Source organism: Pseudomonas sp. 5Vm1k (assembly GCF_056161485.1).
The window spans coordinates 1-57,671 of the sequence record NZ_JBSPCZ010000006.1; the positions used below are offsets into that span (position 1 = coordinate 1).

The following is a 57,671-nucleotide window of genomic DNA, read 5'->3' on the forward strand; positions in this document are numbered from 1 at the left end:
TCAAGTGGTTATTTTCAGAAGTTTTCAAAGTTTCCTCTGCAACTTCAACCACTTGCGCTTTCGATCTCTCGTTAGCGGGAGGCGAATTCTACAGCGTTACTCGCTGCTGTCAACACCTCTTTTCTACCGCTTTCGACCGAGAAGATCGAATCGTCAATTAGGCGACAACACACTGCCTGACCGACTCCTTCTGGGCTTCGATTAACTGAAGCAACTCGCTGTCGAAACCTGCGTAACTCTTTGTTTACCAAGGAGTTTTCCGTTTCGACTGCGCCGGAAGTGGGGCGAATTATAGACTTCCAGAATCTGCCGTCAAGCACTGATTTTGCTTTTCTATCAAGAACTTGCAGATAACCGGAAAACCGCCCCCCCCCCCTAAAAAGAAGCGCAATACCACTCTTCTATATAGAAGAGACCTTAAGGGGTAACCGTCCAGCGAAGTCACCTACCCGATCCCTGCGACAAGGGCGATGTTCTCCACTTAAAAATACGTAGACACCATCACCCTTATTGTCAGGATTGCCATGCGCCAACGAACCTCTTATCCCAAACCCTTTAACGCTCAAGCCGTCCAGGAATGCTTGCAACCTGGAGTCTCGATCGCCAGCGCAGCCTTGCACCACGGCATCAATGCCAACCTCGTTCGTAAATGGATACCTGCTTATCGTGATCGTCAGGCGCCGGTGTTGCCCGCTTTCGTTCCGATGAAACTAGAGCCCCGAATACCGCCCGATCAACAAATCTCTGTCAGCATCGAGGTTCCTTTCGGGCAGAAAAAGCTCACTGCGAAGTGGCCATCCTCAGATCCCGATGGGTGCACGCGTTTTATCCGTGAGCTTGCCCAGTGATCCGCATCGACGCCATTTGGCTCATCATCGAGCCCCATGGATATGCGTGCCGGTACCGAGCCCCCCCAGGCCAGAGTGGTTGCCGTGTTCGGTGCGGCGAAACCGCACTGTGCTTATCTCTTCGCCAATCGCCGCGCCAACCGGATGAAAGTTCTCATGCATGACGGTGTGGGCATCTGGCTTGCAGCGCGACGATTAAACCAAGGTAAGTTTCATTGGCCTGGCATCCATCGCGGATCGGAAGTCGAACTCGATAACGAACAACTTCAAGTCTTGGTGTTGGTTTGCCTTGGCAGAGGGTGGGCGGGAGTGGTTCGATCACACGGCTATAGCGCCTGCCATTAGCCTATCGGTTTATCGCCGCTGGCGGCCTGCTCTGGCACAATCAACGGCATGACTTCCTCGCCCAACCTCGACCAGATGACACCGGAACAGCTGCGCGCCTTGACCGAACAGGCCTTGCAGTGCTGTCCCCAGTCGACTCGATGGGCCAGAAAATCCACCGCCTTGAAACGGTCAACGAGCAACTCGCTCATGAGATCGCCATCCTCAAGAGGCACAAGTTTGCCAAACGCAGCGAGCAGCTAAGTCCTGACCAAGGCAGCTTGCTCGATGACTTGCTTGAAACTGACATCGCAGTTATCGAAGCCGAATTGAAGGCGGTCAATCCGCCAGCTACACCGGCCGAGCCAAGTCAGAAGCCCAAGCGTGCGCCGCTGCCAGCGCAGTTCCACGCGTCGTTATCCGTCACGAACCGGAAAATACCCAGTGCGCCTGCGGATGCCAACTTCAGCGCATCGGCGAAGATGTCAGCGAGAAGCTCGATTACACACCCGGCTAGTTCACCGTCGAACAGCATGTGCATGGGAAATGGGCCTGCCGCCAGTGCGAAACACTGATCCAGGCACCGGTACCGGCCCAACTGATCGACAAAGGCATCCCGACCGCAGGCCTGCTGGCTCATGTGATGGTGGCGAAGTTCGCTGACCACTTGCCGCTGTATCGGCCGGAGAAAATCTTTGGCCGCGCCGACCTGATGATTGCCCCCTCGACGCTGGCGCAGCGGGTTGGACAAATCGGTGTGCAGCTTCAGCCTCTGGTCGATGCGCTGCGCGAAGCGGCGCTAGCCGAGGGCGTGATCCACGCGGACGAGCCCCCGGTTCAAATGCTTGCTCCAGGCGAGAAGAAAACCCACCGGACTTATGTCTGGGCCTACAGCACCACGCCGTTTTCGGCACTCAAGGCTGTGGTTTACGACTTCAGCCCAAGCCGAGCGGGCGAGCATGCACGTAACTTCCTCGGCTCCTGGAACGGCAAGCTGGTGTGCGACGACTTTGCTGGCTACAAAGCCGGTTTCGAGAAAGGCATGATCGAAATTGGCTGCATGGCCCATGCTCGCCGCAAGTTTTTCGATCTGCATGTGGAGAAACAAAAGCCAGTTGGCCGAACAGGCACTGCACTCGATTGGAGGCTTGTACGAAGTTGAACACCAGGCACGGGGCATGAGCGATGAAGATCGCTGGCGAATACGGCAGGAAAAAGTTGCTCCGATAATCGCAACACTACATGCCTGGATGTTGGCCCAGAGAGATCTGGTGCCCAACGGATCGGCAACGGCCAAGGCCTTGGATTACAGCCTAATACGCTGAGTAGCGCTGACGCGCTACCTAGACGATGGGGCTGTGCCCATCGACAACAATCAAGTAGAGAACCAAATCCGGCCATGGGCACTTGGACGTTCCAACTGGTTGTTCGCCGGATCGCTGCGCAGTGGTAAGCGGGCTGCGGCGATAATAAGTTTGATCCAGTCCGCGCGTATGAACGGGCATGATCCGTATGCTTATCTGAAGGACGTTCTGACTCGTCTACCTACGCAGCGGGCGAGTGACATCGGCCAGTTACTGCCACATCAATGGATACCTGCTCGAACTATGCAAGCGTGTTCTCCTCCTGCTTAGCCATTTGCTAAGCAAGCACGAACTGCTTCATTGCTGCCATCATCGCGATGACCAAAACGGCTAGCCCAATCGCAGATGTCCATTGGGCTGAAGGGCTTTCTGAAAACCAGGAGCCTTTAGCGGGGTACTTCCCTAGGGTGAGGGCCTTCATCAAAGGCCAGCCGATAGGGAAGCAAATCGCTTGGAAAACAAAGTCAGCCAGTACACCCAATAGTTCACTCAAAGGCCAGATCCCGCTGAATTACCAGTCCTTAAAGCTTAATCATGCTGCTCCAGCCTGGCGATGACAAGGGGAGCCGACGGGCAAACGATACCGAGCAAACTGCTCGCATATCAGTTGATATTTGGTGAAATCACGCAAGGTGACTTGGCTGAACGCCTACCTTAAGGGCACCCCACAGACTACATATCGCAGACAAAAGCTCACGCATACGCATCGATTAAGAAGCCGCAGGGATGCGCTTTATATCTCTCTTATCAGAGATAACAAAGCTGTTAAAACTAATGCTCCATCGCATTATTCTTAAAATAATAAATGCAAGCGATTCATATATCGATTACTAGTCCTTGTATTTTCCAACACGCTTGATTACCTCCGGGGTTCCTGAAGAGGAGCCGAAAAAGGAGCCGGAAGATTCTCGAGTTCAGCTAGGTGAAAACCCTCAGGCCAAGGCTGAGATTTAAAGGACGTATCTGGAACTGCCAGGGATACAGATTTCAAATCTGCCACTTCTGTATTTCAAATCCGAAAGCGTGATGATCCAAAGCCGGGCCATCGTTGGTGTGCTCAAATCTGAGCACACCAGGTGCATGGACGAGATGTGAGCACAACTCCGCGCATCAGGCTAATGCCCTCACGTTGGTGGGAATACCCATCCCCTGGCGCTATGGCAAGAGCAACGACGTGCAGGTCGTCACGCACGAGGCGGCTAAGGAGTGAGGAGTCAAAAGAAATGCTTACCCGGGCGCAGCGCGAATGATCGATGCAACGCCGAAAATTTAGGCTCACAGCAAGCCAGGTGAGCGCAGACAGTACATGATCGGTTTTCGGTCCTGCTCGGAGTATCTGAAAGCGGCTTGAGCCTTTGACCGTCACCCGCCTTTAGGGGAAAAAAATAGTATCCATCGAAGTGGATTATCAATCCTTAATGCAGCATACCCACTCAACAACCATTCGAACCAACGCCACCGCTTATTCCAATTCAATCTATCCCCCCACCACATCCGACACTATACATATAGGGCGAGTCTCTGAAATGACGAGCATTCGATAACAACCAAAGGATTGGAACGCCCCCTCCATATAACACCGCTTAATTCCCGCCTTCACATAAAATCCAAACAGTGCTTTCCACAGTTTTCATGGAGCTAAAAATGATAATCAAGGCAGATCAGAAAGCAGGCTGGCAAAAAATAGGCACCGTCGAACCCGAATATACAACCAAGGGCTTCGTCATCGACGTTTCAGGCACATGGTGCTTCAACACAAACGAAAGAGCAGGGAGAACTTGCCAAGCTGATGGCCGGAGCGGTGCTGGCAATTACTGGCCAATGGAAGTACCTGGAGAAACAAGTTACATTCTTCACGATCAGAATGCAGTCTTGGGAGAGTTGGTTGGTCGGGTCGGAGTTAACGGACAGCCGTTTAGAATTGGAAAACACCATTCTGGGACTTTCGATACCAGCGACATTGGTAAAGATATTTTTGTCAGCATGAATCATGGTTGGCACACAGTAAATAGTGACGGAACTGTAGAAGCCCGCATTTGGGTTAAACTTGACCCACTACCCGACCCAGTGCAAGAGGGAGAAAAGCGTAAAGAAGCGTATTCGTCTGGGTATTTGTACGAAAAAGACTGGAATCACTAACAGTCCATTAGAGCGTTTATAAATCGCCAGCAGTTATGAGGTGGCACGGCGATTCTATTAAGCGCTCTCCAGATGCACTCAGTTTTGAGTGCATCTCCCTCCCCTGGTAAAAGCCCCGCGACACCCCGCTCCCATAGTGAAATAGCGCGATGTGAGACGATTTGATCTAGTCTGCAGTTGCGCGCAGATAGCAAGCTCCGACAGCGTCCTTGCCCTGCTCCCGAGCCGCCGGCACAAGATGTACAAGCGTTCTATTGCAGTCAGCCTCAGAAGCCTTCTGCTCCGTCATGACCGGTTGGCCGCCGATGAACATTACGAAAATCCAGTGGGTAAGCATTTGCGTCCCCTCCGTGAGTTCACCTCGCACTACGAAAGCGGGTAACGGCTACCACAGCTGCGCGGATCGCGTAACTTACGCAAATTATATTTTCTAAAAATTACGGATAAACACTCAATTTGTACGTTATCTTGCAGTATTTGAACTGAATGGTCGGCTTACTGCTGCCTGGCCGGGATACTCCTTTAAAAATCGGACTACCCCAACCACCTCCACCTCCATCAATCAAGTCTCTAATTGGTTGAATTTCATGCTCAGCCTCAAATGCAGAACACATATCGGTTATCTTTTTTTCTGTGGCCGCTGCAATAGCCTGGTCAGCGGCTAGTTTGAGACTTTTCCTATGGGCTTCGATGTCTGGCGAATCGATACTATTGCGTCGATGGGGAACAGATGGGTGGGCCTTCATCTTTCTCATACTGAAGTTGCCGAGCGGCCAGCTAGAATTGCCAGGCATATCGCGGGTAAATTGCACGCCCACCCATTTAAAATGAGTAATCATATCCACAATATCTTCAGCCTCGAGGTTCAGGTGGTATTTCTTAGAGGATGACTCTGCGGCCCCCTTATGCTGGGTTTCGAGCAAAATATGCGCATCAGTAAAAGGCTGGTGAATACCCTTTTTCATGTATACCTCGATCTCTTTTTCAGGATGTCTATACGCATCCCAGAGATCATCGAAGACTACCGGTCGAGCCTTCCCGTCCAAAAGGCTAAACGATTTAAAGATGATAGCTCGGTGCTCATCCTCGCTCATATTGCTATCTTTGTTCAGATTGGTTCTAGTGGCATCATTTGGGTCTATTGATGTTCCGTCCCAGCTAGGGCGTACTTTGATATCACTTTCCTTAATTGGCATTGCGGCAAACTCCTTGTTTGAGCGCGTGGCGGAGGTAAAACCAGTCTAGACACAAGACTCGCAATTCGCAGCTGATCGCACGGCGACCTCGGCGTATAGAGTCTCGTCCACTGGTGTAGCAGTGTTTTGGCGGTTTATGGCTCAGGATCGACTGCAGGGACCACCTGACAGCAGGCTGGAGCAGGCGGTAAACGTGACTATGGCGCAGATTTGCGCCATCAGGACCAAAGTGGGATTTCCTTACTTTGTCCTGGCTGCGAACCGCCTAGGATTTCTCTGTGGTTCGAAAATCCCACCGATCAGGGGTATTCCACCATTGGTGGAATATCCAGATTTGGATGGATGGGCCTACCGGAGATCACACGAAACTCCGTGGCATCTTTTCCGCGACACGTTTTCATAATTCGTAAATCGTGTCGCGACATCTGACCTACCTGAATGGGAGTTCAGGTATTGGCTAGATTTCAAATCCGACCAACTTCCTCAAGTTGAGGGTGTTCCTCAGATTGAGGACGAGCTCACCACCACCACCACCACCACCACCACCACCACCACCACCACCACCACCACCACCACCACCACCACCACCACCACCACCACCCTGTTCCGGGGTAGTGCGCACCTCTACAAAACCTGCCCGTATCACTTTGCCTACTTCAGACTTACTGCAACAAAAACACCCTCCTCGATTCGCTCCAAACCAACTACTTCAGTCCCATTTAATCCGGTTACGTGTAGCACCTTACGTATGCCTATCCAGATACGAGCAGATTTCGCCTTTTTCAGCCTTTTCGCTTTATAAGTAACACCCAAAGCAAAACACTATTAGGAGAACACCCTAACTGATACAGGCACCAATCATGTTCATCCGCGCATACCTCCGAGCATCGACCAAAGTGCAGGACACCGGCCGCGTCCTGAAATCGCTCGGCAGTTCGCCAGCGATCACAACAAGGTCCATTGCCAGTGTGTATCTGGAGAATGCCAGTGGTGCGATCGCAGACCGGCCTGAGCTGCAGCATCTGCTCAAGGATGCGCGCAAGGTGACGTATTGTTGGTGGAGTCGATAGGCCGCCTCTCACGCCTTCCTGTGGAGGATTGTCAGAAGCAGGCTGCGCATCGTCGCGCTCGACCTGCCAACGAGCCACGAGGGCATGCAGGACATTGAAGGCGATGAGCTCACCGGGCGGATGCTGGCAGCGATCAACTCGATGCTGGTGGAAATGATGATCGCTATTGCTCGCAAAGATTACGAGCAGCGCCGCGAGTGCCAGGCCAAGGCTGTCGGAAAGTACCAGGGCTGGCCGATCAACACCGATCTGCACAAGCGCGTGGCCGAGCTGCTGGGAGCAGGTCTCGGAATTCGAGAAACAGCCCGGCGCGCCAATTGCTCGACTACCACTGTATTGAGGATCAGGGATATACCAGATTCAAGAGAGCCATGAAAACGCTGGAGTCGGGTGAGAGGAAATTACATAAGAGAAAACAAGCTCATCTGCCGGCTTACCATGCCCACGGCTCTGCACCTGCTCAATCTTTGCTGCGAGGTAGTAACCCGCTTCATTCCGCATGATGACAATCTCACCGAGCATCGGGCTTCTGTATCTTGAGCTGTAGTTAAGGCCCTCCACATCTCTTAGCTCATTGAAGTCATGGACACCACCAGCCAAAGCTATGGAGACAACACTCGGAGGATTTTGATACACATAGATGGAAGTATTTCCAGCCCTACCCCATCGAGTAAGAAACGCCTTTTCGCCAGCACCGCATAGAAACTGTCCATCATTGTCCGAGTAGTCGAATGCTACCTCGCCAGACATAGAAGCCGAAGCATACCCAGTCAAGCCAGAAAGCACCTTGGAAAGCCCCGCGTTTACAGCTACAACAGAGGGGCGTACAACAAGGTCTTTTCCCTCTGGTACTGGCGCCCCCAAAGTAGCTACGGGAACCGTCTCGTTTTGGAATGGGTTTCTCCCGCGCGCTGGACGCAGCTTCGTTCGCTGACCATAGATATCGCGCAGAAGCTCTCCATACCTATTATCGAAGTCCCCGTCATCCCTAAAGTCCACGTAGAGCTTGGAACTCAGAAACACAGGGACGGTATCGAACTCCTCCGATGTTGCCCGGACTAGAGGGACAATCCTTTCGATGCTCACATCCTTCATCATTTGGGCGGTGAGGATCATGCTCTCGTATCCCACACCACCCTTGCCCGAGCTTGCCTTCTGGACGTAAGACGGAGTGCAAACCGCAATGACCTTATCCGCGGATGCCATCGTGTGCATAAAGCGGGGAAGATCGCCACCGAAGGGAAGATCCCATTGGTCAAGAATGACGTGGATACCATCTTGAGTTAGTCGCGTTGCAAGGGTTTCAACCCAAGCTTTGTGCGCAACATTGTCGTGCGAATACGAGATGAAAAGATTGATAGGGGGTAACTCGTCAGAACTCGTTGGCATTTGTACACCCCAGGCCCAACCATGGCCGAAAGAAAAAAAGAATCTCTGCTGCACCCACCCTGCACCCATAAGGATTTAGCAGAAGGGCTTAAAATTTCTGGAGGCATTGAATTATATGGTGTCCCAGGGCAGGTTCGAACTGCCAACCTTCCCCTTAGGAGGGACATCGCAAGTCCCGCGCACATGGACCTAAACCCTTGTTTACTGTGCAGTCCGTCCGGTTGCGTCCATTAAAACAGGTCCGTATAGTCATTTTTGCTGTCACCCTGCTGTCATGGAGTCGCACCACTTGAAAAGTAAAATCACGCAGAAGCTAATCAACAGCCTATCTGCTGAACCTAAGACATACCGCGTACACGACACTGCGCAGCCAGGTCTCTTTATTCGTGTGCTTCCCAGTGGCCATAAGTCGTTTATGGTCACTTGGGGTCGTAACAAGAACGCAACTCTCGGTCGAGTTGGCGTGCTAACACTCGAACAAGCACGCGCTGAAGCCGCACAGTACCTTTCAGACGCGCGTGCACACGGAGAACCACTAGCCATCGTGCAAGGTCGCAAAGGCGCCGCCCTACCCTCTTTACGCGAGTTTATCGACAACACCTATATGCCGTGGTTTGTAATACACCACAAAGGCCACGAAAAAACCCGCCATACACTCGATAACAACTTTGACGAGATCATGGCTCAGCGACTTGATGCGATCACCGGGCGCGACCTGGAACAAATTCGCACCTCTTGGATGCAGGCTGGCAACAAGGCATCGACGGTGAATCGAAAAATGGGGTCAATGAGTGGTGTATTTAGTCGAGCCGTCGAATGGGAGTACATCAGTGCCAACCCGCTCGCCAGAGTAAAACAACTCAAGGTCGATACACTGGGACAGGTTCGATACCTGAGTGCCGATGAGACAAAACGCTTGCGCGCAGCTTTAGATATTAGACAGGACGAAATGCGTGCAGAACGTGAAAGCGCAAATAGATGGCGATCTGAAAGAAACAAAGAATTAATGCCAAGCCTAGCAACATCACCATTCACTGACCATTTGAAACCGCTAGTTCTTGTATCACTTAATACCGGTATGCGACGCGGGGAGATATTTAACCTCAAATGGTCAGCTGTAAATTTTGACACCAAAACGATAACCGTAAGTGGCGAGACGACCAAAACTAATGATACACGTCACGTACCGATGAACAGAGAAACCTTGAAAACACTTACCGACTGGAAAAAAAACTCTAATGACTCTCAATATGTATTTCCTAGTCAGACAGGTGAGCGCCTGGAAGACGTAAAGAGTGCTTGGTCTAAACTACTTGAGCGATCAAGCATTGAGCGATTCCGATGGCATGATATGCGCCACGACTTTGCCTCACGATTAGTCATGGCTGGCGTACCGCTCAACACTGTACGGGACCTGCTGGGTCATGCGGATATCAAGATGACACTTCGCTACGCTCACCTAGCACCGGCTACAAAGGCCGCAGCAGTCGAATTAATTTAGTTTTACTCGATTCCACGTGCTCTCAGTTTCAAGCGATTCACACCTCGATCTCAAGCCTCTGCACTCTGCTTGGAGACTGATCAGATACTGGTCGCGCTCTAAGATTTTTAGCGAAAGGTTTTCTAATTTCTGTTCTAGACTTTCCCCTGTAGATTCAGACTCTTCTAAAGTGGCGCTGACAGAACCCGACTCCACGAAAACTTTTGCCCACTCCCTTTCAGTTATTGGTTTGAGCTCTCCTGAAACCGAAAGCATGTTCGCACGCTCTTTTACCAACTCCCGCATTAGCAATAAAGCATCAAAATTGACTTTATCGACACCATGATAAACGCGCCTAGTGCTATCAGTGAAACAAAGTGGCTTCGATGCAAGAATGACTGCCTTGATACAAGACTCCTCATGCGTGGCCATATGAGGAACTAAAAAAGCGATATTCACAGCTCGTATGAAATCATCTTCACTCCAAGAAATATTGACTAGCTCGTTAAGTGTTACAGCAGCCCCCTCCTCGACACCGACTTGAACACTACCTTCTAGGGATCTCAGCAAAGCCCACTCCACCGTGCTGGCGAGAGATCGCCGTTGATAGCGCGCCAGAATTTCAGCAGCGAATTTAACCTTTGGATCAAGCCTGAATGAAACCGGGGTGAGCTTCGATTGCTTCGTGTTGAGCTTTGCCATGTCTTAATCTCCTGTAGACCTTCAGCGTAATGCAAAACGCAATCGGCAACAACCGGACGCAACCGTAAAGCATTTTGCTTTACAAAAATCTTTTGTAGTCATAACCTTCTGCCGTGGATAAATACAGATCATCGCCCTCAGGAGAAAACCATGTCGCAAATAGCAAGCTGCCCTCCACTCTCGGTAAGCGTTGAAGAGGCTGCCCGCTTGGTCGGCCACACTCGATCCGGGATTTACGAAGTCATTGCACTGGGTGAGCTGAAGGCATTCAAGCTCGGGAAGCGACGCCTAATTCTGATGACCGAACTCAAGAGCTGGATCGAGCGCGCAGCAAAGGAAGGTGCCCGATGAGCAAAGACACATCACCAAAGGCACAAGAAGAAATTTTAAGCGAGGGGGATCTGAAGCTAGAAAGTGTCGAGTCAGTGTTTGCACCACTGACTCGACTGCCACAAAGCAAATCTGAGCAGACCGCCATGCAACCGACTAAGCATATCATCATCTACTTGCTAGACCACACCGGCTGCATCCTTGGTAGCCGCTGCTTGTCTATCGCTACATCTGTGATAGCACTTGAGTCATTCCGCTCCTACGGAGTCTGCCGAGTAGAAGTGCTATGCCCCCCTCACGCCAAGTTTGATAGGCACTCCCCTGAGTGCACCTGCTACAGCACTCATTACAGTGAAGGTGAGGATTTCAGAACCGCAGGGTATGGCCAATGAACAACGCTCTGAGTTTTGCCCTACCTGAAGACCTGCTCTGCGTTAATCCAAGAGCAGAAGCCGGTGTACCCATCGACGCCATCACCTGCGCCATTGATCGCGCCGACTCGGTGCTAACGCTGCTGGAGGATCACTTCGAAAGCGAATCTTCGCGCCTCGCCAATCATGTCATCGCCGCCGTCCTCTGGGACGTGCGCGGCACTCTCGGCCTGATCAAAACCCTCACCTTGTACGGTGACAACACCTCCGTTCCGGCCGTGCAGAAAGGCGGTGCGCTATGACCACTTCCACCACGCTGGGGCACGCCACCTTTACTCGCGTGAACGCCACCGACTTGAAGTTGTTCCGGGTCAATGCCGGAGTACCAGTCGAGGATGCACTGGAGATGGTTTCCCTCCTGCAGCATCACGCCAACCAACTCAACTTCGACGCCGCCATGAGCGACAGCGGTGAGCGTTTCAGCTGGCCTGCTCTGTACCTTGGCGAGATGGCCAAAGCGTTGATTGATGACATCAACGACGCACTGTTTCTGCCGAGGGCTGACACATGAGCCAGCGCCCGAACAGCAACACAAAACGCCCAAGCTTCGCCGACGTGAAAGCCGCCGCACTGAAAGACATTGATCGTGTCCTGTCGCACTGGCTGCCCAACGGCAAGCGCGTCGACGGCGGCAAGGAATACACCGCTCCCAACCCGACCCGCAGCGATAAGCGCGCCGGTTCGCTCAAAGTCAATCTGAGCAAGGGCACGTGGGCCGACTTCGCCACCGGTGACAAGGGCGGCGATCTGATCGATCTGGTGCGCTATCTAGACGGTGGCACCGACGTCGAAGCCTGCAATAAACTGGCAGACCTGCTTAACGTATCGCCCGGCGCCGCAAACGCGAAGCCAGCGCCTGCCAAGGCAAAAGCGCCTGAGTGGAGTGCCATTCAGCCGATCCCGGCCGAGGCCATGAACAAGTGCCCGGCCAAGCATCGGCAGCACGGCGTGCCGTCCAAGGTGTGGATCTACCGTGATGCTCAGGGCCAGCCGCTAATGGCGCTCTACCGCTTCGACCTCGCCCCTGACGAGGAGGGCAAACCGAAGAAGGTCTTTGCGCCCCTGACATGGTGTCAGTGCACCGATGGCCAAACAACGCAATGGCGCTGGCAGGGTCTACCCGATCCGCGTCCACTGCTGCGCCTGAATGAATTGGTCCAACGCGCTGACGCACCGGTTGTTCTCTGCGAAGGCGAGAAAGCTGCCGATGCCGCCGCAGAACTGATGCCGGGCCTCGTGGCCACCTGCTGGCCTAATGGTTCCAACTCCTGGCACAAAGCCGACCTGACACCGCTCAAGGGTCGTGACGTGTTGTTGTGGCCAGACAATGACGTCAGCGGCACAGCCTGCATGGAAACCGTAGCCGACAAGCTGCGAGAGATCGGCGCCGCGTCGGTGCGAGTCATCGCGCTGGAGGTGTTCAAGCGCAAGCCCACACTGAAGAACGGCGCCGCTGACTTCGCCAAAGGAGGTCAATGGGACGACGGCGACGATGCAGCCGATGCGCTTGCGAAAGGCTGGACAGCGCCCCACTTCACCAAGCTGGAAAGCAGCGGTGAACTGTTCGGTTTGGTTGTGGAAAAGTCGGAGCCTGAGCAGGCCAAGGCTGATCCGGAACCGAAGGCAAAAGCAGCAGCCAAGCGCCCCTCGAAGCCAAAAAATGACCTGATGCTCGGTGGTTTTCGCCTCACGTCCGAAGGTGTTTTTTATGCGGGCGACGACGGCGAAGCGCGGCCAGTGTGTTCGCCTCTGGAAATCCTTGCCCGCACTCGCGACGATAAAGGCCAGAACTGGGGCTTGCTGGTCGAGTTCGACGATCCCGACGGCGCCAAAAAACGCTGGAACATCCCGGCGCGCACTATGACCGGCGACTTCGGCAAGGACGTACTTGGCCCATTGGTGGACATGGGGCTGCGTCTGGCCGGTAGTCGGTCCGGACGCAATGCACGCAACGACCTGCAAAGTTACCTCGGCGGCTTCGACAGCGCGCAACGGGCACGACTTGTTACCCGCTTGGGTTGGCACGACAGCGCCTTTCTGCTGCCCGAGCAACAGGTCGGCACGCACAGCGAACACCTGCATTTCTACGAGGCCGGTTCTCAACTTCCTCCGATCAGCGAAGCGGGCACGCTTGAGCAGTGGCAGGAGCAGATCGGCGAGCTGTGCGTCGGCAACCATCGCTTGGCGTTTGTCGTCGGCGTGGCTTTTGCGGGACCACTGCTACACATGCTTGGCCATGAATCGGGTGGCTTTCACTTGTACGGTGACAGCTCGGGCGGCAAAACCACGCATCTACAAGTCGCCGCCTCGATCTACGGTGGGCCACGTCTGGTGCGTTCGTGGCGCTCCACCGACAACGCGTTGGAATCCATCGCCGCCGCGCACTCCGACGGTCTTTTGGTACTAGATGAAATCGGCATGTGCGATCCGCGCATCATCGGCGAGACGGTGTACATGCTCGGCAACGGCACCGGCAAGGCCCGCGCCAATGACCGAGGCCAAGCAGGCCGACAGGTGCAAGAGTGGCGTTTGCTGTTTCTCTCCACCGGCGAGAAGACGCTGGCCCAGCACATGGCCGAGGCCAACAAAGAACTAAAAGCGGGCATGGAAGTGCGCATGCTCGCGGTCCCGGCCGATGCGAGCAAAGGCCTCGGCATGTTCGACACGCTCAACGGCTTTGAAGATGCGGCGGCACTCGCCGACGCGCTCAAGGCTCGGGTAGCGAAGTATTACGGCACACCGCTTACCGCCTTTCTCACGGCGCTGTGCGAACCGGGCAAGCGCCACGGTTGGTCCGCCATCCTGCGCCGCACGCTGGAAGGGTTTATCGCCCAGTCGCTACCGGCCTCGGCCAGCGGACAGGCACACCGTGCAGCCGCTCGCTTCGGCCTCGCGGCCGCAGCGGGTGAGCTGGCCACCGCGATGGGTATCACCGGCTGGCCGGATGGGACTGCCACTACCGCCGCTCGCGTGTGCCTGAATGCATGGATGAATGAGCGTGGCGGCGCCGGGAACTTCGAGGGTGATGCGATATTGGCGCGGCTGCGCCAAGTCATTGAGCGCTTTGGCGAAAGTCGGTTCACCCGCTGGGAATCGGCGGCGGCAAAGATCGATGAACACGGCCCGCGCACCATCGACCGACTCGGCTTTCGCAAGACGCTGGAGCACGGCTTGGGCGACTCCTTGCACACCACCAACACCTATTACGTGCTGCCCGAAGCATGGCGCTCGGAGATCTTCCGGGGCATGAACATCAATGCAGTGAACAAGGAGCTGCTACAGCGCGGCGCTCTAGAGCCTGGGAGCGATGGCAAGGCATATAGCTTGGTTCGATTACCCGGCCTAGGCCCGCAACGTTGCTACATCGTTAAAACGATTCTCGGAATGGATGAGAGCGAGGCTCGGGCCGCCTGAGGGCATCTCTGCTGATTGAGGTAGCGCCGGCTTTTCCCCGGCCTCGCCAGCCACTCAACCAACCCACAATCGAATCGCACAGAGAATAAACAGATGAACGAGCTTCAAGACCTGAAAGACCAACGCGACCAATTGCGCAGCGAGGCTGAAACGCTGCATGCCGATATGCTGCCACTCGAAACGGTGCTGGAAAGCGGCGACGCTATCGAACCGGATCGCGAGCGCGAACTGCGGAACAAGTACAACGAATTGAAAGGCAAATTCGACTCGCGCAATCTCAATGCCGATCTGTTGGACCGGCGAATCAATCGCCGAGAAAACCTCGCCAATTGCGATTTCCTGATGACGGGTTACATCGAGGCCATGGATAACTGGAAGGCTGATGAGCAGGAGCTAAACGAAAAGCGCCACAGCCTGAGTACCCGCCTGGAACAGATCCAACAACAGGCGGTAGAGGATATGACCAAAGCCCGTCAGGCCGAAACGGACGCTGCCACTGCGTACGCGCAGGCTGTTGCTTGGGGTGACACCGAAGGCGAGAAGACTGCCAATGCCGACGCACAAAAGGCCGCGAAGAACCTGACAACCGCCACTGAACATAACCGTCGGCAAACCCTGATCATGGCCGCGCTGGAGCAGGAGTTGCTCACCGTAGATAAATACATCGCAGAAGCACAGGTAAAGCATAAAGACATTGAGCGCACAGCTCTGTTGCTTTCGCACACGGTACTCGAAGAAAAATGGAATGAGGCCGCTAAGGCGTTGTTCGAGGCGGGCGGAAAGCTATGGGCGAGTTACAACTTGCTTGGCCGAGACCAGATCGGGCTGATGAAGCTTGCCGTTCCTGAACAAGGTGAAAACTTTGGGAAGTGGACGTGGGAAGAGCTGTCAGGTCGCTCACGCCAATACGGCGCGCGGGACTTAATCCAGCTCGACAGCCTGCCGGTACCGCAGCAGCCCGAAGATATGAATAATCCAGAACAACGCAGGGATGAACGTAATGAACAAACCAATACAGAACAGCGCGAGCTGGTCTGACACGCTCAAAACTCGGAAAGCCCATCTCAATGCATTGTTGAAAACCATCGACGCACGAGCGGGTAAAGCCAGTCAAATACAAATGTTGACCATCAACGCGATCAAATCTGAAATGGCGCACATAGATAGCCAACTGAATCGACGGAAATAGTGCTGAACTTGTAACTCGCACTAACATCCAAATATGCGCGTATGACCTCACTGTTCAAGGGAAAAAAACATGTCCAAACTCGCGGAATACCGTCAGCTAGAAAAACACCTCGCCGAGCAGCTCCAGGCACTCGAAGCACTGAAAGGCGATGATGGGCTGAAGAAAGAAATTGAGTTCGAAACGAAGCTGCGTAAGCTCCTTGAGCACTATGGGTTCAGTCTCAAGCACATTATCAACCTGCTCGATCCGCAAACCTCTGCACGGCGCCAATCTGCGACCCCGGCCACAAGCACACGCAAACCACGCGAACTTAAGGTCTACAAAAACCCAAATACTGGCGAAGTAATCGAAACCAAAGGTGGGAACCACAAAGCTTTGAAAGAGTGGAAAGCACAGCACGGAGCGGACATCGTCGAGGGATGGCAGAAGAAGTAAGACAGCTTCACCTGAAAAAGGGCCTAGTCGGGCCCTTTTTAGTGACTACTTGACTGAAGGAGAGCAATTTCGTCGTCTACCCACAGCCGCCTTACGAATCTCATATACGCGGCCCTTAACCGCACTAAGAAGCCCACAATGCAAGGGTGCGTCTTGGGTGCAGCTCTTAGCCCCACACGCTAGGTAGCGAGAGAAGCTCCTTATATGGCGCGCTATACCTAGGGTCAAACACACATATCTGGTTACCGCTAAAATCAGGGTAAGCAATCGTAATGAGGTCAGCGACATTAACCGCTTCAGAAAGAGACTCGGCTAGATCAGACAGGTATACAGTACGCCTCTCCCGAACTTCATGCCAATGGGTCATACCGCCGCCAATGTAAAGGTAGACGCCCGCTTCAGCTGCATTATTTCTCAGGTCTCGCAGAGCTTCAGCATGATTTTTTGCGTCAGCGATCAGGTGATAATTCTCCACCACGATGCTAGAGCCGGCGCCCTGTGCATTGACCAGTTCCAGCAGTTCACCCAGACCAATCGATCCGTTCCGCCATTTCAGCCTGGCTTCAGGATCAGGAAAGAACGGTGGCTCGCCGTCGATGGCCTCCTCCGCCGCTCCTTCGTGCCCATCTAGGAGATTCACGGCACTCGTCAATCTTGGCCAATCATCGTCCTCGAACACTACTTGATCTACAGTGCTGAAATCTATTTTCCCAACCAACGCCACCAGTTGCCTCAGTAGCACAGCTGGATTGTGATTGGCCACCACCAGAGTAGACTTTCCTTTTGGATACTGACTGAGGGAACTGTTGCACATGACCGTCCGAGCAATCAGCCAAGCAAGAATTTCGCGTCTTAATGCGACGGTGCGAGATACAACAATCGCAAGACCTGGAAACTCTATTTCCGGATATTCTACGTTGCCTCTTTTATTACTAGATGGGTCATTGAAAAGAGCATCAATTCTTTCAATTTCCAACGTCATTAAATTTTCAAATTGCTTGCTTGGCATGCACACCCTTATTTACTTCAGGTCATAATATTCGTATAGCCAAACGATTGCGTACGCTATCTGAGTTTCGTCGGCTTCTTATTTACTGTGGCGTCGATGACGCTTCTGGTCGATTGCTGTCGTTCGCAAACGGCAGCTATCGACCCATTGCAGTGTTTCAAAAATACTGACTAGAGATTCGAACCCATTCGTCATCATAGGGCGCTAAGTGTGCACTTGCCCCCACGCTTAGCAACGAGCTAATTATAGAAGTGCCCGCCCCACCAATCAATAATAAAGCCCCTCAAACGCAATATTGGGAAGCTTGCCAACTCATTGAGTAGCCTTACTCCATCAGGCATCAATCGCACCCGCTCCAGCAATATCCCTGTTGCCTTCTTTACTTTCACTGAAGGGTAGGCATCCCCATGACTTTTTAGTAAAAATTTTTGAACTACCGGATCATTAGCTGAATTATACTCAAGCAACCAATGCTTAATCACAAAACGCAAGACCAAATCAAAGTGACTTTTTTCTTCGGCGGAAGATCCGCCTACGTATTCGCAAACCGCTCTAAAATCAAGTAGCTCTACAGTTAAATCCTGCTCAAATACTGATTCAATAACATATGTACTTATGGAAACGGAGGTATGCCTAAATCGACATAAACCAAGAATTGCTTCGACATACGCAGAGGGTGAAATCATTCCATCTTTCATAGCTTCATTGATAAATGATTGCAGCCATGCGCTCGCAGATAATCCATAAGCGTTCTTTGCGAAGTCTCTCGAAAAACCGTCATCCGACATAAGAAGTGCGTTATGTTGCTTTGCTAAGAAATACGGCTCAACTGCTTCGGGGCTGATTTCTAGCAGTAGCTCAGTAAGCTCATCCAGACCACTTGGGAAATCAAAGTGAACAACGGTGCATTGGGTGGCTATTGCATCAGCGCAAGCTGATAGCCTTCTAATCTCTGCAGCGAGTTCAGTCTTGGTATATTCACTCCTTATGAAAATTCCGCGCCTCCATCCTATACTGAATAGAGATCCTTCGCGCTCTTCTGCCTCTCTTACAACCTCACGAACAGATTCTATCGAAGACTGAGCAACCATCACAGTCTCGAAATAGTCTACTAACAACTCTAACAAATTCAGCTCCGCAGCGACCCAAGCGGAGTACGTGTCCAAGACAATAGCCTTGCCTTTATATTCTTGAATTAGCTGAATCGCATGATCCCGCTCCTCCACGGTACCCAGACAGGTATTAATGCTCCCCTGACTTATCCTCATCAAATCTGACACCTGGAATACATTCTTTTTCCACATTCCAGCCGCAATGCCGAGAGGTATATTTTTCTCGGCAACAGTTGATATAAAACCCTCATCTCTTTCTGCCTGGCGTTTTGTAAACTCAAGCAGGGACTGTACGTTTCCATCCTCAACCTTGATGGACCATAATCCACCAGCATCAGGAAACTCACTCTCATACGTGGAGCACACGGTATGGAACGCATCGAGATATTTATGCTTAACCTCTACAAGTTTCCAACTTACAACGCCCTGCAATTTTTCCTGTTCGTACTCAAATCCGGCTTTCTCCCCAAATACCTTTTTGACGTAGGGATCAACACCTTCCGGGTTGAGAGAAAGATCATCCTCTATAGCCTCAGAAACATCCCGCTCAATAACCGTGTTATCTGAGCAGACCAGTTTAATATGACATCCACCACCTACGGCGAGACAATCATCCAACAAGGCGTCTTTGTTGGCATTAAGAAAAACGTGAAAATAGCCCAGCGCAATCGTTGATACCTTTGGATTTCCGGCGTACAAACGGTGCGCAAGCTCTAATCCTTTCTTTGAGTTACCGATCATAACTAGCGCCCTAGCAACGTGCATCCACTGCTCTGGAGGCCCATCAAACTGATCGATATCGTATTTCGAAAAAAGCTCCGACAGAGCTACGGTGTCTCTCTCATTTTTTGCCATATCTATCAACGCGAGAAAACCATAAAGATCAGTTCCGCCCGAACTATAATACTCCCCTATAAATCGTCGAGCCTCCCCGAAAACATTTCTTTTGAAGTAAAATATACCCAGTAATAATTCGAATCCTCTGGGTATCAATGTCAGCTCTTCATAGAAGCGAACAGCTTCTGCCCTCAACGGATGCTCATTTAAAAAAGCAAGTGCAAGTATGTGCTTTAGCTCATAGTTATCAGCCACATCAGGACAAACGCAAAGGTGAGAAATGATTTCTTTCCACATCATTAGCGAGCGTGCAAGCTTCATGTAATGAAAGAACTCAATTACGTCTGTTTTATCATCAACGAATTTTGCCCCATAAACATAAGCGATTTCCGCGATTACTTTGATGCCAGAAGCGCATGCAAACTCAAACAGTATTAAGCGCGATCGACTATCAAGTAAAGATGTGGAAAGCAGATTTTCCAGCTCGCGCTTACCGTTAGAGTCGCCTTTTCGGGCTCTGGCAATGAAGCAAGCAATTTTTGCCTGGCAAAGGAAGTCACCGTCAAACTTGGCTAGCTGATAGTCTTTAAAGCTCGAAAGCGCATCCCAATCTTTTTGGGCAATCAAGATCAGAAATCGTAGTTTTCTAGCGTCCTCAGGGTTACTCAACTTACCAATCGCTTCCCTACAAAGCTCTGGCTCATCCAGATCCAGTAAACATCTGGCTATCGTATCTATTAATCCTTGATCTTCGGAGAACTTCGACAGGGCATATGCGCAAAGCTCCCGTAATTTTTCATAGTTAGCACTAAGCTTGTAAGCTACAATCAACCCTTGAATTGTTTGCAGATCCCAGCCATTCGCCAACCTATCACTACGTTTAAAATCTGACCAGTAATCGTCGAAATGGCCAGCAGCGATCTTTAACTTATCAAGATCAGCGGCCGTAAACTTAAAGCCATTTTTGCTCTGCCGTTCGTCAACGTATGATTGGACTATACCTAGAGCGACCAAAGTCTTTGCAAGCAGATCATCCGGCTCTTCACTCAGATATTCATCAGCCAAGTCTCTCCACGTTTCACAATTTTGCGAAGCAAGGAGATGGATATGCGCAAGACGTACCGATTTAGATTGTTTCAACTGATCAGAAAAACACTCGTATGGATCTTCAAATTGATCAGCGAACTGGTAATGAATCCTGCCGGCCTGCAACACAAACTCTGCCAGAGTTTCATTGTCAGGGTGACGCTCAAGCTCTTTAAGACCGTAGCGAATAGCTTCATCGGTTTTATTTTGCAAAATAAAAGCGAACGCCTTGAAAGCCACTGCACGTTGATCATCCGGTGCGTAAGTACACGCCTCCAATAATAATTGTGCAGCTTCCTCTGGCTTACCAAGCAAATGATTGCATATGCCGATATTTGCTTTGATTCGAAAAATTGAAATAGGCTGAAGATTTTTTGCTTGGTGAGTCAGCAATTCCTTATAAAGATTACAAGCCTCATTTACACGCCCGGAGTTCATCAGATCTCTATAATGATCGATCTGTCGACCTATCTCGCTCTGCAATTCGCCTTCTACGCCAAGGCTTCGCATTTCGGCTTGGCGGGTCATCACCTCTGTTAAAGCGCTTTTGATTTCGTCTCTATCGTTGGAAATGATAGTGCCGTAATTGTCACCATTCACAGCAACTCCGCCTTTGCTCGCTGTGACGGTCGTTTCGCTTCGCGGTTTTATAAGCCCGACGTACTCCAACAAGCTCCGCATTTATTTGCCTTTACGGTATGAGCTCTTGATAGTTCCTTTGTTAGGCCCGTTAACTGCCACACCACCTCGATCAGCCTTGACCGATGTTTTGCTTTTCCAGACCAATTTCACTGTTATTACCACAGCCAGACAAATCCCGATTGCTATCGCTATTGCCAATTGCGGGTTGTCTACTATCGAGAAACTCATGCTCAATCTCCATGACAATATGCGTTGATGGCTCGATGCTACCGCAGCTCAGTGCGCCGCGCTACGCCAGTAGCGTTAACACGTCCGCTTTGGCCGAAAAGCGGGCGCTTGAGAGGGTCCACTCATGGCCGTTATCCGCCTATCGCGACGAACAGAAAACGGCAAAAGCAGTCCCCCCCAGCGACCACAAAACCTATTTGCAAACTTTCAATCGATCTCTATCAGTGCCACTACCTTCACTGGAGTCAATCTCGCCGTTACGGTCAATATGAATCTCCGTTGTCGGCCATTGAGGCGTAATGCTCACGCAACGGTTCAAGCCCTTCGCATTCCACCAGTCCAGACGCATAAAAAACTCATCGTCCGGAAAAATATGCCCTACGTCGCCCGTTGTATTTCCAGGCAGCAGTTCACCGCGAACGATGGTGTGCTGCGTGTTCAGGACGTAACTGATTTTCTTAGTGCCGTCTTTTGCGTAGTAAACGACAACTCGCGGTATAGCTATGTACCAGCAAGCCACCGCACCGATAAGAAGCAGCCCTATCCACCGCCCAATATGCCTGGGTCGTTTTTCACTTGCAGACATGTTTTTGAACACCTGTACCCCAGTCAGCAATTGGCACTGCCAACACCTTGTCCATGATGATTTTCGCGGTTACGCCGCCGTTCGGATACTCCTTGTAGAGCTCCATTCCGAGCATGATCGACACCCTGTCAGGAGCATCGTCCCATGCTCTCATCCCATCAACACCTTCCGTCCTGCGTGGGCCATCAAACCTCTTAGGGTCTTGGAGGAAGCGCCAACTGTCTGAGCCTATTTGCTCAATTCCAGCACCATCCAATTGCACGCTGTCAGAGAGTCCACCGGCTAAGCCGACGTACCCGTAGTGAATGTTCGACCAGATGTCGTAGTAGAAGTCATGCGCCCCTTGCTTGTGCCAAGGCGCACCAAACAGTTTGGCCAATTTGGGCTTGTGATCCCAATCCTGGCCCTGACCCACCTTTTTTGTCCAGATGGCGAAAGCCTTCGCCTTTTTTCCCAGTGCCATATTGTAGAACTGCGGGTCTTGCCCTAAGCGCAGGTAAAGCGGGAGTTCCATGAATTTCTTGGTTTCCGCCTCAGGATCGAAGCTATTTAGTTCTTTCATTTCCAAGACTGCTGGGTCTTTGATATTCCGGTTCATCTCATCGGCGATGTACTCGGCCAGTTGCCCCATCATGTCAGGGTCTTTGCACGCAGTGGGTGCTTCTGGCTCTGTCTTGAGTTCGGTTTTTTCGGCGCTGGCTTGCGGATCTACCAAAGCATTCGCCGCCACAGCCTTCTCTTTCAAATTTGGATCAGCGAGCAAGGTCGCCATCTTTTGATCGTCCACAGTGCCATCTGGGCGGAACGCTCCCAGTGCCATGAAATTGATGATGGTTGCACCACCAGCATCGCCCATCACAAACCCGCCACCCACATCACCTGACCCGGTGATGACGGTTCCGCCATGGCTGGTAGGACTGCCCAGGTGCGCCATAGGACGGCCATTAACCTGAATCGATGGAAACCCTGTGGTGATTACGGCACCACAACCACATGTATCGCCGACACGTGCGGAGCCCATAAAGTTGATATTTACGTCGCCACTGGCGGAGGCAATCGGGGTGGTGCCATGGCCGGGCAATGGGCAGACATGCTTGTCACCCAATCGAGCGGAGGGAGTCATTCGTCGTCCTTGTCGTGCAATCAAAAACCTCGATTAAGAGGTCAAAGCGTTCAATAGTTTTCGAAAGACTACCGTACCAGGCGGGGGCAAGTCTGTAGGAATGGTCTGAGCCTGGCCCCCTGCACGTGCAGGTTTTGTCCAACAGGGGATCTTAAAATCCTGTAACACCGTTCCGCAGTGTTACACCAGACACAAGGTAAACCGCCAGCAGGTGTTACATCGTTTTATCCTTTAAAAACAACTACTTAATCTATGTCGTAACACCTGTAACACTTGTAGCACCACATTTGAAAGGTATCCGTCCCCGCTCCCCGTTAGCAACGCGTTCCACCAGCGATGAGACTCAGCAGGTGCCGGGGCCCCTGTGGCTTTGAGACACATACGGGGTCGGAAACCCGCCGGACTTTATTAGCGGACAGCTGGCCAGCTTAGTGAACAGGTGAACCGGGTGAACACACCGTTCACCAGTGCAATTGCACAAGATCTTGGGAGGTCGCCGGGGACCCTGAGCCTTTATGAATGACACGGGGCATAGAACCCGCGCAATCTTGGTAGTGGCTGATTTTTCTACATTGGTTGACAGGTTGACTCGGTTGACAGCTCGGCGTGTGCGTAATCAGCAACACAAGGGGTCATCATTACCGATGCGGTAACGATGACCTTTTTTCAAATGAATTCTTTCAATTTCAATGACTGAAATTTCAGTAACTTTGGAAACCTCCCACTAACTCAGTCACGCGGGTTTCCGACCCCGTATAGCGTAAAAGTCCCCAGGGTCCCCAGCAGTTTTTTCGACTGAGATAATCGATAATGGGTCGCCATGCTATGCATACCGATTGAGTGGATGTAGATGCGTAAACGGATTAGCTGTAAAACGCTTGAAACACTTTTCGAGCTGATCAAGGAACAACGTCTCGCTCCGCCAGACCCTCGATACTTATTCCCGGAAGAAGAGGAATTACTGAAGTCTCGAGCAATTCGCTCCGCCTCCCTGGAGGAGCTAATCGAGCGAACAGAACATCGAGGCCACTCTCGCCTAAACCGGCTGATTGAGGACCTGGCTTCCTATTTCGACATCCCCAGTCAGACCATCTATTGGAAACCCAGTAGACCTGATGACGAGGCTCTCGGCTCGGCGGGCTTCACGGCCAGCGATGCAGTGGGATTGCTGATTCATCTGCAAGGTTTAGGGCTGCGCGTGCGGCCTCATGTATTGGTAAAGCGGTTCCTGAAAGGCTTCACCGGCAGAGACCTGCTTACAGACACCGAGATGGAAATCTTCTACTACGAAAAAAAACGGCAACGCCAAATTTACATCCTTCGGTCTGATCATGAAGATCGATACGGCAGTCGGACCGAAGAGACCTTCAAAGATAATAACGGCTACAGATTTGTCATGACGCGTACAAACGGCGAGCCGCTGCAGCTGGAGGTACGCGGCCCGCAATACCGGGCTGTAAAGCAGATCGACAAGACCTGCAACTATTGCGGTGCTGCATACCTTACCAATAGCCCCAGCTCCGCAAGGGCTCACCGCCAAGAGCACACCCGTGTCAGGCATTTGATTGACCCCACTCCAAGTCTTCGCTTCGCAAAGCGCCTAACTGCTCACTCGTGTCCGGAGAAGGTCGATTCAACTGCTCCACTATGGATGCACGAGGAGGTACGCAGGAGAGCCATTCAATTCCGACGAGATTTCCGCTATGACTTTCTGCAATGGGATGGCGGCGCAAATCGGGCTGCAAGCGGGGGTTGTCATGGACACATCTTTGCGGCCAATGACCCCGAACTACAGGGAGTGATTGCTGGCGCATGTGCCTTCTTTCCCGAAAAGGAAGGTCGATGGCGTCTAGGTTGGATTTGGATAGCACCCCAGTATCGTAGGAAGGGAGTTCTCCAAAGCAGATGGAACTCGTTTCTTGAGCAATATGGAGACTTCACAATCGAGCACCCTCTTTCCACAGCCATGCATGAGTTTGTCGTTAAACACGGCACGACTTATCAAAAAGGGCAGCTCAGCACCTTTCACAAGGAAATCACATCCACCGTATAGCCACCGTATTCGTCTAGCAACGAAGCTGTCTCCTCATGACAGCCCCAAAGTGACGTTACGGGTGTTACACACGTTACAGAACCACGCATAGCATTGATAAATATAGCTTTTATTGATGTAACAGGTGTTTAGTCACCCCTTTAGGCAGCATGTTACGCGTCCGACAGGTGTTACAGCGCCAAACCTTACGCCACTCTGCTGGCGGCTCCTCCCTTCCCCGCTGCGACTCAAGCAAGTCGCGGGCTTAGTGGCCCAAATGGGGCATGGGGAGCAGCGAGTTCAATTTGACGGATGTGCAGAGAGATACGTGCAACGCGACGGCAAAGCATCGTGCAAACGAAGGGTGAATTAGTAAGAGTGGAAATCAACGACGCGACTATCGTTGAGCGCGAAAGGCTCAAAGGTTCGATGACTGAGGGGAGTAAAGCGCCAGAGGACAGCTCCCGATCGCCAGATTAAGACGTTCGCTGCTGTCACCCTGCTGTCACAGCTTTCTCTCGGCAAACAAGGATCAGGCTGTAAGCATTGAATTATATGGTGTCCCAGGGCAGGTTCGAACTGCCAACCTTCCCCTTAGGAGGGGGATGCTCTATCCAATTGAGCTACTGAGACACGAAGTCGCCCGCGAGGACCGCGGTACGATGGACGGCGAGCATGTTAACGGTCAGGCCTGCTTTTGTCATGTCGTCCTTAGGCTTTTTAAGTGTAGGCAAACGCCTTATGCCTCCACGACATGGATTACCGTGCAAATTGCACAGCCTCAAAAAGCCATCGTTGCAAATTGCACTGATACCCTTCAGCGGTTTAATCTTAATTCATTGTTTTTAAAGGATTTAATAGCCGCTAGACTCTTGGCATGCCGACTGCTTCAGCTGTTCTACAAGAACAATGGAGAATAACCCTATGAACGGCGCTCTTTTACTCTCGAATGCGATCGCTCTGGCAGTGTTGCTTGGCTTTCAATTTGTCCCTGAGGGTGACGCTCAAGTGGTTGCCCAACGCATGCCTCATTTCCTCCAACTCCAAAAAGCCCCCCAATTGGCGGTCATGAGTGATCAACACGTTTTTGTAAATAAGGAAGTGAGCCAAGAGCCCGACCTGTTACAGACAGCCTCTTCCGATCGATTGGTATTTTGAATCCCCCACCAGGAGCACCGCATGTCCAAATCAGCCGCTGGATTTCTTATCCTGGCCCTGTCGAGCGGCATTTTTCATCTGTGTTTAACCCAGGAAGCGACGTTCACCCCACCCCTTATCGCATGCGGTGTGTTCGGGGCGCTGTTCGTGCTGGCATTGATTGCCGGACGTCGAATCAAATTTGATCCGGTTTTGCGCTGATCCTCAGTAGATGCAACAGATTGTTAACCGTAACGGACAAGTCACCAGAGTTATCGAGTCGATGGATATGCGTATCTCCGATTGAATCGTCAGTTACGAATAGCCCATTGCGCTGAAGTCTGGCTTCAATCTCTTCCAGATGCTCACGCCCCCGTCGCAACAATCGTTCGCGCAGCACATTATCTTTGACTGTCAGCAACACAGGCAGCAGCTCGGGATAACGCTTCAGCGCGACGGGTAGATGACCCCGAGAACCATTGACCAGCACATGGCGGCCATCTCGGAGCCATTGATCGATTTCGACGGGAATACCGTAATCCAGACCATTGGCGCGCCAGGAGAGCGAAAACGCCCCCTCCCCCTTGCGGCGCTCGAACTCGGCCGGAGACACCCCCTCAGCTTCCTCACCCACAGATTCAGCCGAACGCGTAATGACCCGCCGCACCACTTCGCAACCCAGCAACTGCAAAGGCTCTCGAGCTGCGTCGATGAGGCTGTCTTTACCAGACCCGGAAGGCCCCATCAGATAAATCAATCTGCCATCCATCCCGAATTCATCCCGCACTGCGGCTCGCCTCTAGTAAATCGGCCATTTGCCACTATCCTATACAAGGTAAGGAACGCTGATCGAATCCGCATAGCATGCACCTTCAGGCGTCTTTGGACATCACCTGCAGGGCAAGAGGACGCGGTCAGAGAAATGGGCCAGGGAAAACTTTTCAAACCAGTCCGCATTTCTGATAATTGGTGCTGGCATAACGCCTTTATCCAGTTCAATATTTGTCACAGAATTGACGCCAATGAACTGGCAATTTTGAGGCATGATGCGAGCCTCTATCAATTCAGGTTGAACATTTGGCCAGAGTGCTTGTCCTATCAGACATCCTGCGGCCAATCCCGAGAACCGCTCCCCTGAACTAACCGGTTAAATATATGCGCCCATTGAAACAGGCAATTTATTCCAGCCGTACGGCTGACAAGTTCGTCGTACGTCTGCCAGACGGAATGCGTGAACGCATTGCCGAGGTGGCTCGCAATCATCATCGCAGCATGAACTCCGAGATCATTGCGCGCCTTGAGCAGAGTCTTATTCAGGAAGGTGCACTGGGCGAAGAGCTGAGCATGCGCCTGGACAGCCCAGAGCTGTCGTTGCACGAACGCGAACTGCTGCAACGTTTCCGCCAACTCTCCCACCGTCAGCAAAATGCCCTTGTTTCGCTGATTGCCCATGACGCTGAAATGGCCGCAGACGCGTCCTGATTTACCCCAAAAAATTCAAGCCAGCATAATCGCTGGCTTTTTTTTGCCTTGAATTTGAGGCATAAAAAAACCCGCCAATCTGGCGGGTCTTGAAATACGACTCAGAGCAGGAAGATTGTCGCCAACCCAAGGAAGATGAAGAACCCGCCACTGTCAGTCATGGCCGTGATCATCACACTGGCGCCCATTGCCGGGTCGCGCCCCATACGCGCAAGGGTCATAGGGATCAACACCCCAGCCAATGCTGCCAGCAGCAGGTTCAGCGTCATCGCCGCCGTCATCACTACGCCAAGGGACCAACTGCCGTACAGCAGATAGGCGACGACACCAATCACCCCGCCCCAGACCAGACCATTGATCAAACCTACAGCGAGCTCCTTGCGCATCAAACGCGACGTGTTGCCGGTACTGACCTGGTCCAGCGCCATGGCCCGAACGATCATGGTGATCGTCTGGTTACCCGAGTTACCGCCAATCCCCGCCACGATAGGCATCAATGCTGCGAGCGCCACCAGCTTCTCGATGGAGCCTTCAAACAGGCCAATTACCCGGGAGGCTACGAACGCAGTCACCAGGTTCACCGCCAGCCAGGACCAGCGGTTACGCAGGGATTTCCAGACTGACGCAAAAATGTCTTCTTCTTCGCGCAGACCCGCCATGTTGAGAACTTCGTTTTCGCTCTCTTCACGAATCAAGTCGACCATTTCATCGATGGTCAAACGGCCGATCAGCTTGCCGTTCTTATCGACCACCGGCGCAGAGATCAAGTCGTAGCGCTCGAACGCCTGAGCGGCATCGTAGGCGTCTTCGTCCGGGTGAAAACTCACCGGATCGCTGGCCATGACCTCAGAAACCTGTTTATCCGGATCGTTAACCAGGAGCCGCTTGATCGGCAGCACGCCCTTGAGCACGCCGTCGTAGTCAACCACGAACAATTTGTCGGTGTGACCTGGCAACTCTTTGAGGCGACGCAGGTAGCGCAGAACCACTTCGAGACTGACATCCTCGCGGATAGTCACCATCTCGAAGTCCATCAGTGCACCGACCTGCTCCTCGTCATAGGACAACGCGGAGCGAACGCGCTCACGCTGTTGGCCATCGAGGGTTTCCATCAGCTCATGAACGACGTCTCGCGGCAGCTCGGAAGCCAGGTCAGCGAGTTCGTCGGCGTCCATGTCCTTGGCTGCCGCCAGGAGTTCGTGATCGTCCATGTCGGCGATCAGCGTTTCACGAACCGAATCGGATACTTCGAGAAGGATATCGCCGTCACGATCAGCCTTGACCAATTGCCAGAGCGTCAGACGGTCGTCCAGCGGCAAGGCTTCAAGGATGTAGGCAACGTCAGCGGAGTGCAGATCATCGAGCTTGCGTTGCAGCTCGACGAGGTTTTGGCGGTGGACCAGGTTCTCGACCCGGTCGTGATGCGGACCTTCCTGGCGATGAGTCAGGTCTTCGACCACACGCTGGCGCTGCAGCAGCTCAACGACTTGAGCGAGGCGGTCTTGCAGGCTTTCTTGCGTTTTCTTTACTTCAACTTCGGACATAGGCGAACTCCACTCCCAGCAGCGGGGCACGCCGGAAGGATCAATCAGTCAATTCATGATTGGAAAAACGGGGTACTGAGTAACTACTGGGTAAGTCCATGGAGGTTTTCCATAAGCCCCGGCGGGGCTGACGGGCGCAATGATACACCGCCTGACGGTTTTAAACGTTAAAAAATCGTGGTTGAAACAAGCGCTTGCAAGACAAACCTGAGCGCTGCCCTTATCCATCAAACTGCGACGACTTATCCTGAAAAGAAAACACACCACCGCCAAAAAATGCAGCGGCTACCCTTCAGATGAAACGTCATGGAGGACGCCGAATGCCATCGAACACCTACCTTCTTTTGCTAACCACCCTACTCTGCCTGGCGCCCAAGGCGCTTGCCGCAACCATTTACCGTTGCGAGGCATCAGATGGGCGCATCACCTTCACTACGATGAGCTGCAGGGCCGGTGAGAGACTTTCACTTCAGGATGTACAGCCATTCATGCCAGGCAGCACGAGCACGATCATGCCCGAAGCTTCCACCCAGGAATCACCAGGCACGAGCGTTAAAAGGAGAGAACCAACCGTTGTCGGCCAATTCGAGGACAAATGTGGAAACCTGATAGACGCCAAACAACGTCGCGAAGCAATCATCAATCAACGTGTCATTGCCGGCATGAGCCAACAGGATGTCGAAAGCGCTCTCGGCAAACCGGACAAGATCAGTATTCGCAATTCAGCCACGAGCTACCGCTATGACCTCAAGCGAGGCCGAAGTGCTCACATCGATTTTGATGAGAAGGGATGCGTCAAAGGAAAAGCCAAATCCCAGACAGCAAAAAGCCCGCGTTAGACGCAGGCTTTTTGGTGTTTGGTGCACTCGACAGGATTCGAACCTGTGACCGCTCGGTTCGTAGCCGAGTACTCTATCCAGCTGAGCTACGAGTGCATTTTGTGTTTTTAAACCAGACCACAACTGGCTGAAGCAAAGTTGCTCGCATTACTGCAAACAACTCTTAAATGGTGCACTCGACAGGATTCGAACCTGTGACCGCTCGGTTCGTAGCCGAGTACTCTATCCAGCTGAGCTACGAGTGCATTTGTTGCCGCGCATTATAGGCCGTCTAATCTCTATGTCAAACACTTTTTCTAGTAATTTCAACAACTTACCGAAAAAGCCAGATTACAACGTACTAAGCAAATAATGGCGGAGAACGGGGGATTCGAACCCCCGACACCCTTTTGAGGTGTACTCCCTTAGCAGGGGAGCGCCTTCGGCCACTCGGCCAGCTCTCCGCAACACGGGGCGTATCTTAACCAACCTTTTCCCCGTTTGCAAACATAAAAAACGATAAAAATTAATGGCTTGGTTCGTCGTCCTTCTCTTTCTTGATCCGCAAGTAGATTTCCTCACGGTGAACAGCAACCTCTTTAGGCGCGTTTACGCCAATACGCACTTGATTTCCTTTGACGCCGAGCACCGTCACGGTGATTTCGCCATCACCAATAATCAGGCTTTCTGCGCACCGACGAGTCAGAATCAGCATACCTTTCTCCTCACGCATTACAGTTCAGGGACAACAGTCTGCAAAAAAAAGGCACTCGACCTACAACCGATACGATCGCAGCCCTACATGCCTGAGTATTGACCAGCGCGAGCAAAAGAACAGTTCCTGGGTCGCGCTATTCAAAAAAGACGAAGGGCGCGGTCAGACCGCGCCCTTCGGGAACTGCATCACTCACCCTGGCGGGCAGGCGCGTCCAGTTCGAAAGCCGTGTGCAGAGCGCGCACAGCCAGTTCCAGATACTTCTCTTCGATCACGACGGAGACTTTGATTTCCGACGTCGAGATCATCTGGATGTTGATGCTTTCCTTGGCCAGGGATTCGAACATGCGGCTGGCCACACCTGCGTGAGAACGCATGCCGACGCCGACGATCGAGACCTTGGCGATCTTGATGTCACCTACGACTTCACGGGCACCAATCTCGCGAGCGGTGTTTTCCAGCACGGTTTGCGCGGCCTGGAAGTCATTGCGGTGCACGGTGAAGGTGAAGTCGGTGGTGTTATCGTGCGCAACGTTCTGCACGATCATGTCGACTTCAATGTTCGCGCCACTGATTGGCCCAAGAATCTTGAACGCAACACCCGGGGTGTCTGGCACGCCACGGATGGTCAGCTTGGCTTCATCGCGGTTGAAAGCGATGCCGGAAATGATCGGCTGTTCCATGGTTTCCTCTTCATCAATAGTAATGAGGGTGCCCGGACCCTCCTTGAAGCTGTGCAGTACGCGCAGCGGAACGTTGTACTTGCCGGCGAATTCCACCGCACGGATCTGCAACACCTTGGAACCGAGGCTGGCCATTTCCAGCATCTCTTCAAAGGTAATCTTGTCCAGGCGCTGAGCCACGGACACCACGCGTGGGTCGGTGGTGTAGACGCCGTCCACATCGGTGTAGATCTGGCATTCGTCAGCCTTCAAGGCCGCTGCCAGCGCCACGCCGGTGGTGTCGGAACCGCCACGACCAAGGGTGGTGATGTTGCCGTGCTCGTCGACGCCCTGGAAACCGGCGACAACCACCACACGACCTGCCTTCAGATCACCACGAATCTTCTGATCATCAATCTGCAAGATACGCGCTTTATTGTGCGCGCTGTCCGTCAGGATCCGCACCTGATTGCCGGTGTAGGACACCGCAGGCACACCGCGTTTAATCAGCGCCATGGCCAACAGGGCAATTGTCACCTGCTCACCAGTGGAGACAATCACATCCAGCTCTCGCGGAACCGGCTGACTGTCGCCGCTGATTTGCTTGGCCAGATCGATCAGACGGTTGGTCTCGCCGCTCATTGCAGACAGCACAACCACCAGGTCATCGCCGGCATCGCGGAATTTCTTAACCTTGTCGGCGACCTGCTCGATTCTCTCGACAGTGCCGACCGAGGTGCCTCCAAATTTCTGTACGATCAAAGCCATTTCAAAGCCGCCTCTGCCCATGAAGGGCGCCCAATAATCACTCAAACAGTTGCCGAACCCGTCACTAGACCACGGGTTCGGCAAACCGCCTTATAAACCCTGCTCTACAAATGGAACGGTCAGGGCCAATGCCGCGTCCAGCGCGCCGGCGTCTACACCACCGCCCTGCGCCATGTCCGGACGACCACCGCCCTTCCCGCCCACTGCCGCAGCGGCTTGCTTCATCAAATCACCGGCTTTGAGTTGGCCAGTCAGGTCCTTGGTTACGCCTGCAACCAGAACGACCTTTTCCTCATGGACACTGCCGAGCAGGATCACTGCGCGGCCGAGTTTGTTCTTCAATTGATCGACCAGCGCCAGCAGCGCCTTGCCGTCCTGACCGTCCAGACGCACGGCCAGCACTTTCACGCCTTTGACATCCAGGGCAGAGGCCGACAAATCGTCGCCCGCGGCGCTGGCTGCCTTGGCCTGCAACTGCTCGAGTTGCTTCTCCAGCAGACGGTTGCGCTCCAGCACAGCCGACAGCTTGTCGATCAGGTTGTCGCGGCTGCCCTTGACCAGGTTGGCCGCTTCCTTGAGTTGTTCTTCAGCAGCGTTCAAGTATGCCAGCGCCGCGGCGCCGGTGACCGCTTCGATACGACGCACGCCGGAAGCCACACCGCCTTCGCTGATGATTTTCAGCAGGCCGATGTCGCCGGTACGGTTGGCGTGGATGCCACCGCACAGTTCGACGGAGAAATCACCGCCCATGCTCAGCACGCGCACGTTGTCGCCGTACTTCTCGCCAAACAGCGCCATGGCGCCTTTTTGCTTGGCGGTTTCGATATCGGTTTCTTCGGTTTCTACCGCGGAGTTCTTGCGAATCTCGGCGTTGACGATGTCTTCCAGGGCCTTCAACTGCTCAGGCTTGATCGCTTCGAAGTGGCTGAAGTCAAAGCGCAGACGCTGACTGTCGACCAACGAACCTTTCTGCTGAACGTGTTCGCCCAGCACCTGACGCAATGCAGCGTGCAGCAAGTGAGTCGCCGAGTGGTTCAGCGAAGTGGCGTGACGGACTTCGGCATCGACGTGGGTCTCAACCGGCGCGCCGATGGTCAGGCTGCCCAACACCGCCACACCGTGGTGCAGGAAAGCACCGCCAGTCTTGGTGGTATCACGCACGTCGAAACGGCTGCTGCCGACTTGCAGATAACCGCAATCGCCGATCTGGCCGCCGGACTCAGCGTAGAAAGGCGTCTGATTGAGAACGATCACGCCCTCTTCGCCTTCACTTAATACGTCGACCGACTGGCCATCTTTATAGATAGCGACAATCTTCGCCGAACCGCTGGTGGCTTTATAGCCGGTGAACTCAGTCGCCACGTCAACCTTGACCAGCGTGTTGTAGTCCAGGCCGAACGAACTGGCCGAACGGGCACGCACACGTTGGGCTTCCATCTCGCGCTCGAAGCCGACTTCGTCGACCGTCAGGTTGCGTTCGCGGGCGATGTCGGCAGTCAGGTCCATCGGGAAACCGTAGGTGTCATACAGCTTGAACACTACGTCGCCCGGCACCACGGTGCCTTTGAGTTCCAGCAGATCCTGCTCGAGAATCTTCAAGCCGTGCTCCAAGGTCTTGGAGAACTGCTCTTCTTCAGCCTTGAGCACGCGCTCGATGTTGGCTTGTTGCTGCTTGAGTTCCGGGAAGGCTTCGCCCATCTCGGCAACCAGCGCGGCAACGATCTTGTAGAAGAAGCTGCCAGTGGCCCCCAGCTTGTTACCGTGACGGCACGCGCGACGAATGATCCGGCGCAGCACATAACCGCGACCTTCGTTGGAGGGCAGCACGCCGTCGGCGATCAGGAAACCGCACGAACGGATGTGATCGGAAACAACCTTGAGCGAAGACTGGTCGTCATTGCTGCAACCAATCGCCTGGGCCGAAGCGCTCAGCAGGTTCTTGAACAGGTCGATTTCATAGTTGGAGTGAACGTGCTGCATCACCGCACTGATCCGTTCCAGGCCCATGCCGGTGTCTACCGACGGCGCTGGCAGTGGATGCAACACGCCGTCGGCGGTGCGGTTGAACTGCATGAACACGTTGTTCCAGATTTCGATGTAACGGTCGCCATCTTCTTCCGGCGAGCCCGGTGGGCCGCCCCAGATATGGTCGCCGTGATCGTAGAAAATCTCGGTGCAAGGACCGCACGGGCCGGTATCGCCCATGGTCCAGAAGTTGTCGGACGCGTACGGCGCACCCTTGTTGTCGCCGATGCGAATCATGCGCTCGGCCGGTACACCGATCTGCTGGGTCCAGATGTCATAGGCCTCGTCGTCCGAGGCATAGACCGTTACCCAAAGTTTTTCCTTGGGCAGTTTCAGGACACCGGTCAGGAAGGTCCAGGCGTAGGTGATCGCGTCGTGCTTGAAATAGTCACCGAAGCTGAAGTTACCCAGCATTTCAAAAAACGTGTGGTGACGAGCGGTATAACCGACGTTTTCCAGGTCACTGTTCTTGCCACCGGCGCGCACGCATTTCTGGCTGCTGGTCGCGCGGGTGTACGCACGTTTTTCCTGGCCCAGGAAGCAGTCCTTGAACTGGTTCATCCCCGCGTTAGTGAACAGCAGGGTTGGGTCGTTGCCCGGAATCAAAGAGCTGGAGGCTACACGGGTGTGGCCTTGCTCTTCGAAGAAGCGAAGGAAGGCTTCACGGATTTCTGCGCTTTTCATTAGGTTCTTCCACGGAGGCTGCGGCCAAAGGCCTGTGCGAAACGTCAACAGACGAAGCGACGGCAAAGGGCCGCATTATATCGGCCCTGCGCGCGGGGTACAGCGTGTTTATACGATAGAAACGGTCAATTGGACGGCTAACGCTGTCAGTTGCGCGAAAACTCGACGAATGTAGCGATGACCTGCTCGATTTGAGCGTGGCTGACATCCATGTGCGTGACCATGCGCAGACGGCCGGCGGCGCTCAGCTTGATGCCCCGCTCGCCGGCAAATGCCTTGATGGCTTCGGCCTTGTCGCCCATCTGCACGTAAACCATGTTGGTCTGCACCGGTTCGACGTCGTAACCGGCCTTACGCAGGCCTTCGGCCAGAAATTGCGCATTGGCGTGATCGTCGGCCAGGCGCTGAACGTTGTTGTCCAGAGCATACAACCCTGCCGCCGCCAGAATCCCGGCCTGACGCATGCCGCCGCCAACCATTTTACGAAGCCGACGCGCCTTGGCGATCAACTCAGTCGTGCCACAAAGCACCGAACCAATGGGCGCACCCAGTCCTTTGGACAGACAGACTGATACAGAATCGAAGTGCTGGGCGATTTCCCAGGCATCGACACCCAGTTTGACGGCGGCGTTGTAGAGGCGCGCGCCGTCCAGGTGCAGGGCCAGGCCGTGTTCGCGGGTGAAGCTGCGCGCCTTTGCCAGGTACTCCAATGGCAGGACCTTGCCCTGCATGGTGTTTTCCAGGGCCAGCAAGCGAGTGCGCGCGAAATGGAAGTCGTCGGGCTTGATCGCGGCGGCCACGTGAGCCAGGTCCAGCGAGCCATCGGCCTGCACTTCCAGCGGCTGCGGCTGGATCGAACCGAGCACCGCAGCACCGCCACCTTCGTACTTATAGGTGTGAGCCTGCTGACCGACGATGTATTCGTCACCTCGTTCGCAATGCGCCATCAACCCCAGCAGGTTGCTCATGGTGCCCGTGGGGACAAACAGCGCCGCAGCGAACCCCAGCTGTTTTGCCAGTTCAGCTTCCAGACGATTGACCGTCGGATCTTCACCGTAAACGTCGTCACCGGTGGCCGCTTTGGCCATTGCGTCGAGCATCCCTGCGGTCGGTTGGGTGACGGTGTCGCTGCGAAGATCGATAACGCTCATAAATCTGGCCTCGGTAATCAGGGGAAGTCGCTTTCCAAGAGGAATTACTGCGGGCATGCCGGCGAATAATCAACCCTTGGGCGAGGAAATGGCGCATTGCAGCTTCGAAAAACCCGATATCAATCATCAGAAAGCAGCAATGCGCAGGCAAGAAATATGTGGTAAAAACGCTTCGCCGCCAAACAATCTGGCGGCAAAACGTTCTCAGGGCGGGGTGCAACTCCCCACCGGCGGTAATTGCGCGCAATGCGCATAGCCCGCGAGCGCTTGGTGACAGCACAGCTTCGGCGGTGACTGGCGGCAAGGTCAGCAGACCCGGTGTGATCCCGGGGCCGACGGTCATAGTCCGGATGAAGAGAGAACGGGATTGGCGCCAAAGGGCCGTTTGCACGCATTTTTGCGAGCGCGCGTACCCTTAAATCCCATTCGATTCATAAGCCCTGTTTTTCACACAAACAGGAACCAGAACATGCAACCCACCGCAATCGATAGCAAAAGCAAAAACCATCAGGGCGAGCGCGTCGCGTTCATCCAGGCCTGCTGGCACAAGGAAATCGTCGACCAGAGCCGTAAAGGCTTCCTCGCCGAAATGATTGCCCAGGGCTATCAGGAATCGGATATCGATTTCTTCGAAGTCGGCGGCGCCTTTGAAATCCCGTTGCACGCCAAGCTGTTGGCCAAGTCCGGTCGTTATGCCGGCATCGTTGCCGCAGGTTTGGTGGTGGACGGCGGGATCTACCGTCACGAATTCGTCGCCCAATCGGTGATCAGCGGCCTGATGCAGGTTCAGCTGGAAACCGAAGTGCCGGTATTCTCGGTGGTCCTGACCCCGCATCACTTCCATGCAGGCGAAGAACATCAGAAGTTCTTCTTCGAGCATTTCGTGCACAAAGGCCAGGAAGCGGCGAAGACGTGTGCGGATACGCTGCACAAGACGCGAGCATTGCGTCGCAATGAGCCACGCGCGGTAGCGGTCTAAAACGACAATCCTGTGGTTTGGGTGGATTCTTTGAATTCACCCAAACCAAATGTGGGAGCGGGCTTGCTCGCGAAGGCGGACTGTCAGTCGACTACTTTGTTGACTGATCTACCGCTTTCGCGAGCAAGCCCGCTCCCACATTGGTTTTGCGTTGCGCTTAAGCCAGGTTTTCGTCTGTGGTCGGCACGATCAGGATGCCGGCACGCAGGCCGTTCTTCACCTTGGGGTTCGGGAAGATGATCCGGGCGCCCTTCTCTTCGATGATCCAGCGGGTCTGGGCGATGTCTTCGGCCAGCACGTAACCCATCTCCAATTCCGAAAAATTCTCGATGTCCGCTGGCAGGTTCAAGCGGAAGCTGTCGCTGTGCTTGATGATTTCCCGCGCCACGCTAAATAGCTGCAAACCATCCAGCGACGTTTCGGCCAAGGGCGGCTCGTTGCCTTCGATGATCTGTTTGAGGCGGGTTTCCAGCAGATCGACGTTGACGCCGGCGTTCTGCCCGAATGGCCGAGCCTTGCCCAGTTCAAGGGTAAAGGACTCGGCACCGAGCTTGTCGTAGGTGTAGGAGCTGAACACGATGGACGGCTTGTTCTGCAACAGCACTGCTTCCATGCCGGCGGCGCGCAGGCGAGCCAGTTCCCGGCGTGAATGCTGGCGGTCTTCTTTCCACGGATACAGGGCGAACTGCTCGATTTTCGAGCCACGAATCGCGGTGTGCAGGTCGTAGTGCAGACGGTCGCGGTCCGGCAGGCTGAAGAAACTCGCCGCCAGTCGTTCCAGTTCACAAGCACGCAGGGCTTCAGAACCACTGCTTTGCTCGTGACGGCCGTTGAACAGCCGATTGACGTCCTGCTCGATGAAACGCTCGCCGCGGCGAATGGCCTCGGGGTTACCGAACAGGAACAGAATACGTGCGCGCGGCTTGAGGTCGCCGCGGGCGATGTCATGCAACAGGCGGTCAAGCAACTCGATCGGCGCTGTTTCGTTGCCGTGGATACCTGCCGATAGCAGCAAGTCCAGGCCATTGTCGCGAGCTTCAGGTGGCCGGACTTCCAGCGCACCTTCGCTCAACCAGCGCATCCGCACGCCTTCGACAGTCAGTTGAGTCTTCTCCGCCGGTTCGCGGCCGGCGAGGGTCAGTTCAAGCAGTTTGCCGAGGGCGAGCATAGAGCGGTTTCCTTAGTGGTCGTGTGCGCAATCCGGGCCGTGCACGTGGTCTTCGTCACCGACTTCGGCCGGTTCCATTTCCAGTTGCAGACTTACCAGATTAGTCGCCAATGGGCGCAGCAGCAGGTTTGCGTATTCAGCGTCGCCTTCTTCAACGTCCACGCCGATCAGCAATTGGCCGCGGCCGTCTTGCTGGATCCACAGCTCTTTGCCTTGCCACATGACCGCGACGCGGGTGCAGGAGGTTTCCAGTTGCGTGCCGTCGGTGTCTTCAAGGATCAGCTGCAGGGTATCGCTCATGTCTATTACGCTCTCGTTTGGAGATAAAAGCGGCGCTCGAAGCGCCAGCCTTTAATTGATCTGGAATGGATAAACCGCGCCCAGTTTAAGGATTTGCGTCAGTTCATCCAGTGCCGTCCGGCATTCAAGCAGCAATTGCGGGTCCGCAAGATCGTTTTCGGTCATGCGGTCGCGGTAGTGCTTATCGACCCATTCGGTCAGTGTGCCGTACAACGGTGCCGTCATGATAACCCCTGGATTGACCGCCGCCAGTTCGGTTTCGTTGAGGGCCACGCGAAGTCTCAGGCAAGCCGGGCCACCGCCGTTCTGCATGCTCTGCTTCAAATCGAAGACTTTCACTTCGCGGATCAGCCCACCAGAGCTGGTCAAACCTTGCAGGTATTGCCAGACGCGCTCGTTGCCACGGCATTCTTCCGGCACGATCAAGAGCATCGAGCCATCAGGACGCGACAGCAGTTGGCTATTGAACAGGTAGGAACGAACCGCGTCCTCTACGGTGACCGCCGAACGCGGTACGCAGACAGACTGAAATTTCCCACCGACTTTTGCGAGTTTTCCGGAAAGTTCGGCCAGCATCTGTTCGGTGTCGAGGAACGCATCCTCGTGATAGAACAAGACTTCACCGTTACCCACCGCGATCACGTCGTTGTGGAACACGCCCTGATCGATCACCGAAGGGTTCTGTTGGGCATAAACCACGCCGTCATCGCTCAAACCGTGCAAGCGTGCAACGGCCTGGGAAGCTTCGAGGGTCTGGCGTGCCGGATATTTCTGCGGTGCCGGGTAACGGTTATCGAAAGCGCTGCGACCGAACACGAAAAACTCGACACCAGCCTCACCATATTCACGGCAGAAACGGGTGTGGTTGGCCGCGCCTTCGTCACCGAACTGCGCCACGGCCGGCAACGCGGCGTGGTGAGCGAAGTGCTTCTGGTCAGCGAACATCGCGCCCAGCACACGGCTGGTGGTCGGGTGTTCGATGCTGCGGTGGTATTTGCAGTTCAGGTTGGCGGCGGTGAAATGCACGCGGCCATCCGCGGTGTCGGCGCTCGGGCTGACGGTGGCGGCGTTGGCCACCCACATGCTTGATGCCGAGCAACTGGCGACCAGCAATGGCATTGCATCTTTAGCGGCCCGCTCGATGACTTGGGCGTCGGTGCCGCTAAAACCCAAGCGGCGCAAAGCGGCGACGTCCGGGCGTTCTTGCGGCGCCAATACGCCTTGTTGAAAGCCCATTTCCATCAGCGCTTTCATTTTCGCCAGGCCTTGCAACGCCGCTTCTTTCGGGTTCGAAGACTGCTGGCTGTTGCTCTGGGACGCGACGTTGCCGTAGGACAGGCCGCCGTAGTTATGGGTAGGCCCCACTAGACCGTCAAAATTGACTTCATAGGATTTCATCAGCGAGGCTCCACGAGAATCTGTTGTTATAGGCATCAGGTAACAATTCAATAAGACCGAGGCGCGGCTTTCGCGGGCAAGCCTTGCTCCTACAGGTTTGGTGTCGTCCGCATGATCGGCACACACCATAAATCCTGTAGGAGCGAGGCTTGCCCGCGAATGGCCGTTACGCCATCCGCACGCCAGGCGTCAGGGTCGCAGGCATCACCAGGCTCGGTGTTTCCAGCGAAGCCACCGGGTACGCGCAGTAATCCGCCGCGTAGTAAGCGCTGGCGCGGTGGTTGCCCGAGGCACCCACGCCGCCGAATGGCGCGCTGCTCGCAGCACCGGTCAGCTGTTTGTTCCAGTTGACGATACCGGCGCGGCTTTCCAGCCAGAACTGCTGATAACGCGCTTCGGAATCCGAAAGCAAACCGGCCGCCAAGCCGTAATCGGTGTCGTTGGCTTCAGCAATCGCCGCTTCAAAATCAGCGTAGCGGATCACTTGCAGCAACGGGCCGAACAACTCTTCGTCAGGACGATCAGCAACGGCGGTAACGTCCAGAATGCCCGGGGTCAGCAACGCCGCTTGAGCCTGGGGCTGAGTCATTTCCAGCAGTGCCACGGCACCGTTGGCCAACAGATGTTCCTGGGCATCCATCAGCGCTTTCGCGGCGCCGAGGGAAATCACCGAGCCCATGAACGGCGCCGGCGTCTGGTCAAACGCACCGACGTCAATCGTCGAGCTGACCGCCACCAGACGCGCCAGCAACGTGTCGCCCCAAGCGCCTTGCGGCACCAGCAAGCGGCGGGCACAGGTGCAACGCTGACCGGCGGAAATGAACGCCGACTGGATGATGGTGTAAACGGCAGCATCGAGATCAGCCACTTCGTCGACCACCAATGGGTTGTTACCGCCCATTTCCAGCGCGAGGATCTTGTCCGGACGACCGGCAAATTGTTGATGCAAGTGATTGCCGGTGCGGCTCGAACCGGTGAAGAACAGACCGTCGATCCCCGGATTCGCCGCTAGGGCGATACCGGTTTCGCGAGCGCCTTGCAGCAGATTCAACACACCCGCCGGCAGACCCGCTTCGATCCAGCATTTGACCGTCAGCTCGGCGACTTTCGGTGTCAGTTCGCTAGGCTTGAACAGCACGCTGTTACCGGCCAGCAGCGCCGGGACGATGTGACCGTTGGGCAAGTGACCCGGGAAGTTGTAAGGACCGAACACCGCGACCACACCGTGTGGTTTGTGGCGCAATACCGCAGTGGCGTCGCCCAACGGGCCGCTCTTCTCACCGGTACGTTCACGGTAGCTCTGCACCGAAATCGCGATCTTGTTGACCATGCTGGTGACTTCAGTCGCCGCTTCCCACAGGGGCTTGCCGGTTTCTTCACCGATGCAGCGGGCCAGTTCGTCAGCGTGATTTTTCAGGGCGGCGGCAAAGGCTTCCAGTACGCTGATGCGCTCGTCCAGGGTCCGACGGGCCCAGCCTGGGAACGCCTGACGCGCGGCTTGCACGGCGGATTCAACTTGGGCGGTGGTGGCGCCTTCGCCAGTCCACAGTACTTGTTGGGTCACCGGGTTCAGCGATTGAAAGGCTTCACCCTGGCCTGCCAGCCATTCACCTGCGATGTATAGCGAATTCATTATTTCGACTCCCGAGCAGCGGACAACGGAACGGCGCGCACTTGATCGCCGGCGTTGAGTTGAAGACGTTTGGCGGTCAGCGGATCGACCACCAGCGTGCCGGCGGCGAAGCGTGCTGGCGCGGCGGTGATCCGGCAGTCTTCGCGCTTGCGGTTGTGAATCAGGAATGGCGTGGCGTCGTCACCCGGGGTGCCGATGGCCAGCACCAGCGCCTGACTGTCGCGGACCGCGCGGATCTTGCCGGTTTCGCATTCCACGGCCGGGCCCGCGTCGAAAATGTCGACGTAGCCCTGATAGCTGAAACCTTCGCTCTTGAGCATCGACAGCGCCGGCTCGGTGTCCGGGTGAACCTGGCCGATCACATTGCGCGCGTCTGGCGACAGGAAGCAGGTGTACAGCGGAAACTTCGGCATCAACTCGGCGATGAACGCCTTGTTGCCGACACCGGTCAGGTAATCCGCCTGGCTGAATTCCATCTTGAAGAAGTGCCGGCCCAGGCTTTCCCAGAACGGCGAACGCCCGGCGTCGTCGGACACACCGCGCATTTCGGCAATGATCTTGTTGCCGAACAACTGCGGGAATTCGGCGATGAACAACATCCGCGCCTTGGCCAGCATGCGACCGTTCAGGCCACTGCGGTAATCGGCGTGCAGGAACAGCGAGCACAACTCGGAGTTACCGGTCAGGTCGTTGGCCAGGAACAGCGTCGGAATTTCGCGGTAGATGTTCAGTTCTTGCGAGGCGCTGACGGTCAGGCCTACGCGGAAGTTGTACCAAGGCTCACGCATGCCGACCGCGCCAGCGATGGCGGAAATCCCCACCACCCGGCCGTTGTCGTCTTCGAGCACGAACAGGTAATCCGCATCGCCTCGCCCGGCTTCGCCGCGGAAGGTCTTCTCGGCCCAGCCGACCCGATGGGCCAGACGTTCTTCATTGGCCGGCAAGGTAGTCAGGCCGGTGCCGGTGCTGCGAGCCAGGTCGATCAGAGCGGGTAAATCGCTGCTGCGTACGGGACGAACGATCATGCTATCTCCTCAAACGGGCCGCTTGCGCCACCCGCGAAACACTCTGAAAGGCTTTAAACCGCGACCAGGCGCACGCTGGCACCTTCACCGACGCCCAGGGCCTCGGCCGCTTCTAGATCCAGGGTCACGGGTTTGCCCGGCGCGTAATCGAGCTCGAGCAATACCGCGCGGTAATCCTGCAACTGGGCGTTGGACACCAGGTACTGACGACCGGCGCCTTTGACCGGCTCACCGATTTTCACCGGGACCACACGGCTCTGGGCGATCGAACGGATCCCCGAAACGCGGGCGTGCAAGGTCGGGCCGCCGTCGAAAATGTCGATGTAGTGATCAGTCTCGAAGCCTTCGCGCATCAGGATGTCGAAAGTGATCTGCGCCCGCGGGTGCACCTGGCCCATCGCTTCTTGAGCGGTGTCCGGCAGCAACGGTACGTAGATCGGGTAATGCGGCATCAGTTCGGCGAGGAAGGTGCGGCTCTTCAGACCACACAGACGCTCGGCAGCGGCGTAGTTGAGGTCGAAGAAGTTGCGACCGATGGCGTCCCAGAACGGCGAGTCACCATTTTCATCGCTGTAGCCAACGATCTCGGTCACCACGGAATCAGCAAAGCGCTCCGGGTGGCTGGCCACAAACAGCAGGCGGCCACGGGAGTTGAGTTCTGCCCACGGCGAACCGACCAACTCCGGCTTCACGTAGAAACTGGTCAGCAAGCTGTTGCCGGTCAGGTCGTGGCACTGGGAGAGCACGTGGATCTTGTTATGAATCTTCAGCTCGCGGGAGGCGTGCACAAAGGTTTCATTACGGAAACTGTAGAACGGCTCGGAATAACCGGCCGACGCGACGATCGCAGAGCAGCCCACCAGTTTGCCGGTGGCACTGTCTTCGAGGACGAAGAAATAGCTCTCTTCACCGTTGAAGCTGACTTCAGCGGAAAACGAGGCTTCGCTCGCGGCGATCTTGTCGCTCAGGCGTTCAACGTCATCCGGCAAGGAAGTGACACCAATCGGGCTGTCCGCAGCCAGACGCTGTACCTCGCCCAGATCAGCCATTTGCGCGGGGCGCATCACCAGCATGGTGTCACTCCTTTCTCGTAAAACTCTTATTAGGAAAATAGCCGGACCAGTCCTGAAACGACTCGGACTAATGTGGGAGCGGGCTTGTGTGGCGAGGGGGCTTGCCCCCGTTGGGGTGCGAAGCGCCCTTAAAACCAGACACCACCATCTCTCAGTCAGAAAGAGGTGACCGATTTACGATTGCTTCGCAACCGAACGGGGGCAAGCCCCCTCGCCACAACAAGCCCAGCCCCACATTGAATCTGGTCCGGCATAAAAATTTGGATCGACGCCTGAAATGTCAAGCGTCGAAGGGTCTATCAGGCTTGCGTCAGTTTCGCCGCAGCGCGCTCGAAACGGTCCAGGCCGGCATCGATGTCTGCGTCTTCAACCACCAAGCTTGGGGCGAAACGAATCACGTCCGGGCCAGCTTGCAGGATCATCAGGCCTTCACGCTCGGCGGCGTTGAAGATGTCCTTGGCCTTGCCTTTCCAGGCATCGCTCAATACGCAACCGATCAACAGACCCAGGCCACGAACCTGAGTAAACAGGCCGTATTTCTCGCCGATCTGTTCCAGGCGCGCCTTGAACTTGTCGTGCTTGGCGTTGACGCCGCTCAGCACTTCGGGGGTGTTGATCACGTCGATGACCGCTTCTGCAACAGCGCACGCCAGCGGGTTACCGCCGTAAGTGGTGCCGTGGGTGCCAACGACCAGGTGTTTGGCCAGGTCTTCGGTGGTCAGCATCGCCGCGATCGGGAAACCGCCGCCCAGGCTCTTGGCGCTGGTCAGGATGTCCGGGGTCACGCCGTAATGCTGGTAGGCGAACAGCTTGCCGCTGCGGCCCATGCCGGTTTGCACTTCGTCGAACACCAGCAGCGCGTTGTGCTCGGTGCACAATTCGCGGGCGCCTTGCAGGTAAGCCAGTTCGGCCGGCATTACACCGCCCTCGCCCTGGATCGGCTCCAGCACCACAGCGCAGGTCTTGTCGGAAATGGCTGCTTTCAGAGCCGCCAGATCGTTGTAAGGAACGTGGGTGATGCCGGTGATTTTAGGACCGAAGCCGTCGGAGTACTTCGACTGGCCACCAACGTTCACGGTGAACAGGGTACGACCGTGGAAGCTGTTCAGCGCGGCGATGATTTCGTACTTCTCGGTACCGAAACGATCGAAGGCGACGCGACGGGCCAGCTTGAAAGCGGCCTCGTTGGCTTCGGCGCCGGAGTTGCAGAAGAACACACGCTCGGCAAAAGTGGCGTCGATCAGCTTATGCGCCAGGCGCAGGGCTGGCTCATTGGTGAACACGTTGGACACGTGCCACAGCTTGTTCGCCTGTTCGGTCAAGGCACCGACCAGCGCCGGGTGCGCGTGGCCCAATACGTTAACGGCAATCCCGCCGGCGAAGTCGATCAGCTCGCGGCCAGACTGGTCCCAAACGCGGGAACCGGCGCCACGCACAGGGATGAAAGCGGCAGGCGCGTAGTTGGGAACCATTACCTGGTCGAAATCGGCGCGTTGTACCGCAGCGTGCTCAACGGACATCGGAGTCTCCTGAAGAGGAACACTCGCCTGAAACTGGCGAGCGATGAGGGGATTGTAAGGACAGTTTTCAGCCCGGCCTTGCCGCCAAGCGACAACTTCTTATAGCGCAAACCCCGGTTTCAGCCGGGTTTACGGCAATGCGACATATACCGTCGCAAAGGCGCAGTTTAAACCGATGCACGGGATTAGCGGCAGCGCAGGCGACATTAGATTTCAAGCCGTTGGCGAATGTGCGGTAACTATGTACCGCACATGTGTTTGGCAAAACGGGTTTCCTTGGGCGCCACCCCCTTCAAGGACGAAACCCGTGGATCTTTCCAACACATCGCCAATATGGCCGAACCATCCAGACAGTCATTTCGAACACCTGGCCGATAATCTGCCGCAGTGGCTACTTAAGGCCTCCGCCAAACGGCGCGCCGCGCTGGGCAAAACTGCGCCGCGCCTGCGCAAAGAGTTTCGCAACGCCTGCGCCGGCCAACACCTCGTGTTGAAACGCCTCAATGCCGACTATTGGACCGCCCAGAACAGCGTGGACGAGCGTCTCGAACACCTGCAAGACGCCCGCGCCTTTGGCGAGCCCTTGCTGCGCGGCGCCCTCCAACAACGCTACGGCCTGGACCTTGACGTGAATGCCACGTTTTTGCGCCTCTATATTCCAGCGTCGATTCCCTGGTTCCCGATCAAGTCCGGCGCCGCCCGGACCTGGACGGTGTCGCTGCTCGATGCCGCCCTGCACAACTTCGAACTGTCCGAGACCAGCGCCAGCGCCTACGAACCGGACTCAACCTTCATCACCCAGCCGTCAGCCTCCGGTCAGTTCGAAACCCTGAATCACATCAGGAATACACTGACGATTGCCGCCTTCACGACGCTGTGTCGCGAACTGGATATCGGCGGCCAATATGAAGTCTGGCTCGAAGACAACCTCGGTGTGAGCAACCCGGTGGCCGCCGCCGTTTTGCGACCGCCGATCATGGAAAGCCAAAAAGCCGCACTGCGGATGGCCCTGGAACTGGCCCTGCTGCACAAAGACACACTCAAGGAAGACGCCTATCGCTCCATTCTCGGCATCGTGAGCGGCGTGCAAGGCATGATGCTCAATGGCAAAACCCTGCTTTGCCACGACTTGACGATGATGTCCGCGCAACTCACCGGAATAGTCCTGTTCGCCCCGGACCTGGAGCAGTATCGCGGCACCGAGAGGGTCGTCGCCTATATACCCGACGACCCACAGCACCCGATCAAGGAATACCCGTCCAGCGGTCACTTCATGGCCGAGCTTAATGAGAAGCTCCGCTCGCATGACTACCAGCAATTCTTCAGCCGCTTCGTTGACCATGCTGATCGAGGCTACTTCTTCGCCAATCTGAACAGCCGCCTGACGCAAATCACCTGGCATCCGCGTGCGCCCGGCGACCCACTGCCCTCCTGGCGTGAATCACCGGCCAAACATGCGAACCTGCAATTGTCCGCCACGCCAGTCTCCGGCGATCTGTGGCAACACCTTTATCAGCGCAAGCTCGACAAGATTCTCAATGATGCGCGCACGCTGGCCGTGTCTACTGCCAGCGCCGACCGTAAGGCGCGATGGGAACTGTGGGACTCCTTTACCAACATCGCTTCGACGCTGCTGCAGGTCGCCGCTTTCGTGGTCCTGCCGTTTGTGCCGGTCCTGGGCGAAATGATGATGGCCTACATGGTGTATCAACTGCTGGACGAGGCTTTCGAGTCCATTGTCGAATGGTCGCAAGACCTGACCCAACAAGCCCTCGCGCACACGCTGGAGTTCATCGAATCCATCGTTCAACTGGGCGCCTTCGCGGTGGGCGGCAACATTGTCGCGGGGGAGTTTCGCCACGTCATGCCCAAGGAATGTGTGGACTTCATTGACCGCTTCCTTCCCGTGAAATCAGTTGCCGGTAAAACCCGTTACTGGAACGGAGACCTCAGGCCTTATGAACAGAACATCGCCTTGCCGGCCAACAGCAGCCCCGATGCACTCGGCTTGTATACCCATGCCGGAAAGAAAATCCTGCCGCTAGACAGCAAACACTATGAGGTCACGCCCAACTCAACGCCGGGACGGTATCAAATCAAACACCCGACAAGAGGCGATGCCTACAAGCCGTCGCTGCAGCACAACCACAACGGCGCCTGGCACACCGAACTCGAACAGCCGCTGAAGTGGGACCGCAGCAAACTCCTGCAACGCCTTGGTCATGTCGCCGACGCGCTGTCCGAGGCCGAGCGCGAACAAGTGCTCAGGATCAGTGGCCACCACGAAAACAGCGTACGGCGGATGCATGTCGATCATGAAACCTTGCCACCGCTGCTGGCGGACACCCTCTCGCGCGTAAAGATCGACAAGGACATACGGACCTTTATCGAACGGATCGGCGGTGAATACCCCGAGACTTACACGACCGCCGACCCGACAACCCAGTTGCAACTGCTGACCGAAAATTTCCCATGGCCTACAAAAAAAGGCCTTCGATTGATTGACGACAACGGTGAGGTGTTGTGGCAACACACTCAAGGCCATCAGCGCACGTATGACATTCAAGCAAGTAGCGGCGATGTACTGAAAGCCACGCTGAAATGCCTCACGGAAGATGAAATCAAGGCGTTGTTCGAGGAAACCTTCGGTGCGCCGGCACTGGCCCTTGAAGTACGCACCAGGAACTTGAGGTCCAGAATTGCGGAGATTGCGCGGTCACAACGCAACTCGTTGTTCGACGCCCGTTACCGCGCCCAGGCATCCGACGTGGACCCGCTGGCACAGCGCTTGATGGACGCCGTCCCGGGCCTGCCCGGCCCTGTCGCCGAGGAACTGCTGAGCTCGGCGAGCGGTGTCGAATGGCAACAACTGGAACAAGGCACGCTCGCCCCTCGGCTCAAGGAGCTGGCACGCTGGGCGCAACAGCAGGTTCGTGCCGTGCGCGCCCGCGAAAGCCTGGAACTGGGGGCCCGGAACAACCCGGATGCCGATCGGCTGGCGCTGCATTCCATATCTCGTCTGCCTGGCTGGTCGGGGGATGTGCGGATTGAGGTCAACCGCTATTCATTCAACGGCGAAAACATCGACAGCATCGGCCTGCCCGACGCGCCCCAGCGCAAGGTGCTGGTGCAACTCGAAGACGGCGACTATCAAGCGTTTGACGAGATGGGCCAGCAACTGTCCGGCACCGAGGATTTTTATAACTGCCTGCTGCGGGCACTGCCCGATAGCGAGCGCAAAGGGCTGACCCTGCAAACCGGGCAAGGCCCGCGACTCAAACAGGTCATCACCGAACACGTCCTGGGTCACGCGGAACTGCAAGACATCCTGTCACAGCAACCGCTGCGCAAGCCCCACTACGACCCTAACGTCATGCGACTGCCCGGCGGCACCGATGGCTACCCGCGTATCCATCCCGGCGCAACGTCATTGCAAGAGTACGTTCAGGCGCTTTATCCGACCTTCAACGCGGGCGAGGTCGAGACTTTTATCCGTGAACTGCAGCGGCATCCCTCGGGGGCGCGGGTAGAAATCTCGCGCCTGTACAACGAATTTGAACGGCTGAGCCAGGACCTGCGCACCTGGCTCGAGGCAACGCCGCTCCATCACACTGAAACCGGCTCTGTGCTCAGCACCCGACAACTGAGCGCCGTGCGCCGCAACCACCTGCTGCTCGCGGACGAATTGCAACGCTGCTGGCGGCGCCAGACTGCGCTCAACGACGGCGACATGGATGCCGGCGATCGCGGCTACATGTTCCGGTTCACCCGCCCGATCATGGGCGAGTTACCGACGATTGCGGCGGACTTCAGCCACATTGCCTACCTGACCCTGGAAGGCAGCGAGACGACACGCGGTGCCCACGCATTCCTGCGCCGCTTCACCGGACTGCGGCGCATGGAAGTGCGCAACATTCCGTTGACCACCCTGCCCGACATCCTGCCCACATTGCCGAACCTTAATCAGTTAATCCTCAGCAATTGCGCGATCACGTTGACCGCCGATGCCCAGGCTACGCTGGCGTCCTTGAGTCAGATGCGCACGTTGGAACTGTACAAAAACCCCTTGGGCGGGGTGTTCAGTGTCGAGGCCATGACCCAACTGGATTACATCGACCTGGGTGATACCGGCATCTCCAGGCTTCCTCTCGGTCTGCTCGACCTTCCCAGCCTGGAGACAGCGATTTTTTCCGAGAACCAGTTCACCGAACTGCCTGCGCAACTGTTCCAGTTGCCTGCACGCAGGACCGAGGGTTTTGATTTTTCCAGCAACCCGCTGTCCATCGACAGCAGAAACCGGGTGAAAAGCTACTTTCAGAAAGTTCGGGAAAACCTGGGTGTGCAGGCCGACCAGGCCGATATCGATCGGGTGGCCGCGCTCTATCCCTTTATGGAACGCGAACAGGCCAGCGATTTTGTGCTGAGCCTGCCCGGCACACTGGAGGCTGGCCGAACCGAACTCACTCGCCTGGAAACCGAGTACGCCACCTTGTGCGATACGCTTGCGGCGTGGAGCGGCAACCTTCCTGCCGTGCACCCGAACACCGGTGAACCTTTCAGCCCCCGGCAGCTGCTGGTTGAGCACTACGCCCGGGATGAATTCAAAAACACCGTGGAACAAGCCTGGCGCCGGGAAACCGCGCAGGATGACTTCAACCCGGGTCCCGAGCCCTCCTATGAACTCAGCCTGTCACTGGTGATCAGTGGTGAGTTACCCACACTGAGCGCGGACTTCAGTCACGTATCCCACCTGTACCTGCACAGTTACGCCGGGCAGACGTCAGTCAGCGATGGATTTCTGAGGTGTTTCCCCAAACTCAAGGGCCTGACCATTCGTGACTATCGCCTGGGCAATATTCCGCAATCGGTATTCAACATGGGCGAACTGACGGCGCTGGTGCTCCCCGACTGCCGCATCAGCCTCACGGAGAATACGATTGCTGGGCTGGCCGGCATGGAGCATCTGGATTTCCTCGACCTGAGCAATAACCCGCTGATGCTGACACCCGATATCAGTCAGATGCCGGACCTGTCCACGCTGGTGCTCAATGACACGCACATTACCGAGCTGCCGCCGGGGTTGCTGAAGTTGAAATCGCTGGATATCGCCAACCTGAGCAATAACGCGATTCGTGAACTGCCCAGCGATATCCTCGAACTGCCCATGGAAACCGGCGAGACCATCAACTTGCGCGGCAATCCGTTTTCCGAACGAAGCCTGCAATTGCTGCATGCCTACTTCAGACAGAACGGCACCGATTTTGGTATTGAGGAAATTATTGAAACCGCCGAGATGGAGGTTTCGAACTCGGATGATTCAGAGGCTGAGCAATGAGGCTTTAAACGTCCGCAAACCGGACGTTAGATTAGCCGCGCTCTGAAGGCACCGACGACAACTCGAACGGGCTGCTGCTACGCCGCTGGTTGCGATCTTCCCGCGGCGTGGCGCCGAAGAAGTTGCGGTAGGCGCTGGAGAAATGTGGCCCCGAAGAGAAGCCACAGGACAGGCCGATCTGGATGATCGACTTGCTGGTTTGCATCAACATCTGCCGGGCCTTGTTCAGGCGCAATTCCAGGTAGTACTGGCTCGGCACACGATTGAGGTATTGCTTGAAGATCCGCTCCAGCTGCCGACGGGACACGCACACGTGCTGGGCGATTTCGTCGGTGGTCAGGGGCTCTTCGATGTTGGCTTCCATCAGCAACACCGCTTGGGTGAGCTTCGGATGGCTGGAGCCGAGACGGTTTTGCAGCGGGATACGTTGGCGTTCGCCGCCCTCACGGATGCGTTCGACCACCAGTTCTTCCGACACCGCACCGGCCAGTTCGGCACCGTGGTCGCGAGCCAATACCGCCAATAGCAAATCGAGCACCGACAGACCACCACATGCAGTCAGGCGATCACGATCCCAGTCGAACAGATGACTGGTGGCGATGACTTTCGGGAAGCGCTCGGCGAAATCGTCCTGCCAACGCCAATGCACGGCCGCACGATAACCATCGAGCAAACCGAGCTGCGCCAATGGGTAAACACCGGCGGACAAACCACCGATCACACATCCGGCACGCACCAGTTGTTTCAGCGAACTGCTGAGGGCCGGCGCGAGTGCGGTCGGCGGCTCGTCGGCGAGCAGAAACAACTTCTGGAAGTTTTCAAGCTTGCCGGCCCACGGCTCACCGGGCAATTGCCAGGCGCCTTCGGTCGGCGGTTCGGCCTGCAAGAACGACAGTTCGTAGACAACGTCCGGATGCACACGCTGGGCAACACGCAAGGCCTCCTCAGCCAGCGCAAGCGTCAGAGCTTTAGTGCTGGGCCAAATCAGGAAACCAATTCGATGGGCAGTCATGGGCGGGCGATCCGAAACGAAGAACAGTGATGAAGGCAAGGGCCAATGCTAGCCCGAAAATGAATGCAAATCTTAAAACCGGCAAAGATCAAACGTGGGAACTGACCTGCCACCTCCCTGTAGGAGCTGTCGAGTGAAACGAGGCTGCGATCTTTCGATTTGAACAATCAAGATCAAAAGATCGCAGCCTTCGGCAGCTCCTACAGGGATCGTAGCCTGCCTCTAAATGGCGAAGCTGACCTGTCCCCCCCGTAGGAGCTGTCGAGTGAAACGAGGCTGCGATCTTTTGATTTGAACAATCAAGATCAAAAGATCGCAGCCTTCGGCAGCTCCTACAGGGATCGTAGCCTGCCTCTAAATGGCGAAGCTCGCTTGTCACCCCTCCCCGTAGGAGCTGTCGAGTGAAACGAGGCTGCGATCTTTTGATTTGAAAAATCAAGATCAAAAGATCGCAGCCTTCGGCAGCTCCTACAGGGATCGTCGCCAGCCTCTAAATGGCGAAGCTGACCTGTCCCCCCGTAGGAGCTGTCGAGTGAAACGCGGCTGCGATCTTTTGATTTGAAACATCAAGGTCAAAAGATCGCAGCCTTCGGCAGCTCCTACAGGGATCGTAGCCTGCCTCTGAATGGCGAAGCTCGCTTGTCACCCCTCCCCGTAGGAGCTGTCGAGTGAAACGAGGCTGCGATCTTTTGATTTGAAAAATCAAGGTCAAAAGATCGCAGCCTTCGGCAGCTCCTACAGGGATCGTAGCCAGCCTTTAGGTTGCGAAGCATGCACTATCCCGGTGCACAACGTCAGTCCTGATTATTTCAAGCTGCCGGACAAGAATTGTTGCAAGCGTTCGGACTGTGGATTGACCAGCACCTCACGCGGGTTGCCGCTTTCTTCGACGATGCCTTTGTGCAGGAATACCAGTTGGTTCGACACTTCACGGGCGAAGCCCATTTCGTGGGTCACCACCACCATGGTCCGGCCTTCCAGCGCCAGGGCCTGCATGACTTTCAGCACATCGCCCACCAGTTCCGGGTCGAGAGCCGAAGTCGGTTCGTCGAACAGCATCACCTCAGGCTCCATCGCCAGCGCACGGGCAATCGCCACGCGCTGTTGTTCACCACCGGACATGTGACCCGGGTACGCATCTTTACGATGCGCCACGCCGACCTTGTTCAGGTAGTGCTCAGCCTTTTCGCGGGCCTCGGCCTTGGACATGCCGAGCACGTGGACCGGCGCTTCCATGATGTTTTCCAGCGCGGTCATGTGCGACCACAGGTTGAAATGCTGGAACACCATCGACAGGCGCGAACGCATGCGCTGCAACTGTTTCGGGTCCGCAGCCTTCAGGGCGCCGTCCTTGTTCGAAACCAGTTTCAGCTCTTCGTTGTTGAGCAGGATCTTACCCGCGTGCGGCTGCTCGAGCAGGTTGATGCAGCGCAGGAAAGTACTTTTGCCGGAGCCACTGGAGCCGATGATGCTGATCACATCGCCAGCCGCCGCTTTCAGGGACACGCCCTTGAGCACTTCGTGACTGCCATAGCGTTTATGCAGGTCTTGGACTTCAAGTTTGTACATGCGGTCGGTTCTCACAAAAACAGTCAGTCAGTCGTTGAGCAAGCGCCCGTGACGCAGCGCTTCGCGCCCCGCCACCTTGGCCAGCCAGAAACCGGGTTGGGCATAACGTAGCCGTTCAATGGCAAACAGCACCCCGGACGTACCAGCACACACCGTGCTGACCCGATCCGCCAACGGATCGATCACTTCGAAAATCTCATCGCCGGCTTCAATCCATTCACCGGGTTTACGCAGGAAACTCACCACACCGGGATGCGGTGCGAACAACAACTCGGTGCCTTCGAACGGCATGCCTTCACAGGCTTCGTGTGCCGGTTTCGGCCATTCACCGCTGATCAAGCCTTGCTCGGCGAGGAATGCCAGGATGCCCTCGGCGTAAGCTTCGGCATCCGCTCGGGCGGTGTCGGCCTGACCACCCAATTCAATGGTCGTCGCCAGGCACGCCAGTGGAATCTGCGCATCCGGGAAGTGGCGCGACAAACGCAACCACGGCAGCGAACAGGCTTCGTCGAAAGAACTGCCGCCGGAATCTTCCGCCAGTAAACCAACCTTCACATCAAGGTGCGCGGCCAGCGAACGCCATTGCGGCCAGTGTTGCGGCAAGGCGTACATGTGCAGCGCGGCTTCGGCATCGCAATGCAAATCCAGCACCACGTCGGCGGTGCAAGCATGGCTGAGCAAGACGCGCTGCATGCCTTGCAACTGACTCGCGGCCGGTGGCAACGCGGCCAGGGCATCGCTCATGGCTTGGCGGATCAAGCGGATATTGGCGTGAGGATCATCCCCCAGACGCCCTTCCAGATCGGCGGCCACTGGCGCGCTGAGCTCGACGAAATCCCGGTTGAAGTTCTTGCCGCTGCCCGCCTCGAAACGCCCTTGATGGTTGCCTTGCAGCAGTTGACCGAGGCCCAGTGGGTTGGCCACCGGCACCAACTCAATCACGCCGTTGAGCAAGCCTTGGGTTTCGAGCTCACCTAAACGCTTTTTCAGCTCCCAGGCGGTGCGCATGCCCGGCAGTTCATCGGCGTGCAGACTGGCCTGGATATAAGCCTTGCGCTCGCCGGTCCCGAAGCGGAACACCGAAATCTGGCGTTCGCTGCCCAGGTGGCTCCACGGCAATACGTGATCGATGCGTTCCATATCAGTGCTTCCGCGGGGCCAGATAGCCCAGCCAGCGGCGCTCGGCCAGTTTGAACAGCTTCACCAGAATGAAGGTCAGGCACAGGTAGAACACACCGGCGGTGATGTACGCCTCGAACGGCAAGTAAAACTGGGCGTTAACTGTGCGCGCGGCACCGGTAATGTCGATCAGGGTCACGATGGACGCCAGACTGGTGGTCTGCAGCATCATGATCACTTCGTTGCTGTACTGCGGCAGCGCCCGGCGCAGGGCCGACGGCAGCAGGATGCGCTTGTACATTTTGTAGCGGGACATGCCCATGGCCTTGGCCGCTTCGATCTCGCCATTCGGCGTCGCACGCAGGCTGCCGGCGATGATTTCGGCGGTGTAGGCGCTGGTGTTGATCGCAAAGGCCAGGCACGCACAGAACGTCGCGCTGGACAGCCATGGCCACAAGAAGCTTTCACGCACGGCTTCGAATTGCGCCAACCCGTAGTAGATCAAGAACAGCTGCACCAGCATCGGCGTGCCGCGGATCACGTAGGTGAACAGCCAGGCCGTCATGTTGACGACGGCGTTCTTGGAGACGCGCATCAGCCCCAGCGGCAAGGCCGCGAGCAAACCGAAAAACAGCGACAGCGCGAGCAATTTGAGGGTGGTCACCAGGCCGCCGAAGTACAGCGGCAAGGCCTCCCAAATGACGTTGTAGTCGAAGATCATAGATCAGCCGCCCTTACGCCTACCGAGTAGCGCTTCTCAAGGTGACGCAATGCCAGCAACGAGACACTGGTAATCACCAGGTACATCGCCGCCACTGCGAGGAAGAAGGTGAAAGGCTCGCGGGTGGCATCTGCCGCCTGCTTGGCCTTGAACATCATGTCTTGCAGACCGACCACCGAAATCAGCGCGGTCGCCTTGGTCAGTACCAGCCAGTTGTTGGTGAAACCCGGAATCGCCAGACGAATCATCTGCGGCACCAACACCCGGAAGAACACCTGAAAACTGCTCATGCCGTAGGCCATGCCGGCTTCTGCTTGACCTTTAGGGATCGCCATGAAGGCGCCACGGAAGGTTTCCGACAGGTACGCACCGAAGATGAAACCGAGGGTGCCAATACCGGCAGCCAATGGGTTCAGGTCGATGTAGTCGTTAAAGCCGAGCATCGGTGCGACGCGGTTGAGCAGGTCCTGACCACCGTAGAAAATCAGCAGGATCAGTACCAGGTCGGGAATGCCGCGGATCACCGTGGAATACAGGTCGCCCAGCCAGGCCAGCCAGCGAATCGGGGACAGACGCAGCGAAACGCCGATCAGACCCAGAACGATGGCCAAGACCATGGACGACAAGGCGAGCTGAAGCGTCAGCCATGCGCCATCGAGGATGACAGCCCCGTAGCCTTTCAACATGATTCAGGTCCTCGAAAGTTGGGATGAAAAAATGGCGCAAACCTCAGAGATCCTGTTGCTTGCGCCATTTCGGACTTGTCGCTGGAACGTGTTACTTGCCGTAGATATCGAAGGCGAAGTACTTGTCCTGGATTTGCTTGTATTTGCCGTTCTCGCGAATGGCAGCGATCGCACCGTTGATCTTGTCTTTCAGCGCGTCACCCTTGCGAACTGCGATACCCACGCCGTCGCCGAAGTATTTGACGTCGGTGAAGGCCGGGCCAACGAAGGCGAAACCTTTGCCGGCGTCGGTTTTCAGGAAACCGTCATCCAGCAGCGTAGCGTCTGCCACGGTGCCGTCGAGGCGGCCAGCAGCCACGTCGAGGTAGATTTCGTTCTGCGAACCGTAAGGCTTGATCTCGGCACCCAGCGGGGCCAGGACTTCGCGGGCGAAACGCTCGTGGATCGAACCACGTTGCACACCGATGTTCTTGCCCTTGAGCTCGGTCAGGTTTTCGCTGACTTGAGTGCCGGCCTTCATGACCAGGCGAGCCGGGGTGTTGTAGTACTTGTTGGTGAAGTCCACGGACTTCTTGCGATCTTCAGTGATCGACATGGACGACAGGATCGCGTCGATCTTGCGCACTTTGAGTGCAGGGATCAGACCGTCGAACTCTTGCTCGACCCACACGCACTTGACCTGCATCTGCTCGCACAGGGCGTTGCCGATGTCGTAGTCAAAACCAACGATGCTGCCATCCGGTGCCTTGGAGGCAAACGGAGGGTAAGCCGCTTCGATACCGATCTTCAGAGGCTTTTCATCAGCGAAAGTCGGCAGGGACAGCACGGACAGTGCCAGGGCGCCAAGCAGCACAAGTTTCTTCATCTTGGGACTCCATCGGTAAAGGGCAAAAACGGCAGAGTGAGCACAAGCCCAATATGCGAATGGGTTAAACCGCAAAGCGATGCTGCGTCCTGGGAAACCCGCGTTATTTTCAACGCGAGCAACGACGAGCGAGTGATCGGCATTCTAACGACAGGCCCGAAGCCGATATTTCTTCAATGCGACAACAAATTACAGATGCACTGAGAAAGCCGCTTGGGCACGTTGACAGCCTTGCAATTTCATGCAAGAGCAAAAGATTGTGAACCGATCTATGCTGCAAATTGCGGGCCTATTATTGGCAAACCCTTCTAATCCGGCAAGCGTAGCGTGTTGTCTTATTTTTCATGGGTGGTTGCGAGGCCCTGAAACGGGGCTTTGCGTTTCCCAATGCCCCGTCACTGGGCTTGAGGTTACACATTCAGTTACTTTCGCGAAGTCGGGTAACAGTGGGAAATCACCTACATGTGATGCCGATAATTATTGGCCGTGATTAGGCGGCGCCTGACAGATCGCTTTCGCGAGCAAGCCCGCTCCCACAGTGGTTATGCGTTGTTCACGCATTTTGTGTTCACCAGAGATCTACTGTGGGAGCGGGCTTGCTCGCGAAGAGGCCCGCACGGCCAACACAAAACCATCAGGCAATAAAAAACCCCACCAGGCGCAACACCTGGCAGGGTTTCAATGACACCGAACGCGACTTACGCGACGTTCATCGTCTTATGCGTATCAATCAAATGCTGCACCACACCCGGATCCGCCAGGGTGGAGATATCCCCCAACCCATCGTATTCAGCGGTGGCAATCTTGCGCAGAATCCGGCGCATGATCTTGCCCGAGCGAGTTTTCGGCAGCCCCGGCGCCCACTGAATGACATCCGGCGAAGCAATCGGGCCGATCTCTTTACGCACCCAGTTCTTCAGCTCCAGGCGCAATTGCTCGCTCGGTTCTTCGCCACCGATCAGGGTGACGTAGACGTAGATGCCCTGCCCCTTGATGTCGTGCGGCACACCGACCACCGCCGCTTCAGCGACTTTAGGGTGAGCAACCATCGCGCTTTCAATCTCGGCGGTGCCCATGCGGTGACCGGACACGTTGAGCACGTCATCCACGCGACCGGTGATCCAGTAGTAACCATCGGCGTCACGTCGCGCGCCGTCACCGGTGAAGTACATGCCACGGAAGGTCTTGAAGTAGGTGTCGACGAAACGGTCGTGGTCGCGATACAGCGTGCGCGCCTGGCCTGGCCACGAATCGAGAATCACCAGGTTGCCCTCGGCGACGCCTTCGATGATGTTGCCCAGGTTATCCACCAACGC

Annotated in this window: 45 protein-coding genes, 4 tRNA genes, 2 pseudogenes and 1 riboswitch (1 of these 52 running past the window's edge); of the genes and pseudogenes, 19 read left to right on the forward strand and 32 right to left on the reverse strand. The window is 55.5% G+C overall.

Going from position 1 to position 57,671, the window contains the following annotated elements:
- Positions 1 to 524 precede the first annotated feature (524 nt).
- The 3 genes and pseudogenes from tnpA to tnpC all read left to right on the forward strand — a co-directional run bounded on the left by tnpA (position 525) and on the right by tnpC (position 2,806).
- A complete protein-coding gene (gene tnpA / locus ACWIKB_RS13415; protein ID WP_475267381.1) occupies positions 525 to 848 on the forward strand; it encodes an IS66-like element accessory protein TnpA in 324 nt (107 codons plus the stop codon).
- A 42-nt stretch (positions 849 to 890) separates the two neighbouring features.
- On the forward strand, positions 891 to 1,193 hold the full coding sequence (tnpB, locus tag ACWIKB_RS13420; RefSeq protein WP_475267858.1) for an IS66 family insertion sequence element accessory protein TnpB: 303 nt from the start codon (positions 891 to 893) through the stop codon (positions 1,191 to 1,193).
- A gap of 48 nt (positions 1,194 to 1,241) precedes the next feature.
- Positions 1,242 to 2,806, forward strand: a pseudogene (gene tnpC, locus ACWIKB_RS13425) (IS66 family transposase).
- Positions 2,807 to 2,813: 7 nt separating this feature from the next.
- On the opposite strand, the gene ACWIKB_RS13430 reads toward tnpC, so the two are convergent.
- Complete coding sequence (locus tag ACWIKB_RS13430) at positions 2,814 to 3,029, reverse strand: hypothetical protein (RefSeq protein ID WP_123366397.1); 216 nt, start codon at positions 3,027 to 3,029, stop codon at positions 2,814 to 2,816.
- 1,151 nt (positions 3,030 to 4,180) lie between these two features.
- On the opposite strand from ACWIKB_RS13430, the gene ACWIKB_RS13435 reads away from it, so the two are divergent.
- A complete protein-coding gene (locus ACWIKB_RS13435) occupies positions 4,181 to 4,675 on the forward strand; it encodes a hypothetical protein (RefSeq protein WP_475267382.1) in 495 nt (164 codons plus the stop codon).
- Positions 4,676 to 5,112: 437 nt separating this feature from the next.
- On the opposite strand, the gene ACWIKB_RS13440 is transcribed toward ACWIKB_RS13435, so the two are convergent.
- Positions 5,113 to 5,871 (reverse strand): hypothetical protein, encoded by a 759-nt coding sequence (locus ACWIKB_RS13440; protein WP_475267384.1) that lies wholly within the window; start codon positions 5,869 to 5,871, stop codon positions 5,113 to 5,115.
- 860 nt (positions 5,872 to 6,731) lie between these two features.
- Here ACWIKB_RS13440 and ACWIKB_RS13445 point away from each other — a divergent pair.
- Positions 6,732 to 7,316, forward strand: a pseudogene (locus tag ACWIKB_RS13445) (recombinase family protein).
- Here ACWIKB_RS13445 and ACWIKB_RS13450 read toward each other — a convergent pair.
- On the reverse strand, positions 7,302 to 8,330 hold the full coding sequence (locus tag ACWIKB_RS13450) for a toll/interleukin-1 receptor domain-containing protein (RefSeq protein WP_475267385.1): 1,029 nt from the start codon (positions 8,328 to 8,330) through the stop codon (positions 7,302 to 7,304). The pseudogene ACWIKB_RS13445 and the gene ACWIKB_RS13450 overlap by 15 nt on opposite strands.
- Before the next feature lie 289 nt (positions 8,331 to 8,619).
- Here ACWIKB_RS13450 and ACWIKB_RS13455 point away from each other — a divergent pair, with 289 nt between their 5' ends.
- Positions 8,620 to 9,831 carry a phage integrase gene (locus tag ACWIKB_RS13455; RefSeq protein WP_475267386.1) on the forward strand — a complete coding sequence of 404 codons (1,212 nt, stop codon included), beginning with the start codon at positions 8,620 to 8,622 and terminating at the stop codon, positions 9,829 to 9,831.
- Here the strand turns inward: ACWIKB_RS13455 and ACWIKB_RS13460 are convergent.
- Positions 9,823 to 10,512, reverse strand: a complete 690-nt coding sequence (locus tag ACWIKB_RS13460; protein WP_095191749.1) for a hypothetical protein — start codon at positions 10,510 to 10,512, stop codon at positions 9,823 to 9,825. The genes ACWIKB_RS13455 and ACWIKB_RS13460 overlap by 9 nt on opposite strands.
- Before the next feature lie 150 nt (positions 10,513 to 10,662).
- On the opposite strand from ACWIKB_RS13460, the gene ACWIKB_RS13465 reads away from it, so the two are divergent.
- The 6 genes from ACWIKB_RS13465 (at position 10,663) to ACWIKB_RS13490 (ending at position 16,311) form a co-directional block, all read left to right on the forward strand.
- The gene (locus tag ACWIKB_RS13465) at positions 10,663 to 10,863 is read left to right on the forward strand and encodes a helix-turn-helix domain-containing protein (RefSeq protein WP_095191750.1); all 201 of its coding nucleotides are present in this window, start codon (positions 10,663 to 10,665) and stop codon (positions 10,861 to 10,863) included.
- 367 nt (positions 10,864 to 11,230) lie between these two features.
- Positions 11,231 to 11,515, forward strand: a complete 285-nt coding sequence (locus tag ACWIKB_RS13470) for a hypothetical protein (protein WP_475267387.1) — start codon at positions 11,231 to 11,233, stop codon at positions 11,513 to 11,515.
- Positions 11,512 to 11,784 (forward strand): DUF3077 domain-containing protein, encoded by a 273-nt coding sequence (locus ACWIKB_RS13475; RefSeq protein WP_210701343.1) that lies wholly within the window; start codon positions 11,512 to 11,514, stop codon positions 11,782 to 11,784. Before ACWIKB_RS13470 ends, ACWIKB_RS13475 begins: the two co-directional genes overlap by 4 nt.
- Complete coding sequence (locus ACWIKB_RS13480; protein ID WP_475267389.1) at positions 11,781 to 14,687, forward strand: DUF927 domain-containing protein; 2,907 nt, start codon at positions 11,781 to 11,783, stop codon at positions 14,685 to 14,687. The genes ACWIKB_RS13475 and ACWIKB_RS13480 overlap by 4 nt, the downstream gene beginning before the upstream one ends.
- 93 nt (positions 14,688 to 14,780) lie before the next feature.
- Positions 14,781 to 15,725: a chromosome segregation protein SMC gene (locus ACWIKB_RS13485; RefSeq protein ID WP_475267391.1), complete on the forward strand. Its 945-nt coding sequence runs from the start codon at positions 14,781 to 14,783 to the stop codon at positions 15,723 to 15,725.
- A gap of 220 nt (positions 15,726 to 15,945) precedes the next feature.
- A complete protein-coding gene (locus ACWIKB_RS13490) occupies positions 15,946 to 16,311 on the forward strand; it encodes a histone-like nucleoid-structuring protein, MvaT/MvaU family (protein ID WP_475267392.1) in 366 nt (121 codons plus the stop codon).
- A gap of 166 nt (positions 16,312 to 16,477) precedes the next feature.
- On the opposite strand, the gene ACWIKB_RS13495 is transcribed toward ACWIKB_RS13490, so the two are convergent.
- From ACWIKB_RS13495 to ACWIKB_RS13510, 4 genes are all read right to left on the reverse strand, one after another.
- Complete coding sequence (locus ACWIKB_RS13495; protein ID WP_475267394.1) at positions 16,478 to 17,320, reverse strand: hypothetical protein; 843 nt, start codon at positions 17,318 to 17,320, stop codon at positions 16,478 to 16,480.
- 239 nt (positions 17,321 to 17,559) lie between these two features.
- A complete protein-coding gene (locus tag ACWIKB_RS13500) occupies positions 17,560 to 20,955 on the reverse strand; it encodes a PIN domain-containing protein (protein WP_475267396.1) in 3,396 nt (1,131 codons plus the stop codon).
- 463 nt (positions 20,956 to 21,418) lie between these two features.
- Positions 21,419 to 21,811, reverse strand: a complete 393-nt coding sequence (locus tag ACWIKB_RS13505; RefSeq protein WP_475267398.1) for a hypothetical protein — start codon at positions 21,809 to 21,811, stop codon at positions 21,419 to 21,421.
- Positions 21,798 to 22,934 carry a polymorphic toxin type 44 domain-containing protein gene (locus tag ACWIKB_RS13510; protein WP_475267400.1) on the reverse strand — a complete coding sequence of 379 codons (1,137 nt, stop codon included), beginning with the start codon at positions 22,932 to 22,934 and terminating at the stop codon, positions 21,798 to 21,800. The genes ACWIKB_RS13505 and ACWIKB_RS13510 overlap by 14 nt, the downstream gene beginning before the upstream one ends.
- An 850-nt stretch (positions 22,935 to 23,784) precedes the next feature.
- On the opposite strand from ACWIKB_RS13510, the gene ACWIKB_RS13515 reads away from it, so the two are divergent.
- Positions 23,785 to 24,987: a GNAT family N-acetyltransferase gene (locus tag ACWIKB_RS13515; protein WP_475267402.1), complete on the forward strand. Its 1,203-nt coding sequence runs from the start codon at positions 23,785 to 23,787 to the stop codon at positions 24,985 to 24,987.
- A gap of 535 nt (positions 24,988 to 25,522) precedes the next feature.
- On the opposite strand, the gene ACWIKB_RS13520 is transcribed toward ACWIKB_RS13515, so the two are convergent.
- A tRNA-Arg gene (locus ACWIKB_RS13520) sits at positions 25,523 to 25,599 on the reverse strand.
- A gap of 291 nt (positions 25,600 to 25,890) precedes the next feature.
- Here ACWIKB_RS13520 and ACWIKB_RS13525 point away from each other — a divergent pair.
- Together ACWIKB_RS13525 and ACWIKB_RS13530 are read left to right on the forward strand one after the other, a co-directional pair.
- Positions 25,891 to 26,124, forward strand: a complete 234-nt coding sequence (locus tag ACWIKB_RS13525; protein ID WP_475267404.1) for a hypothetical protein — start codon at positions 25,891 to 25,893, stop codon at positions 26,122 to 26,124.
- A gap of 21 nt (positions 26,125 to 26,145) precedes the next feature.
- On the forward strand, positions 26,146 to 26,325 hold the full coding sequence (locus tag ACWIKB_RS13530) for a PA3371 family protein (protein WP_475267406.1): 180 nt from the start codon (positions 26,146 to 26,148) through the stop codon (positions 26,323 to 26,325).
- Here the strand turns inward: ACWIKB_RS13530 and phnN are convergent.
- Positions 26,300 to 26,872, reverse strand: a complete 573-nt coding sequence (gene phnN / locus ACWIKB_RS13535) for a phosphonate metabolism protein/1,5-bisphosphokinase (PRPP-forming) PhnN (protein WP_475267407.1) — start codon at positions 26,870 to 26,872, stop codon at positions 26,300 to 26,302. The two genes, ACWIKB_RS13530 and phnN, sit on opposite strands and share 26 nt — an antisense overlap.
- 386 nt (positions 26,873 to 27,258) lie before the next feature.
- Between phnN and ACWIKB_RS13540 the strand changes: the two genes are divergently transcribed.
- Positions 27,259 to 27,585 (forward strand): Arc family DNA-binding protein, encoded by a 327-nt coding sequence (locus ACWIKB_RS13540; RefSeq protein WP_003178899.1) that lies wholly within the window; start codon positions 27,259 to 27,261, stop codon positions 27,583 to 27,585.
- A gap of 101 nt (positions 27,586 to 27,686) precedes the next feature.
- Here the strand turns inward: ACWIKB_RS13540 and mgtE are convergent, their stop codons facing one another.
- Positions 27,687 to 29,129 (reverse strand): magnesium transporter, encoded by a 1,443-nt coding sequence (gene mgtE, locus ACWIKB_RS13545; RefSeq protein ID WP_475267410.1) that lies wholly within the window; start codon positions 29,127 to 29,129, stop codon positions 27,687 to 27,689.
- A 320-nt stretch (positions 29,130 to 29,449) separates the two neighbouring features.
- Here mgtE and ACWIKB_RS13550 point away from each other — a divergent pair, with 320 nt between their 5' ends.
- Complete coding sequence (locus ACWIKB_RS13550) at positions 29,450 to 29,968, forward strand: DUF4124 domain-containing protein (protein WP_475267412.1); 519 nt, start codon at positions 29,450 to 29,452, stop codon at positions 29,966 to 29,968.
- A gap of 19 nt (positions 29,969 to 29,987) precedes the next feature.
- On the opposite strand, the gene ACWIKB_RS13555 is transcribed toward ACWIKB_RS13550, so the two are convergent.
- From ACWIKB_RS13555 to ltaE, 7 genes are all read right to left on the reverse strand, one after another.
- Positions 29,988 to 30,064, reverse strand: a tRNA-Arg gene (locus ACWIKB_RS13555).
- Positions 30,065 to 30,136: 72 nt separating this feature from the next.
- Positions 30,137 to 30,213: transfer RNA gene (locus ACWIKB_RS13560), tRNA-Arg, on the reverse strand.
- A gap of 107 nt (positions 30,214 to 30,320) precedes the next feature.
- A tRNA-Ser gene (locus tag ACWIKB_RS13565) sits at positions 30,321 to 30,411 on the reverse strand.
- Between the two features lie 62 nt (positions 30,412 to 30,473).
- Positions 30,474 to 30,662, reverse strand: coding sequence for a carbon storage regulator CsrA (gene csrA / locus ACWIKB_RS13570; RefSeq protein ID WP_003178872.1), 189 nt, complete (start codon positions 30,660 to 30,662; stop codon positions 30,474 to 30,476).
- A 188-nt stretch (positions 30,663 to 30,850) separates the two neighbouring features.
- On the reverse strand, positions 30,851 to 32,092 hold the full coding sequence (locus tag ACWIKB_RS13575; RefSeq protein ID WP_123514351.1) for an aspartate kinase: 1,242 nt from the start codon (positions 32,090 to 32,092) through the stop codon (positions 30,851 to 30,853).
- Between the two features lie 90 nt (positions 32,093 to 32,182).
- Complete coding sequence (gene alaS / locus ACWIKB_RS13580; RefSeq protein ID WP_475267415.1) at positions 32,183 to 34,801, reverse strand: alanine--tRNA ligase; 2,619 nt, start codon at positions 34,799 to 34,801, stop codon at positions 32,183 to 32,185.
- 146 nt (positions 34,802 to 34,947) lie between these two features.
- A complete protein-coding gene (ltaE, locus tag ACWIKB_RS13585; protein ID WP_475267417.1) occupies positions 34,948 to 35,952 on the reverse strand; it encodes a low-specificity L-threonine aldolase in 1,005 nt (334 codons plus the stop codon).
- 196 nt (positions 35,953 to 36,148) lie between these two features.
- A riboswitch (FMN riboswitch) is annotated at positions 36,149 to 36,319 on the forward strand.
- A gap of 102 nt (positions 36,320 to 36,421) precedes the next feature.
- Here ltaE and ACWIKB_RS13590 point away from each other — a divergent pair.
- On the forward strand, positions 36,422 to 36,931 hold the full coding sequence (locus ACWIKB_RS13590; protein ID WP_054044746.1) for a 6,7-dimethyl-8-ribityllumazine synthase: 510 nt from the start codon (positions 36,422 to 36,424) through the stop codon (positions 36,929 to 36,931).
- 157 nt (positions 36,932 to 37,088) lie between these two features.
- On the opposite strand, the gene astE is transcribed toward ACWIKB_RS13590, so the two are convergent.
- From astE to ACWIKB_RS13625, 7 genes are all read right to left on the reverse strand, one after another.
- The gene (gene astE / locus ACWIKB_RS13595) at positions 37,089 to 38,099 is read right to left on the reverse strand and encodes a succinylglutamate desuccinylase (protein WP_475267418.1); all 1,011 of its coding nucleotides are present in this window, start codon (positions 38,097 to 38,099) and stop codon (positions 37,089 to 37,091) included.
- A gap of 12 nt (positions 38,100 to 38,111) precedes the next feature.
- Complete coding sequence (locus tag ACWIKB_RS13600; protein ID WP_033056735.1) at positions 38,112 to 38,399, reverse strand: hypothetical protein; 288 nt, start codon at positions 38,397 to 38,399, stop codon at positions 38,112 to 38,114.
- 51 nt (positions 38,400 to 38,450) lie between these two features.
- Complete coding sequence (gene astB / locus ACWIKB_RS13605; RefSeq protein ID WP_475267419.1) at positions 38,451 to 39,797, reverse strand: N-succinylarginine dihydrolase; 1,347 nt, start codon at positions 39,795 to 39,797, stop codon at positions 38,451 to 38,453.
- 166 nt (positions 39,798 to 39,963) lie between these two features.
- The gene (gene astD, locus ACWIKB_RS13610) at positions 39,964 to 41,433 is read right to left on the reverse strand and encodes a succinylglutamate-semialdehyde dehydrogenase (RefSeq protein ID WP_475267859.1); all 1,470 of its coding nucleotides are present in this window, start codon (positions 41,431 to 41,433) and stop codon (positions 39,964 to 39,966) included.
- The gene (gene astA / locus ACWIKB_RS13615; RefSeq protein WP_123407324.1) at positions 41,430 to 42,455 is read right to left on the reverse strand and encodes an arginine N-succinyltransferase; all 1,026 of its coding nucleotides are present in this window, start codon (positions 42,453 to 42,455) and stop codon (positions 41,430 to 41,432) included. Before astA ends, astD begins: the two co-directional genes overlap by 4 nt.
- A 53-nt stretch (positions 42,456 to 42,508) precedes the next feature.
- Positions 42,509 to 43,528, reverse strand: a complete 1,020-nt coding sequence (gene aruF / locus ACWIKB_RS13620) for an arginine/ornithine succinyltransferase subunit alpha (RefSeq protein ID WP_475267422.1) — start codon at positions 43,526 to 43,528, stop codon at positions 42,509 to 42,511.
- 299 nt (positions 43,529 to 43,827) lie between these two features.
- A complete protein-coding gene (locus ACWIKB_RS13625; RefSeq protein ID WP_475267424.1) occupies positions 43,828 to 45,048 on the reverse strand; it encodes an aspartate aminotransferase family protein in 1,221 nt (406 codons plus the stop codon).
- A 307-nt stretch (positions 45,049 to 45,355) separates the two neighbouring features.
- Here ACWIKB_RS13625 and ACWIKB_RS13630 point away from each other — a divergent pair, with 307 nt between their 5' ends.
- Positions 45,356 to 50,383: a dermonecrotic toxin domain-containing protein gene (locus ACWIKB_RS13630; RefSeq protein WP_475267426.1), complete on the forward strand. Its 5,028-nt coding sequence runs from the start codon at positions 45,356 to 45,358 to the stop codon at positions 50,381 to 50,383.
- A gap of 31 nt (positions 50,384 to 50,414) precedes the next feature.
- Here ACWIKB_RS13630 and argR read toward each other — a convergent pair whose 3' ends face one another.
- From argR to acs, 7 genes are all read right to left on the reverse strand, one after another.
- The gene (argR, locus tag ACWIKB_RS13635) at positions 50,415 to 51,395 is read right to left on the reverse strand and encodes a transcriptional regulator ArgR (RefSeq protein WP_054044763.1); all 981 of its coding nucleotides are present in this window, start codon (positions 51,393 to 51,395) and stop codon (positions 50,415 to 50,417) included.
- Between the two features lie 804 nt (positions 51,396 to 52,199).
- Entirely contained in the window at positions 52,200 to 52,964 is a 765-nt protein-coding gene (locus tag ACWIKB_RS13640) for an ABC transporter ATP-binding protein (RefSeq protein WP_054044765.1), read from the reverse strand.
- A 27-nt stretch (positions 52,965 to 52,991) separates the two neighbouring features.
- The gene (locus ACWIKB_RS13645; RefSeq protein ID WP_475267427.1) at positions 52,992 to 54,104 is read right to left on the reverse strand and encodes a M14 family metallopeptidase; all 1,113 of its coding nucleotides are present in this window, start codon (positions 54,102 to 54,104) and stop codon (positions 52,992 to 52,994) included.
- A gap of 1 nt (position 54,105) precedes the next feature.
- Positions 54,106 to 54,804 carry an ABC transporter permease gene (locus ACWIKB_RS13650; protein ID WP_403106425.1) on the reverse strand — a complete coding sequence of 233 codons (699 nt, stop codon included), beginning with the start codon at positions 54,802 to 54,804 and terminating at the stop codon, positions 54,106 to 54,108.
- Positions 54,801 to 55,490, reverse strand: coding sequence for an ABC transporter permease (locus tag ACWIKB_RS13655; protein WP_054044772.1), 690 nt, complete (start codon positions 55,488 to 55,490; stop codon positions 54,801 to 54,803). Before ACWIKB_RS13655 ends, ACWIKB_RS13650 begins: the two co-directional genes overlap by 4 nt.
- Positions 55,491 to 55,581: 91 nt before the next feature.
- Positions 55,582 to 56,355 (reverse strand): ABC transporter substrate-binding protein, encoded by a 774-nt coding sequence (locus tag ACWIKB_RS13660; protein ID WP_403023923.1) that lies wholly within the window; start codon positions 56,353 to 56,355, stop codon positions 55,582 to 55,584.
- 698 nt (positions 56,356 to 57,053) lie between these two features.
- A protein-coding gene (gene acs, locus ACWIKB_RS13665; RefSeq protein WP_403023920.1) for an acetate--CoA ligase crosses the window boundary here: on the reverse strand, positions 57,054 to 57,671 show its end. Its footprint extends 1,338 nt past the window's final position; the window shows 618 of its 1,956 coding nt (coding positions 1,339-1,956); its start codon lies off the right edge, out of view; its stop codon occupies positions 57,054 to 57,056.

Coding starts and splice junctions, on each gene's coding strand:
- tnpA (WP_475267381.1), top strand. CDS start 525: ATGCGCCAACGAACCTCTTATCCCAAACCCTTTAACGCTCAAGCCGTC.
- tnpB (WP_475267858.1), top strand. CDS start 891: ATGCGTGCCGGTACCGAGCCCCCCCAGGCCAGAGTGGTTGCCGTGTTC.
- ACWIKB_RS13435 (WP_475267382.1), top strand. CDS start 4,181: ATGATAATCAAGGCAGATCAGAAAGCAGGCTGGCAAAAAATAGGCACC.
- ACWIKB_RS13440 (WP_475267384.1), bottom strand. CDS start 5,871: ATGCCAATTAAGGAAAGTGATATCAAAGTACGCCCTAGCTGGGACGGA.
- ACWIKB_RS13450 (WP_475267385.1), bottom strand. CDS start 8,330: ATGCCAACGAGTTCTGACGAGTTACCCCCTATCAATCTTTTCATCTCG.
- ACWIKB_RS13460 (WP_095191749.1), bottom strand. CDS start 10,512: ATGGCAAAGCTCAACACGAAGCAATCGAAGCTCACCCCGGTTTCATTC.
- ACWIKB_RS13465 (WP_095191750.1), top strand. CDS start 10,663: ATGTCGCAAATAGCAAGCTGCCCTCCACTCTCGGTAAGCGTTGAAGAG.
- ACWIKB_RS13470 (WP_475267387.1), top strand. CDS start 11,231: ATGAACAACGCTCTGAGTTTTGCCCTACCTGAAGACCTGCTCTGCGTT.
- ACWIKB_RS13475 (WP_210701343.1), top strand. CDS start 11,512: ATGACCACTTCCACCACGCTGGGGCACGCCACCTTTACTCGCGTGAAC.
- ACWIKB_RS13480 (WP_475267389.1), top strand. CDS start 11,781: ATGAGCCAGCGCCCGAACAGCAACACAAAACGCCCAAGCTTCGCCGAC.
- ACWIKB_RS13485 (WP_475267391.1), top strand. CDS start 14,781: ATGAACGAGCTTCAAGACCTGAAAGACCAACGCGACCAATTGCGCAGC.
- ACWIKB_RS13490 (WP_475267392.1), top strand. CDS start 15,946: ATGTCCAAACTCGCGGAATACCGTCAGCTAGAAAAACACCTCGCCGAG.
- ACWIKB_RS13495 (WP_475267394.1), bottom strand. CDS start 17,320: ATGCCAAGCAAGCAATTTGAAAATTTAATGACGTTGGAAATTGAAAGA.
- ACWIKB_RS13505 (WP_475267398.1), bottom strand. CDS start 21,811: ATGTCTGCAAGTGAAAAACGACCCAGGCATATTGGGCGGTGGATAGGG.
- ACWIKB_RS13510 (WP_475267400.1), bottom strand. CDS start 22,934: ATGACTCCCTCCGCTCGATTGGGTGACAAGCATGTCTGCCCATTGCCC.
- ACWIKB_RS13515 (WP_475267402.1), top strand. CDS start 23,785: ATGCGTAAACGGATTAGCTGTAAAACGCTTGAAACACTTTTCGAGCTG.
- ACWIKB_RS13525 (WP_475267404.1), top strand. CDS start 25,891: ATGAACGGCGCTCTTTTACTCTCGAATGCGATCGCTCTGGCAGTGTTG.
- ACWIKB_RS13530 (WP_475267406.1), top strand. CDS start 26,146: ATGTCCAAATCAGCCGCTGGATTTCTTATCCTGGCCCTGTCGAGCGGC.
- phnN (WP_475267407.1), bottom strand. CDS start 26,872: ATGGATGGCAGATTGATTTATCTGATGGGGCCTTCCGGGTCTGGTAAA.
- ACWIKB_RS13540 (WP_003178899.1), top strand. CDS start 27,259: ATGCGCCCATTGAAACAGGCAATTTATTCCAGCCGTACGGCTGACAAG.
- mgtE (WP_475267410.1), bottom strand. CDS start 29,129: ATGTCCGAAGTTGAAGTAAAGAAAACGCAAGAAAGCCTGCAAGACCGC.
- ACWIKB_RS13550 (WP_475267412.1), top strand. CDS start 29,450: ATGCCATCGAACACCTACCTTCTTTTGCTAACCACCCTACTCTGCCTG.
- csrA (WP_003178872.1), bottom strand. CDS start 30,662: ATGCTGATTCTGACTCGTCGGTGCGCAGAAAGCCTGATTATTGGTGAT.
- ACWIKB_RS13575 (WP_123514351.1), bottom strand. CDS start 32,092: ATGGCTTTGATCGTACAGAAATTTGGAGGCACCTCGGTCGGCACTGTC.
- alaS (WP_475267415.1), bottom strand. CDS start 34,801: ATGAAAAGCGCAGAAATCCGTGAAGCCTTCCTTCGCTTCTTCGAAGAG.
- ltaE (WP_475267417.1), bottom strand. CDS start 35,952: ATGAGCGTTATCGATCTTCGCAGCGACACCGTCACCCAACCGACCGCA.
- ACWIKB_RS13590 (WP_054044746.1), top strand. CDS start 36,422: ATGCAACCCACCGCAATCGATAGCAAAAGCAAAAACCATCAGGGCGAG.
- astE (WP_475267418.1), bottom strand. CDS start 38,099: ATGCTCGCCCTCGGCAAACTGCTTGAACTGACCCTCGCCGGCCGCGAA.
- ACWIKB_RS13600 (WP_033056735.1), bottom strand. CDS start 38,399: ATGAGCGATACCCTGCAGCTGATCCTTGAAGACACCGACGGCACGCAA.
- astB (WP_475267419.1), bottom strand. CDS start 39,797: ATGAAATCCTATGAAGTCAATTTTGACGGTCTAGTGGGGCCTACCCAT.
- astA (WP_123407324.1), bottom strand. CDS start 42,455: ATGATCGTTCGTCCCGTACGCAGCAGCGATTTACCCGCTCTGATCGAC.
- aruF (WP_475267422.1), bottom strand. CDS start 43,528: ATGCTGGTGATGCGCCCCGCGCAAATGGCTGATCTGGGCGAGGTACAG.
- ACWIKB_RS13625 (WP_475267424.1), bottom strand. CDS start 45,048: ATGTCCGTTGAGCACGCTGCGGTACAACGCGCCGATTTCGACCAGGTA.
- argR (WP_054044763.1), bottom strand. CDS start 51,395: ATGACTGCCCATCGAATTGGTTTCCTGATTTGGCCCAGCACTAAAGCT.
- ACWIKB_RS13640 (WP_054044765.1), bottom strand. CDS start 52,964: ATGTACAAACTTGAAGTCCAAGACCTGCATAAACGCTATGGCAGTCAC.
- ACWIKB_RS13645 (WP_475267427.1), bottom strand. CDS start 54,104: ATGGAACGCATCGATCACGTATTGCCGTGGAGCCACCTGGGCAGCGAA.
- ACWIKB_RS13650 (WP_403106425.1), bottom strand. CDS start 54,804: ATGATCTTCGACTACAACGTCATTTGGGAGGCCTTGCCGCTGTACTTC.
- ACWIKB_RS13655 (WP_054044772.1), bottom strand. CDS start 55,490: ATGTTGAAAGGCTACGGGGCTGTCATCCTCGATGGCGCATGGCTGACG.
- ACWIKB_RS13660 (WP_403023923.1), bottom strand. CDS start 56,355: ATGAAGAAACTTGTGCTGCTTGGCGCCCTGGCACTGTCCGTGCTGTCC.